The sequence below is a fragment of the Actinopolymorpha alba DSM 45243 genome (genome assembly GCF_000373925.1).
Lineage (GTDB): Bacteria > Actinomycetota > Actinomycetes > Propionibacteriales > Actinopolymorphaceae > Actinopolymorpha > Actinopolymorpha alba.
The window spans coordinates 1-57,325 of sequence record NZ_KB892769.1 but is presented as its reverse complement, the minus strand read 5'-3'; the positions used below and the strand labels follow the sequence as shown (position 1 = coordinate 57,325).

Below are 57,325 nucleotides of genomic sequence, written 5' to 3'. Positions count from 1 at the left end.
CTCGCCGTCGACGACCTCACGGGTACGGCGATGCGCCTCGCGATGCTCATGGCGGCGATCATCCTGACGGGGGCATTCCTTACCCTCGTGCCCACCCGGCGGACGTGGTTCACGGCGCTTGGGACGACGACGATGTACGTCTACCTGCTGCACGGCGTTCCGGTGAAGCTGAGTGGGTACTTCGGGTGGTACGACCACCCCGTGCTCCACACGACCCTTGGTGCGGTCGCCGTCGGGGTCGCGGGTGTGGGGCTCGCACTACTGCTGTCGACCCCGCCCGTCCGTCGCCTCGCCCGGTGGGCCGTCGAGCCCCGTATGGCCTGGGCCTTCCAGCCCCGCGACCGCGCCACGCGGTAGGAGTCGCCGCACGGCGGGCGCCGCACGGGATCACGCCGGCCGACCGGTGATCTGATGTGACCGACGTTACGACGCCGTGTCGTACTACGTTCAGTAGTATCAAGTCATGGATGTCGTCGACCTTGCGCGGTGGCAGTTCGGGATCACGACGATCTACCACTTCCTCTTCGTTCCGCTCTCGATCGGGCTGTCCGCGATCGTGGCCGGTCTCCAGACCGCCTGGTTGGTCACCAAGGCCGAGCGTTATCTCGCCCTGACGAAGTTCTTCGGGAAAGTGCTCATCATCAACTTCGCGGTGGGCATCGTGACCGGGCTCGTCCAGGAGTTCCAGTTCGGGATGAACTGGAGCGCCTATTCGCGGTTCGTGGGTGACGTGTTCGGGGTGCCGCTCGCGATCGAAGGCCTGCTGGCGTTCTTCCTGGAATCGACGTTCCTCGGTCTGTGGATCTTCGGCTGGGATCGCCTGCCGAAATGGCTGCATCTGGTCTGCATCTGGCTGGTCGCGATCGGTACGCAGATCTCGGCGTACGTGATTCTCACGGTGAACGCCTGGATGCAGCATCCGGTCGGCTACCGGATCAATCCGGGCAACGGCAGGGTCGAACTCACCGACTTCGGCGCCATGCTGACGAATCCGACCGCGATCGAGGCGGGCCTGCACACCGCGGCGGCGTGCTTCCTGACCGGCGGTGCGCTGGTGGCCGGCGTGGCCTTCTGGCAGCTCGCGCGACCGGGAACGCCTGACGTGGCGAGGATCGCGTTCCGCACCGCGGCGAAGGTGGGTTCGGCCGTGGTGCTCGTGGCCGCGCTCGGCGTAGTGATCAGCGGCGACTCGATGATGAAGCTGATGACCCGCCTGCAGCCCATGAAGGTGGCCGCGGCTGAAGGTCTCTTCAACACCGAGCAGCCGGCGGGATTCTCTCTGCTCACGATTGGTACGGCGGACGGCCGGAGCGAGCTCTGGAGCATCAAACTGCCCGAACTGCTGTCGTTCCTCGCCACCGGGAAGTTCACCGGAAAGGTCGAGGGGATCAACCAACTGCAACAGCAGTACGTCGCGACCTTCGGCCCTGGTGATTACATCCCCAACGTCCCGGTGGCCTACTGGAGCTTCCGGCTCATGATCGGGGCGGGCATGCTCGCGGCTTTCCTTGCCCTGGTGGGGCTCCTGCTCCTGCGCAGGCCCGCATTGCTGCGTCACCGGTGGGTGCCCTGGATCGCGCTCGCGGTCCCGTTCCTGCCGCTGCTGGCGAACAGCGCCGGTTGGCTCTTCACCGAGGGCGGGCGTCAACCCTGGATTGCGTACGGCTTGTTCAAGACGGTGGACGGGGTGTCGCCCGGCACGTCCGCACTCGACGTGGCGATCTCGCTCGGCGTGTTCACGTTGCTGTACGGCGGGCTCGCGGTGCTGGAGTTCGGCCTCCTGCGCCGGGCGGTCCGCGTCCTCCCATCGGTTGGCGGATCAGGCGCGGCAGGCGGTGGTGGCGACGGTGATGGGCGGGGCGAGGGCGGCCCTCCTGACGGCGGTGCCGCTGGCCGCGATCCGGTTGACGGTGATGATCTCGAACGCCCGTTGACGTTCACGTACTGACGGAGGAGTCGAAAGCGATGGAGTTGCCCACCCTGTGGTTCGGGCTCATAGCGTTCTTCTGGACGACGTACTTCGTCCTCGAGGGCTTCGACTTCGGCGTCGGCGTGCTGGCCCGGCTGCTCGGCCGCGACGAGAAGGAACGCGGGACGCTGCTGTCGACGATCGGGCCGTTCTGGGACGGAAACGAAGTCTGGTTGGTGGTGGCGGGCGGCGCGATGTTCGCGGCGTTCCCCGGGTGGTACGCCAGCCTCACCAGCACCTACTACCTCCCGCTGGTGCTGATCCTGGTCGCGCTGATCGTGCGCGGAGTCGCGCTGGAGTTCCGGGGCAAGCGGGACGACGCGAGGTGGCGGCGCCGGTGCGACCTCGCGGTCGCGGTGGGCTCGGCGATCCCGCCGCTGGCGTGGGGCATCGCCCTCAGCGGGGCGGCGCGAGGGCTTCCGCTGGACGACCGTGGTGAGTACGCCGGCGGCTTTGGCGAGCTCCTCCATCCGTACGCGCTCCTCGGCGGAATCGCCTTGCTGGCTTTGTGTCTGCTGCACGGAGCGGTGTTCCTCCGGTTGCGGACGACTGGAGAGCTCCGCGCCCGGGCCGGGCGGATGGTCCGGTTGCTGGGTGCGCCAACAGCGGTGTTGGGTGCCGGATTCCTTGTGTGGACAGGAGTTCAGGACCGGTCGGCGGGCCTGATCGGGCTGGTCGCGGCCGCCGGTCTCGCGGTCGGGCTGCTGGTCCGCCGTGACGGTTGGGCGTTCGTCGGGTCGACGCTGGCCGTCGGGCTGACGGTGGTGGCGATCTTCGTGTCGGCGTTCCCGGCCCTGATCCCGTCGACGCTGGACCGGGCGTACGACCTCACCGTGACAGGCGCGGCATCACCGGCATACGGCCTGCGAATCCTGACCTGGGCGGCGGCCTGCTTCGTCCCGCTGGTTCTCGCCTACCAGGGTTGGAGTTACTGGGTCTTCCGTAAGCGGGTCGTGGGATGAGGCCGCTCGATCCACGGCTCCTGCGGTACGCCCGGGCCACCGCGGTGTACGTCGTGGCGTGCGTGGTGATCGGTGCGGCGACGGCGGCACTGGTCATCGCGCAGGCGGAACTACTCGCGGGCGCGATCGGTGCGGCGTTCTCAGGCGATCTGACGGGCGCGGTGCTCCGCACGACCCTCGTGGCGCTCGGCGTTGTGGTGCTGGGCCGCGCGGTCCTGGCGTGGGTGCAGGAGGTGGCGGCCCACCGGGCCTCGGCCGCCGTCAAGCAGACCTTGCGGCGGCGACTACTCGACCACGTGGTCGCCCTGGGCCCGTCCTGGCTGGTGGGTGAGCGCAAGGCAGCCTTGACGACGCTGACCACGGCAGGTCTTGACTCCCTCGACGGCTACTTCGCCCGCTACCTGCCGCAACTCGTCCTTGCGCTGATCGTTCCCGGTGCCGTGGTCGCCTGGATGTTCACCGCCGACCTCATCTCCGCGGTCACCGTCGCGCTCACGCTGCCGCTGATCCCGATCTTCATGGTGCTCGTCGGACTCGCGACCCGAGCGCAGACCCGGCGGCGGTGGCGCGCCCTCGCCGTCCTGGCACACCACTTCGCGGACGTGCTCGCCGGCCTGCCGACACTGAAGATCTTCGGGCGGGCGAAGGCGCAGGCCGAGGCGGTCCGCCGGGTCTCCGACCGGCATCGCGGGGAATCCCTGGCCACGTTGCGGATCGCGTTCCTGTCGTCGCTGGTCCTTGAGTTGTTGGCGACGCTCTCGGTGGCTCTGGTGGCGGTCGGTGTCGGACTCCGGCTGGTCGATGGGCGCCTCGATCTCAAGACCGCGTTGCTCGCCCTCATCCTCGCGCCGGAGGCGTACCTCCCGCTCCGCCTGGTCGGCATGCACTTCCATGCCAGCGCGGACGGACTCGCGGCTGCCGACGAGGCGTTCCGGGTCCTCGAGACGCCGGCCCCGAGGAGCGATGCCCGGGCACCCGTTCCAGATCTCCGCAGGGCTGTGTTGACGGTGGCTGATCTCGCGGTGAGGTATCCCGACCGGGACCGTCCCGCTCTTTCGGGACTGTCGTTCGAGCTGAGACCGGGCGAGATCGTCGCGGTCGCGGGGGAGAGCGGCGCCGGCAAGTCGACCTTGCTCGGGGTGCTGCTGGGCTTCGTCCCGCCGGCGTCGGGTGAGGTCCGCGTGGGTGGAATCGATGCCAGCGACCTCGACGTGAACGCCTGGCGCGCCGCGCTGGCGTGGGTGCCGCAGCGTCCCGCTCTGCTGGCCGGCACCATCGCCGACAACGTACGCCTCGGTGCGCCTCAAGCAACCGACTCCGAGGTGGTCGCGGCTCTGGCCGCGGCCGGCGCCGCCGACCTCGACCCCGGCACCGTGGTCGGCGAGCGCGGCGCGGGACTCTCGGCCGGGCAGGTCCGCCGGGTGGCGCTGGCGCGGGCGTTCCTCCGTGCCGCGATCCGAGCCGACGCCGGCGCCGCGAGCCTTCTCCTCCTGGACGAGCCCACCGCCGGTCTGGACGCCGGCACCGAGGCAGTGGTCGCGCGGAATCTCCGGGAGTCGGGCCACACCACGCTGCTGGTCACCCATCGACCCGCCCTGCTCACCCTGGCTGACCGGGTCGTGGAGGTCCCTCTGCCCCCGTCCCGGTGCTGTATGGACCCGGCCCCGACGGGTTGCGCCCGTCCCCACCCCGCCCCGGTCTGGTAGGAGCGGCGTCGTGATGGCCTGGCTGAGAAGCACCCCGCTCCGCCTCGCACTCGCCGTGCTGGCCGGACTCGCAGCGGCGGCCAGCGCGGTGGCGCTGATGGCGACGTCGGCGTGGTTGATCGCGCGGGCCGCCGAGCATCCGCCGGTGCTCGTGCTCATGGTGGCGATCGTCGCGGTCAGGGCGTTCGGGCTCGCGCGCGGTGTGCTGCGGTACGTCGAACGCCTGGTCTCCCACGATGCGGCGTACCGCCTCCTCGGCGGCACGCGAGCGCGCGCCTACACCAGGCTGGAACGTCTGGCGCCCAACGGCCTTTCGGCGTTCAGGTCAGGTGACCTGATGACCAGGCTGGTGACCGACGTCGACGGCATCCTCGACGTCGTACTCCGCGCGGCGCTCCCGGTGGTGGTGGCGGCGCTCACGGGTGCGGCCACCGCGGCGCTGCTCGGCGTCCTCCTCCCGGCGGCCGGCGTCGTCGCGACGGTCGCGGTGGGGCTGGCGCTGCTCGGCGTCCCGTGGCTCGTGGCGCGGACGAGCCGGCAGGCCGATCGCGCGCTCGCCCCGGAACGCGGGCGGCTCGCGGCCAGGACCGCGGAGTTGCTCCACGCGGCACCCGACCTGATTGCCTACGACGCTGCCGGTCCGGCGCTCGAGGCGGCGGCGACCAGCGATCGGCGGTTGCGCGCGGCCGAGGGGCGGGTCAGTTGGAGCAGTGGCCTGGGTGCCGCGCTGCTCGTGCTGCTCGTCGGTGGGACCGCGTGGGCGGGCCTTGCTCTTGGCGTGCCCGCGGTGCGGTCCGGACGGCTGGACGGCGTACTCCTCGCGGTCGTCGTTCTGACGCCGCTCGCCCTGGCTGACGTCCTCGGTGGCCTGCCGCTCGCGGCCGCGGCGGCGGGTCGGGCCCGGCCGGCGCTCGGCCGGATTCGCGGCATCCTCGACGCACCCGAGCCGGTCTCCGAACCAGTCCAGCCGATACCCCTGCCGCCAGCGCCGTACCACCTGCGGGTCGAAGATCTACGTGTCCGCTGGACCGGGGACGGGCCGTGGGTGCCCGATGGTGTCAACCTCGACCTCCCGCCTGGGCGCAGGGTCGCGCTGGTGGGACCCAGTGGTTCGGGAAAGTCCACGCTGGCGCAGGCGCTGGTGCGGTTCGTCGAACCTGGCGGCGGACGGATCACTCTCAACGGCCAGGACCTGCGGGCGTTTTCCAGCGACGACGTACGCCAGATCGTGAGCCTCTGCGCGCAGGACGCGCACGTCTTCGACACCACGCTGGCCGAGAACGTCCGGCTCGCGCGGCCTGGCGCCACCGACGACGACGTCCGATCCGCACTCCGGCGGGCGCGGCTGCTCGACTGGGTGGACACGTTGCCAGCGGGCCTCGACACCCGAGTGGGCGAACACGGCGAACGCCTCTCCGGAGGCGAGCGCCAGCGTCTCTCACTCGCCCGGTGCCTGCTCGCGGACGCTCCGATCGTGATCTTCGACGAGCCGACGGAACACGTCGACGACGCGATGGCTGCGGCGTTGATCGGCGACCTGATGGCGGCGACGTCGGACCGCACCGTCCTACTGATCACCCACCGGGAGGTGCCCCCGGAGTTGGTCGACGAGGTGGTTTCGCTGGCTGCTCGCGTCTGGTCGCGCTAGCGCGCCTTCTGGGGTTGTTGGCGCGATGTTGATCAACGGTCCCGAATTCGGACACCCATCGCAGGGAGTGCCCGATTTGCGGACCGTTGATCAACATCGCCCTTTGCGAACGCCCAGGAGTCGCGCGATGCGTGGGCGTTCCCGACGAGACGCGTGAGGTCGTCGACGCGGTCTCACGTACTGGGCCCTGACTTGGCGGAGGTGTGTCGGTCTAGAAGCCGAGACACCTCCGCCAAGTCGGCTCCCGCTCTCTTCAGGATGCCGCGATCTCGCGGCGTGTTGATCAACTTCGCCCCGCCGGCCCGGGCCGGGCCGGGGGAGTGCCGAGGCAGGTCGTCCGATATCGGCCGGCTTCCCTGAGGGAAATCCCCGCGTAACGCATACGTTTGCCGGCTGTCGGTAGGGTCCGATGGCGAGGCATCCGGTAAGCGGATGCGGGAAGGGACGATGGTGCGCATGACTGCGCGTTTTGGTGTGTTCGTACCTCAGGGTTGGCGGATGGACCTGGTCGAGATCGCGGACCCGGTCGAGCAGTACGAGGCGATGACCGCCGTCGCCAAGGCCGCGGACGCGGGCCCGTGGGACTCGATCTGGGTTTACGACCACTTCCACACGGTGCCTGAGCCCACCCCCAACACGACGTTCGAGTGCTGGACGATCACGTCCACACTGGTCCGCGACACGCAGCGAGTCAACGTTGGCCAGATGGTCGGCTGCAACGGCTACCGGCACCCCGCGCTGTACGCGAAGATCGCGTCGACTGTTGATGTGGCAAGTCACGGCCGCCTGTACGCCGGTATCGGCGCGGGTTGGTATGAGCACGAGTGGAAGGCGTACGGCTACGAGTGGCCGGAGCTTCGCGACCGGATGGGCGCGTTCCGTGAGGCCACCGAGATCATCTACAAGATGTGGACCGAGGACGAGCCGGTCTTCGACGGCAAGTACTACTCGATCGACAAGCCGATCAACGAGCCGAAGGGTGCCCGCAAGCCGCACCCGTCGTTCTGGATCGGCGGTGGCGGCGAACAGGTCACCCTGAAGCTGGTGGCGAAGTACGGCGACGCCGCCAACATCGGTGGTGGTGACCCCGACACGTTCCGGCACAAGGCGAACGTGCTGCGTGGGCACTGCGAGAAGCTCGGCCGCGACTACGACTCGATCATCAAGTCGACGAGCCTCAACGTCTTCCCGATCGAGAAGGGTGCCGACCCCGAGAAGGCGTCGGCCAAGGCGCGTGGCCGGATGTCGTACGAGCAGCTCGCGAAGAGCACCATCGTGGGTACGTCCGACGAGATCGCGGCGAAGGTCGAGGCGCTGGTCGAGGCCGGCTCCGACTACCTCATCACCTACGTCCCGGGTGTGGCGTACGACCACGAGCCGATGCTGCGGTTCGCAGAAGAGGTCATCCCGCGGTTCAGCTGAGACCGTCACGGCTGATGTCCGTTCGGCCGTGCGGGTGTGGCGGTGACGGATCCGGAGACGGATCCGGAGACGGATCTGGAGACGGATCTGGTCGAGGTGGAGGTACGTGCGGATCCATCGGGTCCGCGGGGCGAGGGGTCTCCCGTACGAGTGCTCGTGCGGGAGGCCCCTCGCCGTATGTTCGGCCCGGGCGTACGCCGAGCCCTGGTCAGGAGTGCGTGCGCAACAGGGCGTTGACGTCGGTGTAGGCCTGCGCGTCGACGCGGGCGTTGACGAACAGCGGTAGTCACGCCGACGATGACGTCGGATTCCCGCCAATCAACGCGCTGACCACAGACTATGTTGACGGGGTGCACACCGACTTCGACCGCTGCGTGCGGGCCGTGCAGTCCAAGGACGCCCGCTTCGACGGCTGGTTCTTCACCGCGGTGCTCACGACCGGCATCTACTGCCGGCCAAGCTGCCCGGTGGTGCCGCCCAAGGTCTCCAACATGCGCTTCTACCCGACGGCGGCGGCCGCGCAGCAGAACGGCTTCCGCGCCTGCAAGCGTTGCCGCCCCGACGCGAGCCCGGGCTCGCCGGAATGGAACACCCGCGCCGACCTCGTGGCGCGGGCGATGCGCCTGATCGCCGACGGCGTTGTCGACCGGGACGGCGTACCCGGCCTCGCGACCCGGCTCGGGTACAGCACCCGGCAGGTCGAACGACAGCTTCTCGCCGAACTCGGCACCGGTCCGCTGGCCCTCGCCCGGGCGCAGCGGGCGCAGACGGCGCGGCTGCTGATCGAGACGAGCACCCTGCCGATGAGCCAGGTCGCGTTCGCGGCCGGCTTCGCGAGCGTTCGGACGTTCAACGACACGGTTCGCGAGGTGTTCGGGCTCACGCCGACCGAGCTTCGACGGCGCTCCACGAACGGACGGTCGGGCGCGACGCCCGGCCTGCTCTCGTTGCGGCTGCCGTTCCGGACGCCGCTGTGTCCGGACAACCTCTTCGGCCACCTGGCGGCTACCGGGGTCCCGGGCGTGGAGGAGTGGCGGGACGGAGCGTTCCGGCGGACGCTGCGCCTCCCGCACGGTCACGGCGTCGTGTCGCTGCGGCCGGAGCCCGATCACATCGGGTGCCAACTCCGGTTGACCGACCTGCGCGACCTGTCCCTCGCGATCACGCGGTGCCGGTGGATGCTCGACCTGGACGCCGATCCGGAGGCGATCGACGAACTGTTGCGTGCCGATCCGGTGCTCGCGCCGTACGTCGACAAGGTTCCAGGCCGACGAGTGCCTCGTATGGTCGACGGTGCGGAGATGGCCGTCCGAGCCGTACTCGGCCAGCAGGTCTCGACCGCGGCGGCCAGGACTCACGCGGGCCGGCTGGTGATGGCGTACGGCGAACCGATCGAGGATCCGGGCGGCGGGCTCACGCACCTCTTCCCGGACGTCGAGGCGCTCGCGTTGCTGGATCCCGCTTCCCTCGCGCTTCCGGCCAGCCGGCGTACGACGCTCACGACCCTGGTCGCTGCCCTTGCCCGTGGGGAGATCGACCTGTCCGTCGGCGGCGACTGGCATCAGGCCCGGACGCAGCTGGCCGCGCTGCCCGGGTTCGGTCCCTGGACGATCGAGACGCTCGCGATGCGTGCGCTCGGGGATCCGGACGCCTTCCTGCCCGGTGACCTGGGGATCCGGATTGCTGCCCGTGATCTCGGCCTGCCCGCCACGCCCGCGGCGCTCACTTTGCACGCGTCCGCCTGGCAGCCCTGGCGTTCCTATGCCGTGCAGTACCTCTGGGCCACCGGCGACCACCCGATCAACCGGCTGCCGACGGCCACCGTGGCGTGACCACGAGACCGCCGTCTCGTCACGATCCCCAACCCTGGTAGGAGAAGGCCGCTTCATGAGTACCACCCGCACGACCGCCCGACGCGCCACGACCGCCGGACGTGCCCTGGCTGGGCGAGCCATGACCGGAGATCGCACCTACACCGTGGTCGACAGCCCGGTCGGGCCACTCACCCTCGTCGCGAACGACGGGGTACTCGCGGGCCTCTACATGCAGGACCAGCGGCACCGGCCGCCGCAGGAGACCTTCGGCCAACCCGACACGGAGCCGTTCGGCGAGGTGGCCGCGCAGCTGGAAGCCTATTTCGCGGACGGCCTCGAGGCGTTCGACGTGCCACTCGCACCGGTCGGTACGCCGTTCCAGCAACGCGTGTGGTCCGAACTGCGGAACATTCCGTACGGCGAGACCCGCAGCTACGGCCAACTCGCGGACCGACTCGGTGCGCCGGGCGCCTCCCGCGCGGTCGGGCTCGCGAACGGCCGCAACCCGATCGGGATCATCATCCCGTGCCATCGGGTGGTCGGGGCCGGCGGTGGGCTCACCGGATATGGCGGTGGACTGCCGAGGAAGCGGTTTCTGCTCGACCTGGAGCAAGGGGTTCGGCGTCTCGCCTAGTCACCCTCGCGTTCTGAATTCCGCCACCCTACTCAGGCGAGAAGGAGTCGGCGGCGAGGTTCGACTCCGATGCCCACCCCATACTCTGTTGGCTTCGTTGTCGGATCCGTCCAACTTCGGAGCGTCCCACCCCAATCGAGAGTCAGTAATATGTCGGCGCCACACAAGAACCGACCCTTCGCGGCTTTTGCCGCGGTCGTCCTCCTGGCGACTGTCGGGTGCAGCAGTCTGGAGCCGCGCGACGAACCAGCCGCGCCTGGCGCGTCCCCGACCGTCACGACCTCGACCACGCCGTCGTCGACTCCCTCGTCGACGGTGAGTGCGACCGCGCCGAGCCCGAGTCTCCCCGCTTCGATCCAGCCGTTGAGCGGTCTTCCGGGTTCGGCCCGCAAGCCGGTTCTCGCCGTGAAGATCGACAACGTGGCGGCCGCCCGTCCGCAGACGGGTCTCTCGAAGGCCGACCTCATCTACGTCGAGCCGGTTGAAGCCGGCCTCGCCCGGATCATGGCGGTCTTCTCCTCCCGGCTGCCGTCCACGGTCGGGCCGGTGCGCAGCGCACGTGAGTCCGACCTCGAACTCCTGCGCCAGTACGGAACGCCGGCGTTCGCCTACTCGGGTGCCAACGGCAAGGTGTTGCCGCTGATCGCGAAGGCTCCGGTCGAGGACGTCTCGCCGGCGCACGCGGGCTCGCCGTACTTCCGCGGCACCGCCAAGCCGGCTCCGCACAACCTGTACGTCAGGCCGGCCGACCTGCTCGCACGGGCGCCGAAGGCGAGCAAGGCCCACGACATCGGCTTCCGCTTCGGCCCCGCGCCCGCCGGTGGTCGTGCCGACATGAGTGAGACGGTGCGTTACTCCGCGTTCAAGGTGGGCATCACCTGGTCGGCGAGCAAGGGGCGCTGGACGGTCTCCATGGACGGCAAGCCGTTCGGAGCCGCCGACGGTACGCCGGCCCGCCCGTCGACCGTCGTCGTGCAGTACGTCGACATCAGCCCGTCCCGGTTCGGTGACAAGTGGGGGAACAACTCGCCCTACACCAAGTCGGTCGGCTCTGGCCGGGCGCGGGTGCTGCGGGACGGCCGGTCCTACGACGCCCACTGGTCACGTCCCAGCGCCACCAGCGGGACGTCCTTCACCACCGCCTCGGGCCAGCCGATGACCTTCGCGCCGGGCCAGGTCTGGGTGGTGTTCGCCCCGCGGAGTTGACGTCTCGGCGGACTCTCCGCGAGAGCCAGGGTCAGGAGTAGTTGCGGACGCTACTACTCCTGACCTAGGCTTCCTCCATGTGATCGACGAACTCGTGCGGGTGGGCTTCTCCTCCCAGGAGGCCCGCGTCTACGTCGCCTTGTTGCGGCAGCCCTCGGCGACCGGTTACGAGCTCGCCAAGATCGCGGGCCTGCAGCGCGCGAACGTCTACCAGGTGCTTGCGACTCTCGCCGAGCGCGACGTCGTCGAGCAGGTCAGTGACTCACCCGCACGGTTCCTCGCGAAGCCGCCGGCCATGGTGTTGGGCCGGATCAAGCAGGAGACGGTGCAGCGCTGCGACTCGCTGATCGTCGATCTCGCCACGCTCGCGCGACCCGCCGAGCCCACGGCGTTCTGGAGCCTGAGGGGGCGGGAGTCCGTGCTCGAACGCGCCGGCGCCCTGGTCTCCGACGCGCGCGAGCGCATCGCCGTTTGTCTGTGGGCCGACGACCTGGACTGGATTGGCACGCCGCTGCGGGCCGCCGCGCAGTCGGGGTGCCAGGTGGTCGTCAACGTGTTCGGGGACGTGCCCGTCGACTTCGGCGACGTCTACCGCCACGAACCCCCCGCCAAGACCGTCGGCGGGCACCTGTTCACGCTCGCGGTCGACTCGGGGACGGCGCTGATCGCCTCCCTGGACGAGCCGGCGGGCGCGGTCTACACCGAGCATCCGGCGCTGCTGCGGGTGGTCGAGAAGCTCATCCGAGACGAGGCCTACCTCGCGGCCATCTACGAACGCCTCCGCCCCGAGTTGGAGGAGACGTTCGGCCGGCACCTGGTCGAGCTTCGGGCCAGGCTGCTTCCGCCGGACCAGGCCGACGCGCTCATGTCGGTGGTGGGCTTCGGTGCTGACCAGGAGATTGTCAACGATCTGTTGACGGAGAGCTGAATCCCTTGAGGAGGGTGACAACGTGGGTGCGGTGATCATTGTCGACGCGTTGTGGGGCGACTCGGGAAAGGGCAAGGTGTGTGCCTACCTTGCGGTTCGCGACGACGTACCCCTCGCGGTTCGCGCGGGGGTGGGTACGAACGCCGGGGCCAGCGTCACCCTCGAAGACGGCACGCTGGTGAAGGCCAGGCAGCTACCGACCGGGTGGATCAATCCGCGTACGAAGGTGGCCGTCGGCTCCGGAGTCCTGGTGGATCCTGAGGTCTTCGCCGCGGAGGTGGCGGAGTTCGACCTCGCGGAGCGGGCTCTCGTCGACAGCCGCTGCGCCCTCATCACTCCCGAACACATCGCCGCCGAGCGCCGGGACGCCCATCTCGCCGCCACAGTTGGCTCCACGTGTACGGGCAACGGTGCCGCCCGGGCCGACTTCATCCTGCGGCGGGCCCAGCAGGCACGTGAGCATCCGGCGCTGGCGGCGTACCTCACCGACGTCGCGCGGCAGGTCAACACCGTCGCGCGCGAGGAGGTGGTCCTCGTCGAAGGATCCCAGGGAACCCTGCTGTCGCTGGCGTTCAGCGACGAGTACCCCTACACCACCTCAGACAACTGCACCGCGGCCGCGGCGATGGACGACGTGGGCCTCAACTGGCGCCTGGTGCAGGACGTGGTGATGGTCGTCAAGGCGCTCCCCACCCGGGTGGGCGAAGGCCCGCTGCCGTACGAACTCTGCGAGCGGGAGGTGCTGCGGCGCGGTATCGCGGAGTACGGCGTCGTGACCGGTCGACCGCGGCGTAAGGCGGGCCAGCTCGACTGGGATCTGCTCGAGTACGCCACGATGCTGAACGGTCCGACCCAGATCGCTCTGACGTTCTGCGACCACGTGGATCCGGCCATGCGAGGGGCACGTCACCGGGACGCGATCACCCCGGCGGTACGGGCCCTGATCGACCAGGTGGAGCGGGTGACGGGTGCGCCGGTTGTCCTCCTCGACACCGGTCCGCGCCTTGGTGACCTGATCGACCTCGCCGCCTGAGGTTCGCGATCACCGGCAGGTCAACTGGTGATGTCGCGGCTGGAGAAGCGGGCCCAGGCGGCGGCGAGGAAGATCAGCGTGTAGGCGGCCGCCGACCCGAGGCCAGGCCAGATGGAGGTGGTGGCGATGGGGGAACGCAGCAGGTCACCGAACGCCATCCAGTAATGGCTGATGAGGTACGGGTGGAGCCAGTCCAGCTGGGGGATCGCGTCCAGGATGTGGCTGGTGATGGCGAAGATCAGCGTCGCGATGGTCGCGCCGATGGGCTGCTCCGTCAGCGTCGACACGAACAACCCCACCGCGCCGAGCGCCGCCAGGCAAGCGGCGATGTAGCCGCAGACGAGTACCAGCCGGACGAGGCCGGTGCCGAACGGCACCTGGACGCCCGACAGCAACGTCAGGGGTCCGCCTCCGAACAACACCAACCCCGCCAGCGCACCGACAGCGGCGATGAGCGCGGTGGCGGCGACCGCGAACACCACGATGGCGGCGTACTTCACGGCGAGGAGGCGGGTGCGGTGCACTGGCACCGCCAGGAGGTTGCGCAACGTTCCCAGGTTCGCCTCACCGGCCACCGCGTCACCGGCGATCGCGGACACCGCGAGCGGAAGGAAGAGCGGCAGCTCGACGGCCAGCGCGGCGAGCGCGACGAAGAGCCCGTTGGACGTGATGCTGCTGAGGAAGTCGGGTCCGCCTCCGCCCGGCCGCGGAGCCGTGACCTTCACCGCGATCGCGATGATCAAGGGTACGGCGGCCAGGACCGCCATGCCCGCCCAGTTGCGGCGCCGCCCGAAGATCAGGAGGAGTTCGGAACGGAAGAACCGCGTGCTGATCCGCCGCAGGGCGGGGAGATTCGCGGCCGTCGGGTGCGTCGCCGCCTCAACCGCTGACATCAAAACCCTCCCCGGTCAGGGACACGAACACATCCTCGAGGTCGGGCGTCACCACACCGAACCCACGCACGGGTACGCCGTCCTCGACGAGCGCACTGATCAGCTTCTCGGGCCCACCGTCCCTGTCGGCCACCACGTCGCCGAGCACGGCGGTCACGATTTCCCCCTCGACCAGGATCTCTGTCAACCCGAACCTGCGCAGCGTCTCGACCGCAAGGCTAGGTTGACGGCTTTCCACGCGTACCCGCGCGGTCGCGTCAGCCCGCAGCTGCGTGAGCGGTGCCTGCGCGACCAGCCGACCCACGTGCATCACACCAACGTGGGTGCAGATCTGCTCGACTTCGGACAGCAGGTGGGTGGACAGCATGACGGTCGCGCCGTCGCGCGCCAGCTCGGTGATGAGGGTGCGGACCTCGCGGGTCCCCTGCGGGTCGAGGCCGTTGGTCGGTTCGTCGAGGATGAGCAGATCGCGGGGCTGCAGGAGGACGCCGGCAAGGGCCAGTCGCTGCCGCATGCCCAGGGAGTAGGCGCGGTACCGCTTCTGGGCGGCGGCCAGCAGTCCGACGCGTTCCAGGGCCTCGTCGATGCGGGCGGCCGACGTACGCGGATCCGCGTGGCGGTCAGCGGCGTCGAGCCGGCGGAGGTTCGCCCGCCCGGAGAGGTACGGATGGAACGCCGGACCCTCCACGAGCGCGCCGATGCGCGCGAGGGCGGTGCCGGCGCCGGCCGGCATCGGGTGGCCGAGCAACTCGTGCTGGCCGCTGGTCGGGCCGACCAGGCCGAGCAACATGCGGATCGTCGTGGTCTTTCCCGAACCATTCGGCCCGAGAAAGCCGTAGACCGACCCGGCGGGCACGTCCAGATCGATGCCGTCAACGGCGACCTGCCCCGACCGGAATCTCTTGGTGAGCCCGAAGGTGCGGACCGCCGGATCGTGCCCGTGGCGCCCGCCAGGGGGATGCGGCTGGCTGGCGGGCGCCACGGGTGTGCTGGAGACTGTCACTTCGTGGATTCTGCTACGGAGTAGAGCCGTTCGGGGCTCACCGCTCCGGCGAGCACGCGACCGTCATCGGTGACCAGCACCGAGAAGAGCGAACTCTTGAGCAGTCGGCCGCTGCCCCACGCCCCGCTCACCTTCGGGAGCGCCGCCAGCACCGCACTGACCTGGTTGTCGGACCCGGACGACCCCGCGGCCGGGACGTCGCGGGCGAGGACCACCGTGGTCCAGCCCTTGCCGACCACCTGCGGACGGTCTGCGCCGGCCGCGGTCCCGGGCTTCGCGTTCGGGTGCGGCGCGCCCTTCCTCGCGTGGTCGAGGCCGGCGTGCTCACCCGGCGTGACCTGCTTGACCTTGGTGCCCGGCGGAGGCGAGAACGTGAACTGGTCGGCGCTCGGCGTACCAAAGGTGATCTGCGTGAAGCCGACCTGGAACGCCGGCTCGCTCGCGCCGCGGGCGAAGACCTGCACCTGCAGCGGGATGTGCTTCGCGCCGTCGATCGCGAGCCGCACCTGGCCCACCAGCGAGGTGGTGTCGCGGGGGGTCAGGATCAGCTGGTAGGCGGCCCGCCCGGCAACGGTGGTGGTGGCGTCCGTTGTCACCTTCGTGGTCGGATCGATGGCCGCGAGCGCCTGCTTGGCGGCGTCTTCGGGAGTCTGCGGCAGCTGCGACCGGGCCTCCGGCGGCAGCGGATCTCTGCCCTTGACCTTGGCCGGCAGCACGACGTGGGTCGCGGACTTGGAACTGCTGGACCAGGTCCAGACGTCGCGGCCGTTCCTGATGATGTCGGACTCGCCGAGCGTTCCGAGCAGGGCGAGCCGGGACCGCTGCGGGCCGTCGTACCACACCTTCAGTGTGTGGTTACCGGAAACGAGGGACGACAGCTCCGAGCTTCCGTCGCCGCCGCGGAGCGACGGGAGTTGTGGGAGACCGAGGTCCGCCTGGTGTACGACCGTGCCCGAGAACCCTCCGGGCTTGGCGGTCTGCAGGTCGACGAGGAGTTGCTCGGCGGTGCGCGATGGCAGCGCACCGGCCGCCTGCGCACGAAGAAGCGTCCCCGCGCTACCGACTGCGAGCGCCACCGCCAGGACGGCGATGGGAGCGATCCAGCGCAGGGCGGGACGAGATATGAGCAACTCCGCCACCTCCTCAAGGAACGAGCACGCCCGGCTCGGGCGCGTCCCGTCCATCCTGCGCCAGGCGTCCTGTGAACAGGCTGAGAACGCCCGAGAGTCCAGGGATCAGGCTCTGAGACTGTGCGACGTCAGAGGATGTGCCTGGTTCACCCGTGACAGGCTGGACGTCGTGCGACTGCTGCTGGTGGAGGACGAGGTCCGGCTCGGCCGGGCGCTGGTGCGCGGGCTGGCCGCCGAGGGATTCGTCGTCGACCTCGCGACGGATGGCGAGGACGGACTGGAGCGTGCCCGGCACGGCGACTACGACGCGGTGGTGCTCGACGTGATGTTGCCGCGCGTGTCCGGCTACGACGTCGTACGCACCATGCGGGCCGAACAGAACTGGACACCCGTCCTGATGCTGTCGGCCAAGGACGGGGAGTACGACCAAGCCGACGGGTTGGACTCCGGCGCCGACGACTACCTCACGAAACCGTTCTCCTACGTCGTCCTGCTCGCCCGGCTGCGCGCCCTCCTCCGGCGCGGTGCTCCGGAACGCCCCGTGATCCTGACCGCCGGGGAACTCACCCTCGACCCGGCCAGCCGCCGGGTGACCCGAGCCGAGGCGGAGATCGCGCTGACCACCCGCGAGTACGCCCTGCTGGAATATCTCATCCGCCGGGTCGGTGATGTCGTACCCAAACTGGAGCTACTCGACCACGTCTGGGACGCGTCGGAGGACACCGACCTCAACGTCGTCGAGGTGTACGTCGGTTATCTCCGCCGCAAGATCGGGCGCGAGGCGCTCGAAACCGTCCGCGGCGTGGGATACCGGCTGGTCGACGGCGAGGCTTAGCGATGCGGCGGTGGTGGCTCGGCGCGAGCCTGCGGGCGCGCCTGATCCTGATCGGTGCGACCGGAGTCGCGGCGGGGCTCGCGCTCGGTGGCCTGGTCCTGCTGCAGACCCTGACGTACACCCTGCAACGCAACCTTGACAGCAACGCCAGCCAGACCGCGGCGACGGTGGTGTCCCTGATCAAGGCGGGCCAGCTGTCCGACCCGATCCCGGTCGGCGCGGGGACGACCGCGATCCAGGTGGTAGACACCCAGGGGCGGGTGCGCGCCGCCTCGGCGGGATCCGACCGCCTGGTGCCGGTCCTGCGTCCCACCGAACTCGCGTTGGCCGAGAGCGGTAGCCGGTTCACGATCAGCGGTGAACGCCTTGCTGTCACCGGGCCCGTGCGGGTGGTGGTGGGGAAGGCCGGGGCTGGTACCGATTCCATGACCGTGCTGGTGGCGGTGTCGGCCCGCGGGCTGCACGACTCCGTGGCGGTTGTCAAGGGGACCTTGCTGGTGGCGTTTCCCTTGCTGGTGGCGGCTCTGGCCGTCCTTGCCTGGCGGGTGGTCGGCTGGACCCTCCGCCCGGTGGAGTCGTTGCGCCGCGGCGCGGCCGAGATCACCGGCGCCAGGACTGGCGGCCGGCTGCCCGTGCCCTCCGGCAAGGATGAGGTGCACCGACTCGCGGTGACGCTCAACGACATGCTCGCGCGTCTGGATGCGGCCCGGCAGCGGCAGCGTGCCTTCGTGGCCGACGCGGCGCATGAGTTCCGCAGCCCGCTGGCGAGCATGCGGACCCAGCTCGAGGTGTCGTCCCGCCTCGGTCCGGACGCCGTCGACTGGTCTGACGTGGCGCGCGACCTGCAGGTGGAGGTGGACCGCCTGGCCCGGCTGACCGACGACCTTCTCCTCCTCGCCCGGGCCGACGAAGGAGCCCTGGCCCCGCCCGCGGTGGACGTCGACCTGGCCGGCGTGGTCCGCGAGGTGGTCGGAAGGTACGCCGACGCTCGGGTCCCGGTGACGTCGTCCAGCGAGGGGGAGTGGCAGGTGGAGGGTACGCCGGACGCCCTCCGCCGGGTGGTCGCGAACCTCGTCGACAACGCCGTACGCCATGCCCGGTCCTGCGTCGTGGTCGCGGTGTCGGGCACCTGCACTGACGGCGGCCGGCGCGAGGTGCTGCTCACGGTGACTGACGACGGTCCCGGTATCCCGCCGGAAGATCGGATGCGGGTCTTCGACCGCTTCACCCGCCTCGACGACGCCCGCGCCCGCGACGACGGTGGCAGCGGGCTCGGCCTCGCCATCGTGCGGGAGCTGGTCCGGTTGCACCGGGGGTCCGTCGTACTCGCTGACGCCGCGCCGGGTGTGCGCGCGGAGGTTCGCCTGCCGGTCGCGTCAAGGAGCGGTTGACGGGTCGTCGTCGTACGGCGGGTCTGGCAAACGGCGGGTCCGTGCCGGCTGGACGCCCAGACACGGCACGGACCCGCCATCCCCCTGCGGGCGGTCCACGATGTCCCGGCGTCGGGTCGCCGATCGGGGCCACCCCCCAGTCGCCCGATCAGGTCCCGGTTCGCGAGTATCCGGCCCACCCAGGATGCAAGTCGCCCCCGATGGTGGTTCGGTTACACCAACCGTGGGGCAGACCCCGAAATTGACGCCTCCTTGCAGCGACCTGTCCATCGGCGCGTAACCGGACGGGTTATTGCGCGACAATGCTCATATCGAGATGGACACTGATGCCGCCTGCCGCTTGATCCAGAAGCTTCGCGACTTCGCGCGGACGCAGCTGGACGCGGATGAGCGTGCCCTGCTCGCGATCCTCCTCGCACCGGGCATCGCGCAGGCCTACCCCGACGACGGCACCCCGGAGCTGGCCGCGACCCGCTGGAGTGCGCAGGCGCTGCCGGACGCGCTCGCCGGAGTCCTGCGGAGTTCGGGGGTACACGTCGTCGGACTTCAAGAGCGTGCCGGCGGTGACCCTGACGAGCACCCTGAGCCCTCGGAGCCGCCCGAGCCACCCGCCGACGTCGCGCCACCGTCAGCCGTATAGCGCGCGCCGGACCGACTCCTCACAGACGGAGCAGCTCTCGGCGTGCCGTGCGGCGGCCGTCGTTCCCTCGCGTTCGACGATGGTCGCGAGCTCGCGGCAGCGGGTGTCGGCGCCGCCGCTGAGAAGCTGGAGCACGAGCGCGGCGCGCAGACGCCGGCGGGCCCGGTGCAGCACCACCTTCGCCGCACCATGCTTGATTCCTAGGGCGGCAGCCACGTCGGCGACCTCGAAACCGAGAGTGACGAGGTTGAGCGCCACCGCGTCCCGCTGGGAGAGCCCCACCACCAGCCCGTTGACCACCGCGGCGACGTCACGGAGCGCGGCCAGCTCGGCCGGATCGTTGTTGTCGGGCGTGGCGACGTCCACCTCGTCGAGCTCGTCCTCGGTGATCCGGGAGAGGTTCCTCCGGAAGTCCACGGCGGTGTGCCGGGCGATCGACAGCAGCCAGGGCCGGAACCGCTCTGGGTCGCGCAGCTTGTCCAACGACGCGAGCGCCCGTGCGAACGTCTCCTGGACAGCGTCGGCCACCCGGTCGGGATCCCTCAGATGGTCACGAACGGCGAGTTGTACCGCACCCACGTGGATGCGGTACAACGGCTCGAACGCCTCGCGGTTGCCCGCACGCACGGCGTGGACGAGTGACGCAACACTTGCCTCAGTCACGGCAGCACCAGATGGGCTCCGGACGTCCTGAGGGTCGTCAGACAGAACGTGCCCAGGACTCTCACCCACCGCTCGACCATGACTGTTTCCTTCCCCGTCGGGCCGACGCCTCTCATCGAACCTCAGACCAGCGGTGACCTGCGCACACATGGCAGAAGTTTCGGTGGGGTCGGGCCCGATGGGGAGTTGTTCCGGGCACACGGTGTGTCGGCGTGTCGGCCTCGCGACCCGGACGGTGCGCCGAGACTCCGGTCAGGATTGGGCGAGGCCGTCCGCCTGCGCCGCGACGTACTCGATGCCGAGCGCCCGCGCCCAGCGGCCGATCTCGGTGGCGAGGGCGCTCGCGGCGGCGGTGTCGCCGGTCTCCCGGGCGAGAACGGCGAGCAGGATCTGCTGCGCGAGCGCGCCGGGCACGAATCCGGTGGACTGCCGGAGCACGGTGGATCGTTCCCAGAGGTCCTTCGTACGCTCCAGATCGCCGGCATCCTGCGTGTGCCCGCCGAGATGGCGCAGTGCGTACGACGCGAGAACGTCGTCGCCCCAGCGCTCGGCAAGGGCCAGCGCCTCCTCGTAGTGGGCGGGCGCGGAGGCATGGTCGCCGGCCAGGACGTCCACGATGAGCCCGTGGTAGAACGCCGTCCAGCCGGCCCGTGCCGGTGCGGGCGCGGCCTCGTGCAACTCGGTGGCGCGGTTGGTGAGATCGGCGATCACGCTTGCTGCCGGGCCGGTCGGGTCGGTCGGGCCTTCGTCGGTGGGCGCGTCGCCGGAGGCGAAGAGGGCCTCCGCGTAGTCGCGCCGTAGTCGTAGGAGGTCCAACTCCCACGCGAAGGCCCGGTCCGGCGCGGTCTCCAGCGCGCTGGCGGCACGTTTGAGCGCCTCCTCCGCGCCGCTGGTGCGGAGCCAGAAGTCCCGGTCCGTCTCCACGGCGGCCACGGTCAGAGCCAGCCGGACCCGGTCGAGCGGATCATCGACGACGGTGGAGTCGAGCAGAAGGGCCGCGGCGTCCCATCGGCCGCCGAGGACGAGTTCGCTCGCGGCGGAGAGTACGGCGTCGAGGCTGGTGCGCGCGCCGGCCGTCGGGGACTCGGCGTGGCTCGGATCGGTTGTGGTCATGGCCCCGGAGATTAGTTCACCGGCGAACTTTTCACCAGTGTAATGTTTGCGCACTCGGGCAGAGTCTCGGCGAAGAGGCGGTGGCGGAAGAGGCGGTGGCGGGGGTTGGCGCGTGAAGTCGAGCGAGGTGTGCCAAGTCGTCACCATGCAAGCCGAATTCAGCGTGCTTCGTTGGGAGATGCCGCGTGAGGTGGTGGCTGTCTCGAATGACGTACACCCGGTCGTACCGGATAGCGAGTGGCTTATTCAAAACCTCGGGCGCCGGACAGGTTGCTGGGTCTGAGCGAGCCGGACCCGGGCCATGATGGCGCTCAAGATCATTTCGGGGAAGTGGCCCACGCTTCGCGCGGAACGTGGGCCACTTCCCCGAAAAGGATCTTGCTCGGGTTCGAGAGTTGCTCACTATGCGAGATCGCCCACCGAGGTTGCGATGACTTGGCGGAGGAGTTTCGGCGAAGAAGCCGAGAGACACCTCCGCCAAGCCGGCTCCCGCTCCCCGCTCGTTGCCGCGAACAGTCAGTGCGACGGGTTGTGAGTAAGAGGTCGCGCGACCTTCGGCCACCCACCGAAGAGTTGAACAAGTCCCCTGCCGTGGGAGGTGGGTGGCGGGCACGGCGCGGCGCGGTACGGTCGCCGGATGGAGGACTGGATCGACCGGCACGTGGAGCTCTGGAGTCGTGAGCTGCCCGACCTCGATCCGCTGGCCGAGCAGATCATCGTCCGGATGCAGGTGTTCGTGCGGGCGATGTCGCGTACGAAGCAGGCCGCGCTGACCCGGCACGGTCTCGACGTTTGGCAGTACCAAACGCTGCTCGACCTCCGCCGTCGTGGTGCGCCGTACCACGCCACACCGAGCGAGCTCGCGAGTTCCCTCCAGCTGTCACCGGCCGCCATGACCAAGCGGCTCGACGCTCTCGAACGCGCCGGGTTCGTCCGGCGTACGCCAGACCCCGGCGACCGGCGACGGATCGTGGTGACCCTCACCGACCAGGGGCTAGCCGCGTGGGAGCAGACGGTCGGCGAGCAGTCGACCGTGGAGATCGACGCCCTGGGGCACCTCAGCCTGGCCCAGCGCAAACAGCTCGCGGCGCTGCTCCGCCGGCTCGTGCTCGCCGCCGACGAGCTGGACACACCCGGATCGGGTGGGAGTGGCCGCGACTCTGACGCCTGAGTTTCGGGCGGCCGTGGCAGGACCCGGGCAGCCGGGAACGGCGTACCGGTGCCGTGGTCCTGCGGCCGTCCGCGGCGTCTGGGAGTATGAGCGATCGTGGAGTACGTCGTCATTGCCCTCGTCATCGTCATCCTCGCGGTTGTCATCCTCGGCCTGCTCGCGGTAGGCCGGCGTAGCCGCGGTGTCGATCTGCCTCCCACGCCCCGGACTCCGCCCGAAGGCGGCGCCGGCGGAGGCGGCCCTGGTGGCGAACGCGACGATTCGGGCACGATCACCACGGTTCCGCGGCCCGGGCCACCCACCGGCACCGTCGGCGGCGACGAGCTGGAGGTCGCCGAGACGGTGGCGCCACCGGTCGAGCGGCCGGCGCCAGCCCAGGGGCGGCTCATCCGGCTCCGCGCCCGGCTGGCTCGTTCGCAGTCCACGCTCGGTAAGGGTCTGCTGTCCCTGTTGTCCCGCGACCGGATCGACGAGGACACCTGGGAGGAGATCGAGAGCGCGCTGATCACCGCCGACGTCGGTGTCGGCCCGACCCAGGAGCTGGTCGAACGCCTGCGCACCCGGGTCCGAGTCGAGGGCGCCGCCACGGCTGACCACGCGCGGGAGATCCTTCGGGAGGAGCTGCTCACGCTCGTCGGCCCCGACCTCGACCGCACCCTCGACACCGCCCGGCGCGAGACCAACCCGGCGGTCTTCCTCGTCGTGGGCGTCAACGGCACCGGCAAGACCACCACGGTCGGCAAGCTGGCGCGGGTGCTGGTCGCGGAGGACAAGGACGTCGTCCTCGGCGCCGCTGACACCTTCCGTGCCGCCGCGGCCGACCAGCTCGCCACCTGGGGTGACCGGGTGGGTGTTCCGACCGTGCGCGGCCCCGAAGCCGGCGACCCGGCGAGCGTTGCGTTCGACACGGTCAAGGCCGGAGTCGAGCAGGAAGCCGACGTGGTCATCATCGACACGGCCGGCCGGCTCCACACCAAGACCGGCCTGATGGACGAGCTCGGCAAGGTCAAGCGGGTCATCGAGAAGCAGGCGCCGGTCTCTGAGGTGCTGCTCGTCATCGACGCGACGACCGGACAGAACGGCCTCACCCAGGCCAGGGTGTTCTCCGAGGTGGTCGACGTCACCGGCATCGTGCTCACCAAGCTCGACAGCACCGCCAAGGGCGGCATCATCGTGGCCGTCCAGCGCGCGCTCGGCGTCCCCGTCAAGCTGGTCGGCCTGGGGGAGGGCCCTGACGATCTCGCGCCGTTCGAGCCCGCCGCGTTCGTCGACGCGCTGTTGGGTGAGTGAGGCCAGACCCATGACGGGAGGAGCGGTGACCGGTCAGACGGCCAGCCCGGGCGCTCCGCCCGGGCTCGACCTTGATCCGGTCGCCGTCTGGACCGCCCAAGCCGACGCCGCCGAGGCGGAGGGTCGCGCCCGCGAGCCGTACGGCGGTGGTGTGGCCGAGTTCCCCGGCGTTCGCCTGATGGCATCCGGCCTCCCGAACCCCCAGTGGAACGCCGGTGACGTCACCGACCCAGCGCTGGTCGACCTCGATGCCGTCCGCGCGTGGTTCGCCGCGCGCGGTGTCCCCTGGAACCTCCGGATCCCGGCCGGCGTGCGGTGGGCGCACGGCCGGCGGGCGACCCGCAGGCGCTGCATGGGCCTGCATCCTGAGGCATTCCGCGCGGTCCGCTCAGCCCTGTCCCCGGCGGGTCTCTCCGTCCGCGCCGCCCGAGCGGACGAGGTGGAGCTGGTGGCCCGGGTCGACGCCGAGGCGTTCGGAGATCCGGTCGAACCCAATCTCGGATGGGTCCGACCGCAGCTGGGTGCGGACGGGTTCCTGATCCTGCTCGCGCTGCTCGACGGCGCTCCCGTCGGCGTCGCGACCGGCGTCCGGACCTCGGGGCCCGGCGGGGAGTGTGTCGGTATCTACGGCGTCGGCGTGCTCGAGCCGGCCCGGCGTCGGGGCATCGGTGCCGCCCTGACCTGTCACCTCCTGCGCTGGGGGTTCGACACTGGTGCCACGCTCGCGCACCTCAACCCCGAGACGGAGGACGCGGCGCGCCTCTACACCCGCCTGGGCTTCACCGAAGTTCCCGGCCTTGACGTCTATCTCGACATGTCGTGACTGGGTACGCAGCGGACGGAGGACACCAGATGACCGAGAACGACCTGCTCGCTCGGCACCGCGCGGTGATGCCAGCCTGGATGGCGCTCTACTACGAGCAGCCACTGGAGATCGTGAGCGGGGAGGGACGCCGACTCACCGGCGGCGACGGCCGGGTCTACCTCGACTTCTTCGCCGGCATCCTGAGCAACTCCCTCGGCTACGGCGTACCCGAGATCACCGCGGCGGTCGAACGCCAGCTCGCTGCCGGCGTCGTCCACACCTCGACGGCCTACCTCGGCCGCCGCCAGGTGGAGTACGCCGAACGCCTTGCCGAACTCTCCGGCATCCCTGACGCCAAGGTCTTCTTCGTCAACTCCGGCACCGAGGCCAACGAAGCGGCGCTCCTGCTCGCCACCCACCACCGCCGGAGCAACCAGATCCTGGCCCTGCGCAACTCCTACCACGGCCGGGCGTTCGCGACAGTCGCGGTCACCGGCAACCGTAGTTGGGGCGCCACCTCCCTCTCGCCCGTCCACGTGAGCTACGTCCACGGCGGCTACCGCTACCGCGGGCCCTTCCGGGACCTCTCCGACGCCGACTACATCCAGGCCTGCGTCGACGACCTGCGTGACGTCATCCTCACCACGACCGCGGGGGACGTCGCCGCGATGATCGCCGAACCCATCCAGGGAGTGGGCGGATTCGCGACGCCTCCCGACGGGTTGTACGCGGCGATGAAGCAGGTGCTCGACGACTACGGCATCCTGTTCATCACCGACGAGGTCCAGACGGGCTGGGGTCGCACCGGCGAGCACTTCTGGGGCTACCAGGCGCACGGCATCGTGCCCGACATCCTGACCTTCGCCAAGGGCGCGGCCGGCGGTCTGCCGATCGGCGGTGTCATCGCCCGGGCCGAGCTCATGGATTCGCTCGCGGCCAACTCCCTCTCGACCTTCGGTGGTAACCCGCTCACGATGGCGGCCGCCAGCGCGACCCTTGACTATCTCCTCGAACACGATCTCCAGGCCAACGCCGCCAAGCTCGGGGAGAAGCTGATCACCGGGCTGCGCGCGGCCGCCGAGGGCCTGCCGATCGTGGGTGAGGTGCGCGGCAAGGGCCTGATGATCGGTATCGAGCTCGTCGAGCCAGGCGGGACCCAGCCGAGTCCGCGCGCCGCGGGGCTGGTGATGGAGGAGTGCCGCCGCCGTGGCCTGCTGGTGGGCAAGGGTGGTCTGCACGGCAACGTCATCCGGCTTGGTCCGCCGCTCACCCTCACCGAAGACGAGGCGGACGAAGGGCTCGCCATCCTGTCCGAGGCGCTCGCGACCGTCGACGCTGCGGTATGACATCACCCGGACCAAGATCATTTCGGGGAAGTGGCCCACGTCCCGCGCGGGACGTGGGCCACTTCCCCGAAATGATCTTGAGCGCAGCGGGTTGATCATGGTCTAAGACGTCGCGACGCGAGCCTTGAGTAGATGCCCAGTTCCGCGTGAAAACTGGGCATCTACTCGAGGTTCAACGAGCATGGGCGGCGGTTTTCCGCGTCGTCCACGTCCGCCGCTGTCAAGGCCGTGTTACGTACCTCCCGGCACCGAAAAACTTCTTGCCGGCAACGCCGTGTCCGGGCGTCCGATACGGGACGCAAGGGCGCCAGATGCTTTTGGTCTGTACCTGTACGGCGAAAGAATTCCGGCATGACCTCAACACCTTCGCCGTCGGTGCCGGTTCTGACCCGACGGCATGTTCTGGAGATTCTCGGTGTGGGAGCGGCCGGCTTGACGCTCGCTGCCTGCAGCCGAGGTGATGGCGGACAGAAGGCTGGCAGAGTCGCCGAATTCCACGGGGGTACGGCGTACCAGGTCCCGCCCAAGGGGCACTTCAACCTGATGGATGGCGTCACTGACAGCATCCTCGGCGACCATTTCTACATCGACCTTCTCATGACTCCTGGCGCGATGTACCGCTGGAAGGAGCAGACGTGGGTGCCGATGCTCGCGGAGAAATGGCACACCGACGCGAGCGCCCGGACCTTCACCTTCACGCTGCGAAAGGGTCTCACCTGGAGCGACGGGAAGCCGATCACCAGCAAGGATGCCCTGACGACGTACTGGTGCCTGCGCGTCATGCGCAATTCCTTGTGGGAGTACGTCGAGAAGGTCGAGGCCCCAGATGAGCTGACCATCGTCCTGACGATGAAGAAGCCGTCGACGGTGGTCGAACGCTACATCCTGCGGCAGCGCATTCACGCGGACGCGACCTACGGCGACTGGGCGCGGCGGGCGGAGGAGCTCTTTGGCTCGGGCAAGGACCTTGAATCCCCAGAGGGTAAGAAGCTCAACGAGGAGTTCCAGGCGTTCCGGCCGAAGCGGGCGATCGTGTCCGGGCCGTTCGACTACGACTACAACTCCATCACGAACTCCCAGCTGAGCTTCGTCAAGAATCCCAAGGGGTACGCGGCGAACAAGGTGGCCTTCGACAAGGTCGTCATCTACAACGGCGAGACCACGACCATCACCCCGGTCGTCCTCGCGAAGAAGCTCGACTACGCGACCTTCGGATTCCCGGTCGCGACCGAGAAACAGCTGGTCCGCGAGGGCTTCCGGATCATCCGGCCGCCGGTGTATTCCGGGCCCGCGCTGCTGTTCAATCTCGACAAGCTCCAGGAGTTCAAGGACGTTCGCGTCCGGCGGGCCCTCGCGCACGCGATCGACCGCGACCAGAACGGCACGGTCTCCCTCGACAAGTCCGGCAAGGGCGTGAAGTATCTCGCCGGCTTCTCCGACAATCTCGTGCCCGCGTGGCTGTCCGCGCAGGACCAGGACAAACTCGACAGGTACGCGTTCGACCAGGCCAAGGCGGCGGATCTGCTCACCGAGGCCGGGTGGAAGCGCTCGGGTACGCAGTGGCTCAAGCCAAACGGCCAGCCGGCCCGTTACGAGCTGATCTTCCCCGCGGAGTACGCCGACTGGTCCGCCTCGGGACAGGACGTCGCCCGCCAGTTGTCGGCGTTCGGTATCGCGGTCACCGGCCGCGGCGTCACCGAGTCGCAGCAGCCCATCGACGTCGACAAGGGCAACTTCGACCTCGCGATCCAGTCGTGGGGCACGTCCGCGGCGCCGCATCCGCACTTCGCGTTCGTGCAGGATCTGTTCACCCACAACATTCCGGTCGCGGCCAACCAGGGCGGCCGGGGGATGGGATTCGAACTCAAGCAGACCACCCAGGCGCAAGGTGAGGTTGACCTGGGCCGGTTGGTGATCCAGGCGGGTGAGGGTCTGGACGCCGAGGCGCAGAAGGCGAGCGTCACCTCGGTCGCGCTGGCGTTCAACGAACTCCTGCCGATGATCCCGCTCTTCGAGAGGTACGGAAACAATCCCGTTCTCGAAGGCGACCGGGTCGGGAAGTGGCCGCCGGACAGCGATCCCCTGCTACAGAACTCGCCGTACGCCGACAACTTCACGATCATGCTGCTGTACGCCGGCACCCTGAAACCATCGGCAGGCTGACGGCTCACGGCCGACCCCAGGTAACAAAGGTTCGGGAGGACTTGTTTTCGATGATCGGCTTTCCGGATAACGAGGCGCGGGCGTTTCCCTGGTCGCGGCGCCGGGTCGCCCCGGTGTTCGCCCAGCGCGGCATGGTGGCTGCTCAACACCCGCTGGTCACCAGCACCGGCGTTCGCGTGCTCGCCGATGGCGGCAACGCGGTCGACGCGGCCGTGGCCTCCGCGCTGGTGGCGGCGGTGGTGATGCCGGAGATGTGCGGGCTCGGCGGCGACCTCTTCGCGCTCGTCCACGACCCGGCCGGGAACGCCGGTGCCGGTGAGATCCGGTCGTTCCAGGGAAGCGGAATCGCACCCCGCGGCGCGACGATCGAGCAGATGCGCGCGGCCAGGGACGGTCGCCACATGCCGAACCAGGGGCCGCTCGCGGTCACCGTGCCCGGCATGGTCGACGGGTACTTCACGCTGCTCGACAGGTACGGCAGCCGAGCATTCGCGGACCTGGCCGGGCCCGCGATCGAGTACGCCCACGGCCACGCGATCTCGCCGGTGCTCGTGTCGTTCATCGCGAAGTTCGTCGACCTGCTGAGCGCCTACCCGAAGTCGGCGGCGGTCTTCCTGCCGGAGGGCCGACCACCCGCGCCCGGCAGCGTCTTTCGGCAGGCCGACCTCGCGGCCACCCTCGAGGCGATCGCCGCCGGTGGGCGCGAGGTTTTCTACCAGGGCGAGGTCGCCGAACGCATCTCGGCGTTCATGACGGAGATCGGCGGCGCGCTCCGGATCGACGACCTCAAGGACCACCAGACCGCTGTGTCGGCGCCCCTCTCGACGACGTACCGCGGTCACACCGTCTACCAGACGCGGCCGCCGAGTCAAGGCATGATCATGCTGGAGGCCCTGAACATCGCCGAGGAGTTCGACCTGCCGACGATCGGGCCGACCTCGCCCGAACGCACCCACCTCCTTGTCGAGGCGGTCAGGCTCGCGTTCGCCGATCGGTACGCCTACCTCGGCGATCCCGCGTTCGGTGACCCGCCGGTCGACCAGGTGCTGTCGAAGGAGTGGGCGCGGAGACGGCGCCGGGAGATCGGTCCGCACGCGCGGACCGACCTGGCGGCCGGCGCCCTCGACCCCGGCCACACGACGTACCTCTGCGTCGTCGACGGGAACGGCATGATGGTCTCGCTGATCCAGTCGGTGGCCAGCAACTTCGGCAGCGGCGTGGTGGCCGGCGACACCGGGGTCGTCCTCAACAACCGCGCGCAGGCGTTCTCGCTGGACGATCGAAGCCCCAACGTCTTCGCCCCCGGCAAGAAGCCGGTGCACACGCTCAACTGCTACCTCATCGCCGACAGCGCGGGCCGCCCGGTGATCGTGGGTGGTACGCCGGGCGGTGACCGGCAACCTCAGTGGAATCTCCAGACGGTCACCGGCTTGATCGACGCCGGCTGGGACGTGCAGCAGACGATCGAGCAGCCGTTCTGGATCACGTCCACGTCGGCTGAGGGTGACGGGTTCACGCTGTCGCTTGAGGGCCGCGTCGACGCGGAGGTCGCGTCCGATCTTCGCGAACGCGGGCACGCGGTCGAGGTCGCTGGCGACTGGAGTTGTGAGAGCGGCGCCCAGATCATCGCCCGCGATCCGGAGACCGGGGTGCTCGCCGGCGGCACCGATCCGCGCGCGGAAGGCCAGGTCCTGGGGCTCTGATCTCACGGGTCATGCCGAGGACTCCTCGCGGGACCTGTCGCCGCCCGAGGTACGGAGTCTTCGATGTCGGCATCCCTAAGGGTGTAGGTACTACACCTTCGTACTACACTCAGGGCATGAGTGAGGTTCCAGTGCGCGCGCTCAATCAGGACACTGCCGGGGTGTTGGCGAGGGTGAAGCGGGGCGAGGAGATCGACATTACCGAGCGCGGTGTCGTCGTTGCCCGGATCATGCCGGCGGTAGCCGAACCCATTGCCAGGCTCGCGGCCAGCGGAAAGCTCCGGCTTCCGAGTGTGAGGGGGCCGATGCCACGACCACGAGGCCCGGTCCGGACTGATCATGAGAGCGGTGAACTGGTCAGCAGGCTACGGGACGAAGAGCGGTATTGATGATCTACCTCGACACTGCGGCGTTGATCAAACTGATCCGTCGCGAGCCAGCCAGTGATGACCTGGCCGACTGGCTCGACGATCGCCCGGGCGACCTCCTCGTGTCGTCCGCATTGGTCGAGGTGGAGGTGCCGAGGGCATTGCGTCGGAGCGAGCCGGAACTCCTCGCAGCCGCGCCCGCCGTACTCCAGCGCCTTGCGCTCTACGAGATCGATGACCTCGTGCGCGCGACGGCGGCAGCGTACCCTGACCCGAATCTCCGATCCCTCGACGCGATCCATCTGGCGACCGCCAGTGCGGTTTTCGGCAATGATTTGTCGGTCTTCGTGACGTACGACAAACGTCTACTCGCGGTAGCGGAAGGGATGGGCCTCCCGATCGCGCATCCTGGTGCCTGACCGCGTCGCTTCCCTCGCTTCGGGGTGTCCGGCAGAAGGCTGGCGTTGACGCTGACGACAAGGTCTACGGTCGAGGGCGAGGAGGCCAGATGCGCATCGGAGAACTCGCCGACCGGACCGGTACCACCACGCGCGCTCACCACCACGCGCGCTCTGAGGTACTACGAGGCGCAGGGGATGTTGCCCGCCCGCCGTACCGCTAACGGTTACCGCGCCTACGACGGCGCCGACGTACGCATCGTCGAGGAGATTCGTTCGCTGCTGCCGATCGGGTTCTCCCTCGAGGAGACCCGGCCGTTCGTGGAGTGTCTGCAGGCTGACGCAGGCGATGTGTGCCCGAACTCCGTCGCCTTGGCATGCAGGTCAACCCCGTGCTCCGCTCGCCGCGGCACTGGGCTGAGGGGGACGACCCACTTGTCGCCCAGATCAAGGCCTCACTACACGTGCAGGTCCTCCCGCTCGAGTCAGGTGAGGCCGCATGAGCCGCTGGGCACGCGGGCAGGCGGAGGTGGAAGCCGCGCTGAACGCCCGCCACCTGCAGAAGGTCACTGGGGCCGCGGCCAACGGAGAACCTCTGCTGAAGAAGGCCCAGCGGACGCTCGACAGCGCTGCGGCACTCCTCGAGAACGACCCCGACACCTCCTATGTCCTGGCATACGACGCCGCCCGGTACAGCGGCACCGCACTCCTGGCTCAGCAGGGCCTGCGCCCGACTACGACCGGCGGACATTACGCGGTAGAGACGCTTCTGAGGGCGCAGTTCGGCGACGGGTTCAGGAAGTTCGGCGCGATGCGGCGGCGGCGCAACGAGCTCGAGTACCCCACGGTCCCTGGCGATAACACCAGCACCGAGGAAGCCGAGGCCGCCATCGCCTATGCCTGCGAGCTGCCCGAGGCGGCCCGACAGCTGCTTTCAGCCCTCGGCTTGTACTGATCCGCGCAAGCGTGTCTCACCCTGCCTCTGCCTCCTGCAACACTCCACCAGCGAACTCATCGAACTTCACGCCGTTGATGCGGACCGTGCTGCAGGACGTGAGCGAGCTCGAGGACATCCTGACCCCGGCGGGGTGACAGACGGCGGGTCCCTAGCCTGGTGCCGTGACCAGCTGGACCCTCCATGCCCGCGAGCTCGACCACCCCGTGGACACCGAGCGGGCGTTCGCCAACCTCTTCGGCGCGAGCCGTTGGGCGTTCTGGCTGGACAGCAGCCTGGTGGCGGCGCCTGCGAGATACTCCCTGCTCGGCGACACCAGTGGACCGTACGGCGAGGTGCTGACGGCCCGCGTCCGCGAAGATCACGCCGAGACGATCTTCGACCAGCTCGAACGCCGGCTCGCCGAGCGCCAGGTCGACCTACCGCCAGGTCTGCCGCCCGAACTCGCCTGCGGCTACGTGGGGTACCTCGGCTACGAGCTCAAGGCGTACGACGGCGCGGCCACCCGGCACCACGCGGACCTCCCCGACGCGGTCTGGCTGGCCGCCACCAGGTACGTCGTGGTCGACCACGTGGGCGGGCGCACCTGGGTCCTGGAGCTCACGGCCCGGGGAGAGCGTCCAACCTGGATCGAAGCCGCCACGGACCGGCTGCGCGACCTCACCCACGGACCCGGGCTGGCCGCCCCACCCGCGCCGCCCACTCCACCATCTGACCCACCCGGCGACCTCGACCCCGAGCGCTGGCTGGTGAGGTCCCGCGACCGCTACCTGCGCGACGTCGAGTCATGCCTGGCCCGGCTTCGAGCCGGCGAGAGTTACGAGATCTGTCTCACCAACACAGTCGACCTGCCCTACACCGGGGATCCGTTCCCGCTCTACCGCCGGTTGCGGGGGATCAACCCGGCGCCGTACGCCGCCTACCTGCGACTCGGCGACGCGCACGTGCTGTCCGCGTCTCCCGAACGCTTCCTGAGCGTCGACGCCGAGGGGTACGCCGAGTCCCGGCCGATCAAGGGCACGGCGGCACGTGACGACGACCCGGGCCGAGACGGCGTACTCCGCAAGGAACTCCTGACCAGCACCAAGGCCCAGGCCGAGAACCTCATGATCGTCGACCTCCTCCGCAACGACCTCGGCCGGGTGTGCGAGCCGGGGACGATCAGCGTCCCGGCGTTCCTCGCCGTCGAGTCGTACGCCACCGTGCACACGCTGGTGTCGACCGTCCGTGGCCGGTTGCGCGACGGGGTGAGCGCGGTGCGGGCGGCCCGGGCCTGCTTCCCACCAGGCTCGATGACCGGGGCGCCGAAGCTGCGCACCATGGAGATCCTCGACGGGTTGGAGACGCGGGCGAGGGGGATCTACTCCGGAGCGCTCGGCTTCTTCGGGCTGCGGGGTACGGCCGACCTGAGCGTGGTGATCCGCACCGCGGTCCTTCATCGGGGCCGGCTCACCATCGGTGCCGGTGGCGCGATCGTCCTCGACTCCGACCCGGTGGAGGAGTACGACGAGATGGTTCTCAAGGCTGCGGTCCCACTTCGCGCCGTTGCCGCCGAGCGGCGCGGCACCTGACGGCGCGCAACCCCGCGGGTGTGTGGCAGTGGCTCAGCGGGGACGAAGGCCGTCGAGCAGGAGTTCCACCTGCGCGCGGAGCTCGACCGCGTCCGGCAGTGGCGCCCCGGTGAGGGCCCTCAACACGAGGACGCCGAGCAGCGACTCCACGACCGCGCGCGGGTCGACGTCCGTTCTGATCTCTCCTCGCGCCGCGGCCCGCTGGAAGGGCCCCCGAGCCCGGTCGATCCAGCGGTCGAGCGCCTCGCGGTACAACCGGGTCAGCCGGGGATCCCGGGCCGCCTCACGCGCGGCTAGAGCGAGGAACCCTGCGCCTCGTGGCGTGGCCGCGAATCCGGCGAGATCCTCCACCGCCGGCGCCAGGTCCCCGACCAGCGAGCCGGTGTCCTGCGTCGCGAGCTCGACCCCGATCAGGCCGGCGAGGGCGTCGTACGCCAACGCCTCCTTGCTGGGCCACCGGCGGTAGACGGTGGCCTTGCCGACGCCGGCGCGTTCGGCCACGTCCTGCACGGTCACCCGCTCGAAGCCCCGCTCGAGCAGCAGGTCGGCGGCGGCTCCCCGGATCCGTGTGTCAGCGGCCGCGTCGCGGGGTCGGCCGCGGCGGGACGCCTGGCTCACGGATGCGGATGTGTGGAGGTGACCAGATCGTCCTGGGGGTCGTCGACGGTCGCCGCATGGCGGGCCGTCGTGATGTCGACCGCATTGGCGGCCGAGGCGAGTTCGTCGGCAAGTGGCGGCGCTTCGCCCGCGTGCCGGCCGCCCGGCGGGATCGCGAGTTCCTTCGACGTGGACCAGGCGATCCGCGCCTGGCGGGGCAGCAGGAGCGAGGCGATGACGGCTCCGACGGGAAGCGACTGGCGCCGCGCCCACCACCTGAGTGTCGCGACGGCGAGGACAGCGCCGACCAGTCCGACGAGGAGGGTGGGGTTGTCCAGGCCCTGCCTGGGCGCCCGAACGACTCCCGACACGAGGGCCGCGAGCAGGCCGAGAAGTAGCAGGGCCGCGCATCCGGCGATCAGGATCCTCCGGTTGCCCGATCGGGTGAGCGCAGCGTGATCGGCGCGGCCGGCTGACGCGGGTTTCGTCACGGAATGTTATCCCTTCACTACAATTACGAGACGCCGGCGTCTCGAATTCCGTATGCACGACCCGACACCTTCCGCCGGGGTTGCGCGGACTGCCCCAGATGTGAGCGGCCTCACGCTGGCCAATCACTGGAAATGCCCCTCAGTTCACACGGAATTCACGCTCGGCGGGCTATCCGTCATCGGCCCGCAACATGAGTGGCCGGCCCGCGAAACACTGCCCGACCACTCTTGCCGGATCCGTATTCGGCTCACCTGGCGCCGTTGACGTCGCTGGGAGCCGCCGAGCATTTACGACCTTCCCAGCAGCACGAACCAAGCTTCGGACTCATCTCCAGGAGGAGACGCAATGCCCGAGCTCAGTGCCGGCGACACCGCGTGGGTGTTGGCCAGTGCCGCCCTTGTCTTACTGATGACGCCTGGACTGGCGCTGTTCTACGGCGGCATGGTCCGGGCCAAGGGCGTGCTCAACATGCTCATGATGAACTTCGCCGCGATCGGGATCGTGAGCATCCTCTGGGTGCTGTACGGCTACTCGCTGGCGTTCTCGACCGACATCGGTGGCGGACTCCTGGGCGGACTCGGTGACTTCGGTCTCCGTGGGCTGCTTGGGGAGGAGTCGCTGAGCAGCACCATCCCGTCGACGGTGTTCGTGGGCTTCCAGGGGATGTTCGCGATCATCACGGTGGCGCTGATCTCCGGCGCGATCGCTGACCGGGCGAAGTTCAGCGCCTGGGTCCTCTTCGCCGCCGTCTGGGCGACCCTCGTCTACTTCCCGGTCGCGCACTGGGTGTTCTTCTTCGACGATGGCAACGGCGGTTGGATCGGCGACCGGCTCGGTGCCATCGACTTCGCGGGTGGTACCGCCGTCCACATCAACGCCGGAGCCGCTGGTCTGGCGCTGGCCCTCGTCCTCGGCCGGCGGGTCGGCTGGCGCAAGGAGCCGATGCGGCCGCACAACCTCCCGCTGGTCCTGCTCGGTGCCGGTCTGCTGTGGTTCGGGTGGTTCGGGTTCAACGCGGGTTCGGCGGTCGCGGCCAATGGCCTCGCTGGTGTCGCGTTCGTCAACACCCAGGTCGCGACGGCGGCCGCACTGCTCGCCTGGATCCTCGTCGAGCGGATCCGGGACGGGAAGCCCACGACGCTGGGCGCCGCGTCCGGTGCGGTGGCCGGTCTGGTGGCGATCACGCCGGCGTGTTCCTCGGTCACCCCGATCGGCGCGATCATCGTCGGTGTCGTGGCTGGTGTGCTCTGCGCGCTCGCCGTCGGACTCAAGACGAAGTTCGGGTACGACGACTCGCTCGACGTGGTGGGCGTCCACCTCGTCGGTGGTCTCGCCGGCTCGCTGATCATCGGCTTCATCGCCTCCGCGGCGGCGCCCGCCGGTGTGGACGGTCTCTTCTACGGCGGTGGATTCAGCCAGCTCGGCAAGCAGCTGGTCGCGTCCCTGGCTGTCCTGGTCTACTCGTTCGTCGTCACCTTCCTCATCGGCAAGATCATCGACAAGGTGATCGGCTTCCGGATCAGCGAGGACGACGAGGCGAGCGGTATCGACCTCGCCGAGCACGCCGAGACGGCGTACGACTTCAGCACGATCGGCGGCGGCTCGCGGCCGCACACGATCACGCGGGCACCGTCCGCGGACAGTGAGAAGCTTGATGCGAGCGCCAACTCGTCCTCGGCTCCGGCCGATGAGAAGGAAGGGAGCGTGGCCCGATGAAGCTGGTGACCGCCGTCATCAAGCCACACCGGTTGGATGAGGTGCGAGCCGCCCTGGAAGCGTTCGGTGTTTCGGGCATGACAATCACCGAGGCGAGCGGGTACGGCCGCCAGAAGGGTCACACCGAGGTCTACCGCGGCGCGGAGTACGAAGTCGATCTCGTGCCGAAGGTCCGGCTGGAGATCGTCGTCGACGACAGCGACGTCGACGACATCGTCGATGTCGTTGCCAAGAGCGCGCACACCGGCAAGATCGGTGACGGCAAGGTCTGGGTCGTTCCGGTCGAGACCGTCGTACGCGTGCGCACCGGCGAAACCGGACAGGAAGCGCTGTAGCGATTGACCTCGGCTTCGGCATCTGAGGCACCCCCGGTCCGCGAGCGGTTGACGGAGGTCAGCCGCTCGCGGGCTGCACGTACGCAGGCGGCCGACACCCGCCTGCGTACCCTCCTCACCGACGCCCTCACCGAGGTGGACGGCCCGGCCGGCGGCGTGTCCGTCGTCGCCCTCGGCGGCTACGGCAGGGGTGAGTTGTCAGCGGCCAGCGACCTCGACGTGCTTTTGCTGTACGACGACCGGTGCCCTGACGTCGGGGCAATCGCCGAACGCCTGTGGTATCCCCTGTGGGACGAACGCGTGGCCCTCGATCACAGCGTGCGCACCATCGAGGAGGCGCTGGCGGCGGCCGATGCCGATCTGCGGTCCGCGTTGTCCCTGCTGGACGCCCGCCATGTCGCGGGAGACGCCGCCCTCACGATTCGACTTCGTACGACACTGCTCGCGGCCTGGCGGCGCAGCGCCCGGCGCCGGCTCCCGGAGCTGGAGGAGAGCTGTCGCGAGCGGGCCGCCCGGGTCGGCGAGATCGCCTCCCTGCTCGAACCCGACCTGAAGGAAGCCCGCGGCGGCCTCCGGGACGGCGTGGTGCTGCGGGCGCTGGCGGCGACCTGGCTCGTGGAGGTCCCCCACGCCAACCTCGCGCGGGTACGCGAGGAACTCCTCGACGTCCGCGACGTCCTCCACGAAGCGGCGGGCCGGCGCCCGACCGACCGGCTGCTCGCGGAATTGCAACCCGACGTGGCACGCGGCTGCGGGCTCCCTGACCGGGACGCGCTCCTGCGCTACGTCTACCAACTCGGGCGCACGCTGAGCCACACCGGTGACATCGCCTGGCGACGCGCCGGACGAGCGCTCGCCGCCCGTTCCGGTCGACGCATCACCCGGGCCCGGCCACGACCGGGTCCGCTCCTCACCCCACTGGCGCCGGGCGTCGCCGCGGTCGACGGCGAGGTGGTGCTCGCGCCGGACGCGCGGTTGGGACGCGACCCGCTGCTGCCGTTGCGGGCGGCGTACGCGGCGGCCGACCGGGGGCTCCTGCTCGCGCCCCACACGGCGGATCGGCTCGCCCACGCCTTCGTGCCGCTCCCGAACCCATGGCCGGAAGAGGCGCGCCGGCTCTTCAGCGCGCTCCTGGGCACGGGCGGCGACCTGCGCCCGGTCTGGGAGACGTTGGACCAGGCCGGAGTCATCGACAAGCTGCTGCCCGAATGGCGGCGGGTGCGGTGTGCGCCGCAGTATTCCCCCGTCCACCGCCACACGGTCGACCGTCACCTGCTCGAGACGTGTGTGCGTGCGTCGACGCTCGTCCGCCGCGTCCACCGGCCAGACCTCCTGCTGGTCGCGGCGCTGTTGCACGACATCGGCAAGGGCGGCGACCGCGAGGGTGGCCCGGGCGGAGCCGGCGTCGCCGGTGGTGAGGCCGGCATTGGCGGTGAGGTTCGCGTTGGCGGTGAGGCTGGGAACGACCACAGCGCGGTGGGTGCCGCGATCGCTGAGCGGCTCGCCCCGAGTTGGGGGTTCAGCCCGGCGGACGTGGCCACCCTGACCGCGTTGGTCCGACATCACCTGCTGCTGGTCGAGACCGCCACCCGGCGCGACCTCGACGACCCCGAGACGATCAAGCAGGTCGCGTCGGTGGTCGAGAACGCCGACACCCTCGACCTGCTCGCCGCGCTGTCCGAGGCCGACGCACGAGCGACCGGTCCGGTGGCATGGACGCCCTGGCGGGCCGCGCTGCTGGCCCGTCTCGTGTCCCGGGTCCGCGGGCAGCTCGAACGCGGCCAAGTGCCCTTGCCGCGCCCGCTGCTGCCGTGGCAACGCCTGCTGGCGCAGCGCGGTGTGCCGGACGTCGTGGTGGAGGCCGATTCCGAGGACGCGTGGGGCGCGATCCGGATCACGGTGGTGGCGCCCGACCGGGTGGGCCTGCTCGCCACCGTCGCTGCGGTCCTGGCACTCGCCCGGCTCTCCGTCCAGTCGGCCTCGGTGGAGACGCTCGACGGCAGGGGCGTGTCGGTGTGGTCGGTCGTCGGTGACCCGCCGGACGCGACTGTCCTGCGGGAACGCCTGACGGCGGCGCTGGCCGGAGGTTCCGACGAACTCACGGAGCGGCTGGGCCGGATGGACGCGGCGTACGACCAACCCACCGGTCGGCGGACTCCCCGGCGCGGTGCGGGTCACCCAGCCGGCCCCGGCGCTGTCTCCGCTGCTGCCTCCGGGTCGGGATCGGCGCGGGTCCCGGCGGACCTGCGCGTGGTCAAGGACGCCTCGGCGGCGGCCACTGTCCTCGAGGTCCGGGCGCATGACCGGCCCGGCTTGTTTCACCGCATCTGTACGGCGGTGGCGGCTGCCGGGTGCTCGGTCCGGTCGGCGCATGTGAGCACCTGGGCGAGTGAGGCCGTCGACGTGTTCTACCTGACCGGCGCTGATGGCCGGCCGCTCACCGAGGACGCGGCCGCGCGGGTCCGTCGTTCGCTCCAGGCCGCGCTCGCCTGAGGATTCCGCTGATCTCGGTTTAGGCAGTCAACGCTTTACACCACCGTTGGAGCGAGTACGAAGTCTCGACACTCACTGTCGTCAATAGAGGCCCATACAAAACCGTCGTGTCGACGGATCGCCGCCCCTTGAACGGCGCGGTTCGTTCTCATGTGTGGGCGGTGCGTCTGCGAGTTGTTCGAAGAGGAAGTAGCAGATCTCGGCGGCCAGGTCTCCAACGCCTGGACCTGGACCGCCGCTGCACTGGCTGACCTGATAGGGAGTGGAGACTTTTCCGTGTGGGAGCACGGAAATGTCTCCACTCCTTGGCGTGAGCGTGCTTCGCGAGGAGATGCCGCGTGCGGTCGCGCCCGTCTCGAATGGCGTACACCCGATCGTTCCGAATACTGAGAAACCAGCGGGCAACCCCGAGTTGTCAGAGGAATCTCGGCTAAGAGACCGAGAAACCTATGACAACTCGACCAGGCCAAAGGGCATGTCTCATATCGTGGGCAGCTCTGAGGGGGCCTTGCGTCGAACCTCGAGTAGATGCCCGGTTCTCACGCGAAAGTGGGCAGCTGCTCAAGGTTCAACGAGCATGGGCGCCCCGGCCACCACATCGTCGCCAAGTCCCACGTCTGCCTCCGCTCGGGCCAGGGCACGGCAAGCTAATTGCTCTATGCTCCTCGCACCTAGGCGGCGTTCCGTCGGATATGGCCCTGCGGGGGGTTCTCGTCGAGGCGCAGGAAGTCAAGGGAGAGTGTCCATGGATGGACGGCTCAAGAAGCGTCTTGCGTGGCTGGGTGGTGGTATCGGCGGCCCGGTGCTCTTGGTGGCGGGCGGACTCGCGCAACTGGGTGCCGCGGACCTTAGGCAGGTGCGAGTCGATACCGGTGTCAGTCTGGAACGCGCGGTCGACGCCGTGGAAGCGGCCGGCGGCGAGATCACCGAGGTTGTTGTCACGGTGGACGGCCGTGAGGAGTCGGAGGAGTTGCATCACCTCGTACAGCCCGAAGAGGCAGGTCGCGTCACCGAAGCCGTCCGCGCGTCGTTCAACGCCGCGATCGACGATCAACTGACCGGGGAGATGACCAAGGAGCCGCCTCAGGTCGAACGCAAGGATCGGATCGACGCCGCGATCGCTGAGAACGGGGTGGGATCCGATCTGGCCGCAGACCTCCAAGAGGCCCAGCGTCGCGATGCGGATGGCGGCGCTGAGGGGCCCCGGCTGGACCCGGAGTTGGTCACGGCCGTGCGCGAAGACAGGTACACCGAGATCATCCTGAAGGTGCGTGGCGGCGACCTGGATGCACTCGATGCTGTCGGCACTGAGGACTGAACCTGTGCGGGTGCGAGGGTTGCTCGCGTCCATGGTGGCCATCGCATGCCCCGCCTGGCTCCGCACCATGCGAAGCGGGTAACGACCACGTAACTATGCGAAGGGGCGCAGGGCCACGCTAACGTGATCATTGCCCACGAGACGCGCGCAATACGGCATGCATCGTGGAGAATTGGCACGCTGCGTTCCGTAAACCGTCTGGCGGCGCGTCCGCGCCCAGGTGTCAGGCGGATACCCTGACCAGGACCCATCACGTCGAACGAGGACCAGACTGCCACCGTGTTCGCCACACTTCAGGACCGCCTCGAAGCAACGTTCAAGCGACTCCGCGGCAAGGGTCGGCTCACTGACGCCGACATCGACACCACCGCCCGCGAGATCCGGATCGCGCTGCTGGAGGCCGACGTTGCCCTGCCGGTGGTGCGTGACTTCATCGGGCAGGTCAAGGAGCGGGCTCGCGGCGCCGATGTGCACCAGGCGCTCAACCCGGCCGAGCAGGTCATCAAGATCGTCAACGAGGAGCTCATCAAGATCCTCGGCGGCGACACCCGGCGCCTGCGGTTCGCCAAGACGCCGCCGACCGTGATCCTGCTCGCCGGTCTGCAGGGTGCGGGTAAGACCACGCTGGCCGGCAAGCTCGGGCGCTGGCTGAAGGAGCAGGGTCACCAGCCTCTGCTCGTCGCCGCCGACCTGCAGCGCCCCAACGCCGTCCAGCAGCTCCAGGTGGTCGGTGAGCAGGCCGGGGTGGCGGTGTTCGCGCCCGAGCCGGGGACTGGCGTCGGCGACCCGGTGGACGTCTCGCGGCGCAGCATCGAGCACGCGCGCAGCAAGCTCTACGACGTCGTCATCGTCGACACGGCCGGCCGGCTCGGTATTGACGCCGACATGATGCGGCAGGCCGCCGACATCCGCGACGCCGTGAAGCCTGACGAGATCCTCTTCGTGGTCGACGCAATGATCGGTCAGGACGCGGTGACCACGGCGGAGGCGTTCCGCGACGGCGTGGGCTTCGACGGTGTCGTCCTGTCCAAGCTCGACGGCGACGCCCGCGGTGGTGCGGCGCTGTCGGTCCGGCACGTCACCGGCCGACCGGTGATGTTCGCCTCCAACGGCGAGAAGCTCGAGGACTTCGACGTCTTCCACCCCGACCGGATGGCGTCCCGGATCCTCGGCATGGGCGACGTGCTCACGCTCATCGAGCAGGCCGAGAAGGCGTTCGACGAAGACCAGGCGGCCAGGGTCGCCGAGAAGCTCAAGACCGAGCGCGGCTTCACCCTGGAGGACTTCCTCGCGCAGATGCAGGCGGTCCGCAAGATGGGGTCGCTGTCGAAGATCCTCGGGATGCTCCCGGGGCTTGGTGACATCCGCAACCAGGTCGACCAACTCGACGACCGCGAACTCGACCGGGTCGAGGCGATCATCCGCTCGATGACGCCGTCCGAGCGGGACGACCCGAAGATCATCAACGGTTCGCGTCGGTCGCGGATCGCGAACGGCTCGGGCGCCACGGTCACCGACGTCAACCTGCTCGTCGAGCGTTTCCTCGAAGCCCGCAAGATGATGAGCCAGCTCAGCCAGGGCAAGGGGATCCCCGGAATGCCTGGAATCCCGGGCATGGGTGCCATTGGTGGCCGTAAGGGCAAGAAGGGCCGCGGGGGCAAGAAACAGAAGGCCGGCCGTTCGGGCAATCCCGCCAAGCGGGCCCGCCAGGACGCCGTGACCGCTCAGTCCGCAGACGGGAGCGAGTCCGCCGTCCCCGAGGCGTTCGGCGGTGGCGACCTGCCTGATCTGCTCAAGGGCCAGGCCGACGTGCCCGAGGGGTTCGAGCTGCCGAAGGAGTTCCGCGACCTCCTGCCGAAAGACGGGAAGTGAGCGCGGCAGGAGCGCCTGGGCCGGCGCCCCTGCACGTCCGCGGCGTGGTGTTGCCTGAGGGTGACCATCGGGACCTGTACGTCGTCGACGGGCGGGTCACCTACGAGCGCGTCGCCGGGGCGGAGACGGTCGCCGTGGGGTACGTCGTTCCCGGCCTTGTCGACGCGCACTGCCACGTCGGCCTCGACGCCGACGGCGCGGTCCCGCCCGCTGTGCAGGAGGAGCAGGCGCTCGCCGACCGGGACGCCGGCACCCTGCTCATCCGGGACGCCGGCAGCGCCGCCGACACCCGCTGGATCGACGACCGTGCGGATCTTCCCCACATCATCCGGGCCGGCCGGCACGTCGCTCGTTCCAAGCGCTATATCCGTAACTACGGCGTCGAGATCGAGCCGCACGAACTCGTCGACACCGTGGCCGACCAGACGCGCCGGGGTGACGGGTGGGTCAAGCTGGTCGGCGACTGGATCGACCGGGACGCCGGTGACCTCACGCCCTGCTGGCCAGGTGACGCGCTCGCCGCGGCGATCGCGAAGGCGCACGAACTCGGCGCCCGGGTGACGGCCCACGTCTTTGGCGAGGAGGCGCTGCCCGACCTGCTGGCGGCGGGCATCGACTGCCTCGAACACGGCACCGGACTCTCACCCGAGCTGGTCGCGATCATGGCGGAGCGCCAGGTCGCGCTGGTTCCGACCCGGCGGCAGGTGGACAACTTCCCGCGGTACGCCGACCAGGGCGAGCCGAAGTTCCCGGCGTACGCGGTCCACATGCGGGAGCTGTATGGCCGGGTCGACGAGACGCTGCGTGCGGCGTACGCCGCGGGGGTGCCGATCTACGCCGGCACCGACGCGGGTGGAGTGCTGCCACACGGCCTGATCGCGACCGAGATCCGGATGCTCCATGAGCGCGTGGGGTTGTCGGCGTACGACGCGCTCGGTGCGGGGTCGTGGCGGGCGCGCGAGTGGCTCGGGCTCAACGCGGGTCTGCACGAGGGCGCACCAGCCGACTTCGTGGTGTACGCCGACAACCCGCTCGACAACCTCGGCGTTCTCGCGGCGCCGGCACGGATCGTGCTCCGGGGCGCTGTCGTCCGCTGACCTCGCCGACGCCGTGATCTCAATATCCGGGCGGCCTGGGTGTACGCGATGAGGGTTCGAAATTTGCCGTGTGAGGTGGGCATCTGCCACGTGAGGTCCGGCAGCAGGCGAGCGCGGCGGTGGCGAAGATCAAGATGGCCAGAGTGTGATCAGGGCAGGCCGCGGGTGGGTGGGTGGGTGGCGCGGCGCCAGGTTCGGAGCATGCCGACAGCGCCAAACCCGCACGGATCCGGCAGCGACGACAACAGCCCCCACAACGCCGGCCCCCACAACGGCAGCCCGAACGCCGGCTCCCAGAACGGCGGCGGCCGGAACGCCAACTCAACGCCGCCAGCGCCGGCTGACCACCTCGTCACCACCCGGCATACGTTGGCCACGCCCGTTGGCGAGTTCGCCTACACGGCTACGACCGGGCGGGTGGTCCTCCGCGAGGAGGTGCACACAGACGGCGCCTTCGACGGGCACCAGGCCAGAGCCGAGTTGTTCGTCACGGCCGCCTTCCAGCGACGCGCCCCGTGACGTTCGCGTTCAACGGCGGGCCGGGTTCTTCCAGCGTGTGGCTGCACCTCGGCCTGATGGGGCCGCGTCGGGTGCTGATGGGGGACGCGGGCGCGCTGCTTCCGCCGCCGTACGCGCTCGGCCCCAACCCCGAGAGCCTGCTCGAACACTCCGACCTGGTGTTCATCGACCCGGTTTCGACCGGTTACTCCCGGGTGGTCCAGAACGGCAAACCCGCCGACTACCACGGTTTCCGGGGTGACCTCGAGTCCGTCGGCGAGCTCATCCGCCTGTGGACCTCACGCAACGGCCGCTGGATGTCGCCGAAGTTCCTGGCGGGGGAGTCGTACGGCACGCTCCGCGCGGCGGCGCTGGCAGGTCATCTCCAGCAGCGGTACGGCCTGTACCTCAACGGCATCATGCTCATCTCGTCGGTGCTCGACATGGGGACGGTCCGGTTCGCCGACACGCACGATCTGCCGCATCCGTTGTTCTTGCCGACCTATGCCGCGATCGCCCATTATCACGGCCGGCACGGCGACCGCCCGCTCGACGACGTACTCCGGGAAGCGGAGGAATTCGCCAACCGGGACTACCCCTACGCCCTGGCACGGGGAGACCGGATGCCGGCCGAGGAGCGTGCCGAAACAGTGCGCCGGCTCGCCCGCGTGACCGGACTGTCAGAGGAGTACGTCGACCGGGTCGACCTGCGGCTCGAGCATCAGAGGTTCTTCCGGGAGTTGCTCCGCGACCGGCGACTCACCGTCGGGCGGCTCGACGGGCGGTTCACCGGTTTGGAGGCGGACGACGGCGGGGAGCACGGCACCTACGACCCGAGTTACGCCGCGATCCACGGGCGGTACACCGCGGCTCTCAACCACTACGTCCGGGTTGATCTGGGGTACGAGAACGACCTGCCGTACGAAATCCTCACCGACCGGGTCCGACCCTGGAGTTTCGAGGAGTTCGAGGGTCGGGAGGTGAGCGTCGCGCCGACCCTCGCCGAGGCGATGCGGCACAACCCGCACCTACAGATCCAGGTCGGATGCGGCTACTACGACGGCGCGACGCCGTACTTCGCCGCCGAGCACGCCCTGGCACACCTCTCCTTGCCGGCGGAACTCCGCGCCAACATCGAGATGTGCAATTACCACGCAGGTCACATGATGTACGTCCACGAGCCGAGCCGGCTCCAGCAGAGCGCTGACCTGGCCGGCTTCGTCCGCCGCGCCGCCTCCGGGTCAGCCTCCGCGTCAGCCACCGGGTGAGCCTCCGGCGGCTGACCGGGTGACGGGTCCACACCGTGTGCGAAACATCGGCGTGACGTCTGGCAGAATGGTCGACCGAGTCCGCCGGTCGCGAGCCCTCTCACCCGTGGCCGGTCGGGTCCCTGCGAGATGTCGGCGCCGCTCCCCACGTGGCGTGCGTCAGCTCACCCCTCATGCCACAGAGCATTCACCAAGGGAGACACCACACCCGTGGCCGTCAAGATCAGGCTGAAGCGCATGGGCAAGATCCGTGCGCCCCACTACCGGATCGTCGTCGCTGACTCTCGGACCAAGCGCGACGGTAAGACGATCGAGCAGATCGGTAAGTACCACCCCAAGAGTGACCCGAGCTTCATCGAGGTCAACTCCGAGCGCGTGCAGCACTGGCTGTCCGTGGGGGCGCAGCCCACCGAGCCCGTCGTCGCCATCCTGAAGCGCACCGGCGACTGGCAGAAGTTCAAGGGCGAGCCGGCTCCCGCCGAGCCGCTGCGGGTGCTCGCCCCGAAGGCCGAGAAGCGCGCCCTCTATGACGAGGCGCTGCGTGACGCGCACTCCGGGCCCCAGAGCGAGGCTGTCAGCCAGAAGAAGTCCCGCAAGCCCAAGGCCGAGGAGAAGCCGGCCGCGGATGAGAAGGGCGCGGAGCAGGCGGAGTCCAAGGACGCCGCCGAGACCGCGGACGCGGCGCAGGGCGAGGGCTGAGTGATGTTCGCCGAGGCTTTGGAGCATGTGGTTCGCGGCATCGTCGCGCACCCGGATGATGTCCGGGTGACGACCCGGGAGCTTCGGCGCGGTCGGACGTACGAAGTACGCGTGCACCCCGACGACTTCGGTCGAGTGATCGGACGTCGGGGTCGCACCGCCCACGCGATCCGTACTGTCATTGGCGCCCTCGACAACGGCCGCAGCCCCCGCATCGACTTCGTCGAGGCCCGCGGCCGATCCGGTCGCTGATCCATCGGCGACGTCGTCCGGTCGAGGGCGTCCTGGATCGACGTGATGCGTGCAGGGCCGGAACTACACTGCGGAGGCTGGCCTCGATGGAGTTGATCGTTGGCAAAGTCGGCCGCGCGCACGGCCTTCGTGGCGAGGTCACGGTCGACGTACGCACCGACGCGCCCGATGAGCGGCTCGCCCCCGGGGCGGAGTTCGCCACTGACGCGGGGACGTTGACGATCGAGTCCACCCACTGGCACGGCGCCCGCCTCCTCGTGAGGTTCGAGGGGATCGCGGACCGTGCCGCTGCCGAAGGCATCCGCGGTGTCTTTCTGGTGGTCGACGTTCCAGACGACGAGCGGCCCGAAGATCCGGACGAGTTCTACGACCACCAGTTGGTCGGGCTCGCGGTCGAAACCGTCTCGGGCGCACCGGTCGGTGCCGTCGCCGAGGTGCTGCACCTCCCGATGCAGGAGGTGCTGGCGGTCCGCGCCGAGAGCGGTGAGGAGATCCTCGTCCCGTTCGTCGCGGCGGTGGTTCCGGAGGTTGATCTCGACGGGCGGCGGCTCGTCATCAACCCACCGCCCGGCCTCCTCGAGTCCGAGGGTGGCGCCACGTGAGGCTGGACGTCATCTCGATCTTTCCCGACTATCTCGCGCCGCTCCGGCTCTCCCTGGTCGGGAAGGCGGTCGAGGCAAGCACGCTCGACCTGCGGGTCCACGACCTGCGCACCTGGACGCACGACCGGCACCGCACCGTCGACGACACGCCGTACGGCGGCGGCGCCGGGATGGTGATGCGGCCCGAGCCCTGGGGTGAGGCTTTGGACGCGCTGGCGCCCGAGGAGGGCCCGCAACCCCGCCTTGTCGTTCCCACGCCCGCGGGCACACCCTTCACGCAGGGCCTCGCGGAGGAACTTGCCGCCGAACCCTGGCTGGTGTTCGCCTGCGGCCGGTACGAAGGGATCGACCACCGGGTCGTCGAGTACGCCGCCCGCCGGATGCGGGTCGACGAGGTGTCCATCGGTGACTACGTACTCGCCGGCGGCGAGGTGGCGGTCCTGGTGATCGTCGAGGCGGTGGCCCGGCTGCTTCCTGGCGTACTCGGCAATCCCGAGTCGCTGGTCGAGGAGTCCCACAGTGCCGGCCTCCTGGAGTACCCCGTCTACACGAAACCGTCGAACTGGCGGGATCTCGACGTACCCCCGGTCCTTCTGTCAGGCCACCACGGCCAGATCGCGCGCTGGCGCCGGGACGAGGCGCTCCGGCGGACGATTCGTCGGCGGCCCGACCTGCTGCGACGACTTCTCGCGGAGGCGTTGGACGCCCATGACCGCGAGGTGCTGGGCGCTGAGGGCTGGTCTGATCAGGGGTGAGGTCCCGCGGGTCGACCGTGGCGGCCGATGTCCGGGTTCCCGTGTTCGTATGTCACACTTGGGCGCTGATGCTGTGCGGATCACCGCCAGCCGCATTCCTGCCATAGGGGGAATGCCCGGGTTCGATGGTCTGCCCGGCAAGCGTGACGAGTTGCCCACTGCTACCAGTGGTGACCTGTGGCACCACGAGGAGAGATCATGACTTCGCTCGATGCCGTCGATGCCGCTTCCCTGCGTTCCGACGTTCCGGGGTTCCAGGCAGGCGACACCCTCAAGGTGCATGTGAAGGTCGTCGAGGGCAACCGCACCCGGGTCCAGGTGTTCCAGGGTGTCTGCATCCGGCGTTCCGGCTCCGGGATCAAGGAAACGTTCACCGTCCGCAAGGTCAGCTTCGGCGTCGGCGTCGAGCGGACCTTCCCCCTGCACACCCCGGTGATCGAGAAGATCGAGGTCGCCACCCGCGGTGACGTCCGGCGCGCCAAGCTCTACTACGTCCGCGGTCTGCGCGGTAAGGCCGCCAAGATCAAGGAGAAGCGCGAGTCCACGCCCGCGCGCTGACCCTGCCCGCTAGGCTCGATCAGGTGGACGAGCGGGAGATCGCGACTAATCGCGAGACAGTCTCGGAGAGGACGCCGACGTTGGGGTCGAACGATGAGTCCGGCAAGGACGACTCTGCCCGGCGATCTGGCAAGGAACGCTCGTTCTGGCGGGAGTTGCCGGTTCTCGTCATCCTCGCGCTGGGGTTGGCGCTCCTCATCAAGACGTTCCTGATCCAGGCGTTCTACATCCCGTCGGAGTCGATGGAGAACACCCTCGTCCCGGGGGATCGCGTCCTGGTCAACAAGCTCTCCTACCGGCTCGGTGAGATCGAGCGCGGAGACGTGATCGTGTTCAACGGCGCGGACTCCTGGGAGAGCGAAGTCACCATCCCCGAGCCGGAGGGCGCCCCCCAGCGCTTCCTCCAGCAGGTCGGCGAGCTGTTCGGGTTCACCACGGTCGGCGAGAAGGACTTCATCAAGCGGGTCATCGGCCTGCCTGGCGATCGTGTGGTGTGCTGCGACAAGCAGGACCGCATCACGGTCAACGGCAAGCCGCTGGAGGAGTCGACCTACCTCTACGCCGGTGACGCGCCGTCGCTGACGCCGTTCGACATCAAGGTCGCACCCGATCGAGTCTGGGTGATGGGTGACCACCGCTCGGCGTCCGCAGACTCCCGCTCCCATCTCGGTGACCCAGGTGGCGGCACCATCCCGACCGACCACGTGTTGGGTCGTGCTTTCGTGGTGGTGTGGCCGCTCGACCGGATGGCGCTTCTCAACCGCCCGGCCGCATACGCCGAGGCGGGCCTGGCCAGTCAGATCATCGGTCCTGTGTCCGGTGCGGCCACGGGAGCCGTGCCGGTGCTCGCGGCGGCCGGGGTGGTCTTCCCGATCGCGGGCCTGCGTCGCCACGTCCTACGCCGCCGGCGCGACCGACCTCGCGGGTAGCAAGGGCCGGATCGGCGCGGCGGGTGGTCGCCCGGGTGAGGGTCCGGAGTCAGCGGTCGGCGCCACGGATCGAAGGCCCAGAATGAGGGGGTGGCCGCGCGCCGGGTAGGTGGCCAGGGAGGTCTGATCGATGCGTGCATCGCGTCGGGTGGTGGTCCGGCGGGACTCGGGCCTGTACGCCTACGAGCGGGCGCTCCGGAGAGGCGGGCTCACTCCCGTCGCGGGTGTTGACGAGGCCGGCCGTGGGGCGTGCGCGGGCCCGCTGGTGTCCGCCGCGGTGATCCTGCCCGAGGGGCGCCGGGGTGAGATACCCGGCCTGGCTGACTCCAAGCTGCTCACCGCCAAAGCGCGGGAACGCTGCTACGCCGAGGTGGTCCGTCGGGCGCTGGCCTGGTCGGTCGTCGTTGTACCCCCGGCCGAATGCGACCGACTCGGGATGCATCGGGTCAATATCGAGGCCTTGCGCCGGGCACTCTTCCAACTCGACACCCTCCCGTCCTACGTCCTGACCGACGGATTTCCGGTGGACGGCCTCGGCACGCCGGGCCTGGCGGTGTGGAAGGGCGACCGGGTGGTCGCCTGCATCGCGGCGGCGTCCGTGATCGCCAAGGTGACCCGCGACCGGATCATGGCGGAGCTGCACGAGCGGTATCCAGCGTACGATTTCGCCACCCACAAGGGGTACTGCACGGCCGATCACCAAGCGGCCCTTGATCGCCACGGACCGTGTCCAGAACACCGTCTACGCTGGGTCAACGTCCTGCGAGCGGCCGGAGCCGAGGGACCACGACCGTCCCAGGTTCCTGTCGGTCCCATGGGCGAGAATGGACCGGAGGCGACGGCCGTCGCCGACGAAGCCGATCGACCCACAGACAACGAGGACCTGGTGAGTGTGACCACGGGGAGCCTGCCTCGAGGAGGGGAGCGCAGCGGATGAGCGCCGAAGACCTCGAGAAGTACGAAACCGAGATGGAGCTGCAGCTCTACCGGGAGTACCGCGACGTCGTAGGCATCTTCAAGTACGTCGTCGAGACCGACCGGCGTTTCTATCTCGCCAACCACGTCGACCTCAAGGTGCGCAGTGAGGGCGGCGAGACCTACTTCGAGGTGACCATGTCAGACGCCTGGGTGTGGGATATGTACCGTCCCGCCAGGTTCGTCAAGAACGTCAAGGTTGTGACGTTCAAGGACGTCAACGTCGAGGAGCTTGCCAAGAGCGACTTCGAGCTGCCCAAGGACGACGACACCTTCGGGAGCCGCTGATGGACTTCGCCGCGCTGCAGAGTCAGCAGCATCTCGAGGTCCGCCAGCGAATCACTTTCATGGTCAACCGCTACGAGATCTGGGCCGGTGGGCAGCGAGTGGCGCTGGCTCAGCAGAAGCGGATGGCCTTCAAGGAGCAGGTGACGCTGTACGCCGACGAGCAACGCACCCTCCCGCTTTTCGGCTTCAAGGCGCGTTCGGTCGTCGACCTCGGCGCGACCTACGACGTGACGACCGCGGACGGCAACCCGATCGGGTGGTTCCGCAAGGACTTCGGGCAGTCGCTGCTGCGGACCACCTGGCACATCGGCCAGCCCGGCCTTGGCGAGTGCAGCGGCCAGGAGCGGAGCATGCCCGTCGCGATCCTGCGCCGGGTGCTCGACTCCTTCCCGTGGCCCTACCACTTCGACTTCAGCACCGCCGACGGGCGACCGGTGATGTCGGTGGAGCGCCGGCTCGGGCTGCGCGACCACTACGACGTGACCGTCCATGACCCGGCGATCGATCGGCGACTCGTCTGCGCGATGGCGGTCGGTCTGGACGCGCTACAGGCGCGCTAGGCCCGCACCGCGACACTGGCCCCGCGGGCTTGCCGGTTCGCGGGGCGCGGTGGTTCGCGGGGCGCGGTGGTTCGCGAGGTTCGGTGCCCGGCGGTTCAGCGGCTCTCTGGTTCGGTGACCTCGTCGTGGCGTGCCAGGACGTCGAAGTCGCATCCCTCGTCGGCCTGCGTGATGTGCGAGAGGTACAACGCGCCGTAGCCGCGACTGTACGCCGGTGCCGGCGGTGTCCAGCTCTGCCTCCGGGTTTCGAGCTCGGCGGGTGACAGCTCGACGTCGAGCCGACGCGCGGCCACGTCGAGCGTCACCAGGTCACCGTCGCGGAGCAGGGCGAGCGGACCTCCCACGTGGGATTCGGGCGCCACGTGAAGCACGCAGGCGCCGTAGCTCGTCCCGCTCATCCGCGCGTCCGAGATCCGCAGCATGTCGCGTACGCCCTGTTTCAGCAGCCGGTCAGGAATCGGCAGCATGCCGTACTCCGGCATCCCTGGGCCGCCCTTGGGGCCGGCGCCCCGCAGGACCAGCACGGTGTCGGGCGTGATCGGGAGCCGCTCGTCGTTGATCCGCCGCTGTAGGTCCTGGTAGCCGTCGAAGACGACCACCGGGCCCGTGTGCCGGTGGAAGCGGCGTTCGGCGGCCGCGTGCTTGATGACCGCGCCGCCGGGGGCGAGGTTGCCGCGCAACACCGCGAGCCCGCCCTCGGGCCAGACCGGTTTGTCGAGCGGGCGGATCACGTCGTCGTCGAAGACCTCGGCACCCGCGAGCACATCCCTGAGCTGCCTGCCGGTCACGGTGGGCCGGTCCAGATGGAGGACGTCGCGGAGGCGGGCAAGGAGGGCACGCAGACCGCCCGCGTAGTAGAAGTCCTCCATCAGATGGGCGCCGGTCGGGCGCAGGTTGGCGAGGACGGGTACCTGCCGGGAGAGCGCGTCGAAGTCGTCCAGTGTCAACCGCACCTTGCTACGGGCAGCCATCGCGATCAGGTGGATGACGGCGTTGGTGGATCCGCCGAGGGCAAGGACCGTCGCGACGGCGTCGTGGTAGGCGCGTTCGTCGAGGATGTGGGACGGGCGGCGGTCGTTCCACACCATCTCGACGATCTGGCGTCCACTGGCCGCCGCCATCCGGGCGTGCGTGGAGTCCGCGGCTGGGATCGATGCCGCACCGGGCAGTGTCATGCCGAGCGCCTCGGCAGCTGAGGTCATCGTCGACGCCGTACCCATCGTCATGCAGTGGCCGGGCGATCGCGCGATGCCCTCCTCGATCTCGGCCCATTCCTCCTCGCCGATCACGCCGGCGCGCTTCTCGTCCCAGTACTTCCAGACGTCGCTCCCGCTCCCCAGCACCTGACCGCGCCAGTTGCCGCGCAGCATGGGGCCGGCCGGTACGAAGATCGCGGGTACGTCCATGCTGATCGCGCCCATCAGCAACGCGGGCGTGGTTTTGTCGCAGCCGCCCAGCAGGACGGCGCCGTCGATGGGGTAGGAGCGGAGCAACTCTTCGGTCTCCATCGCCAGCAGGTTGCGATAGAGCATGGTGCTCGGCTTCTGGAACGGTTCCGACAGCGACATCGCCGGCAACTCGACCGGATAGCCGCCGGCCTGCCAGACGCCCCGCTTCACCTCCTCGGCGCGCTGCCGCAGGTGGGTGTGGCACGGGTTGATCTCGCTCCAGGTGTTGATCACACCGATCACGGGCTTACCGAGGTGCTCCTCAGCGGCGATGCCCATCTGGCGGGTACGCGAGCGGTGGCCGAAGGCGCGGAGCCCTGGGTCGCCGTACCACCGGTGGCTGCGGAGTTCGTCAGGGCGCTTGCGGGCCAAGGGATTCCCCTTCCGGTGTGGGACGCGGCATGGTCACAGCAGTTGGGAGAGTCGGCGTTCGGGGGCGATGACGTCCGGGTCGGTGCGCACGTCGACGACGCAGGGACGCGTGCTCCGCAAGGCCGTTCGGAGCGCGTCCTCGATGTCGGCCGGGTCGTCGAGGACGATGCCCTTAGCGCCAAGGCCCTCCGCCCATCGCGCGAGGTCGAGCCGGCCGATGTCGACGGCGGCAAGGCGGCCTTGCCTTAGTGCCTGGTGCATCGCGATCGTGCCGTACATGCCGTTCTGGAAGGCCACCACCACGATGGGCGCGTCGTACCGCACCGCGGTCTCGATCTCCTGTCCGGTCATGAGGATCCCGCCGTCTCCGACCAGAGCGACCACGCTCTGGTGCGGCCGGGCGAGCTTGGCGGCCACCGCTGCCGGCACCGCGTAGCCCATCGCGCCGTTGCACGGGCCGAGCAGGCGGTGCGACGTACGAAACCGCCAGTAGCGATGCAGGAAGGCCGCGAAGTTGCCGGCGTCGTTGGTGAGGATCACGTCGTCGGGAGCCAGCCGGCGCAACGCGGTGACGACATCGGCCGGATGGATGCCGTTCGCGCCGTGGTTGGTCGGGGGAACGGCGTACGCCACCGCGGCCTGGTGGTAGCGATCCCAGGACCGCGTCGTGGGAGCGTTCCCAGCAACCACGTCCTTGCCTGCCAGCCTGTCAAGGACGCGTTGCGGGTCGACGTCGAGGACGGTGGTCGGGCCGTCGTGCCTGGGAGACGGAAGTCCCCGGCCGACGATGACCAGGTGCTGTCCGGGTAGCGGATAACGGAAGTCCTGCGAGGTGATCGCGTCGAGGCGGGTACCCAGAAGCACCACCAGGTCGGCGTCGTCGAGGCCGCGCCGGATGCGATCGGGAACGCCGAGCCCGAGATGGCCGAGGAAGTGCGGGTGATCTTCGTCGACGCTGTCCTGGCGCCGGAAGGCCACGTAGACGCCGAAGCCGCACCGCTCGGAGGCCTGGCATAACGCCGTCCGGCCGATCCGGTCGCCCGGCCCGGCGATGGCGACGGGGTGGCGAGCCCGCGCGATCAGCCGGGCGAGTTCGCGGGCGGCCTGGTCCACCGTGCCCGCGGGTGAGGGCGGGTGCGTGCTGAACGGCGGGATCGAGGCGATCGGCGGCGGCTCACCGTCGTACGGCTGGGACCAGAAGTCGGTCGGGACGCTCAGGATGGCGGGGCCGGGCCGGGATCCGACAGCGCGGGCGTACGCCTCGACGGTGAGGGCGGGTACGTCGGCGGCGTCGACGGCCTCGCGAGACCATCGGCTGATCGGTGCACAGAAGTCCGCGAGGTCCACCTCCTGGAACGCCTCGCGGCCGCGTACGTTCGACTCCACCTGTCCGAGGATCGCGATCAGCCCGGTCTGGTCCTGGTCGGCGGTGTGGAGCCCGATCGCCAGGTTGGCGGCGCCCGGGCCCCGGCTCGCCAACGCGAGGGCCGGCCGGCCCGTGAGCTTGCCCTCGGCCTCCGCCATGAACGCCGCACCGCTCTCGTGCCGGGTCGATACGAGGCGGATGCGTGGCTCGGCCTGGAGTTCGTCGAGCAGCGGAAGGAAGGACTCGCCGGGGACGGTGTAGGCGGTGCGTACCCCCGCGTCGGCGAGAAGGCGTACGACAGTCCTCGCGACGGTTTCCGTCATGCGCCTCTCTTCCGCTTGGCATACCGACGAAAGCGACGTCCGGGGACGGGCCGGAACGCGGGCTGGCACATCCGGTCCGCGGCGCCGAACGCACTGCTCATACCCGTATATCAGGCAGCCTCGGGTGGGACGGCCAATGCCAGGTTTTTGTCCACAGTCGGCAGATCGGCTGACTTCGTCCACAGGCTGACCCGGCACGCCGTCACCGCATGCCCGCCTGGCCCAAGGTGGGTGGCGGAGGTGATCACCTGTGCGGGCGAAAGACCTGATCGGTCGCCACGGCGAGGAGTTGGCGGTCCGTCATCTGCAGGCGTGTGGATTTGTCGTGCTGGCACGCAACTGGCGATGCGAACTCGGCGAGATCGACATCGTCGCCCGAGACGGCGACGTCCTGGTCGTGTGCGAGGTGAAGACCCGCACCGGCCTGGGCTTCGGCTCGCCGCTGGAGGCGGTGACCTGGGAGAAGGCCGCCCGGCTCCGCCGGCTCGCCGCGCGGTGGCTGGCCGAGCACGAGCTCCGGCCAGGTGGCGTACGGATCGACGTCATCGGCGTGTTGCACAAGGGTTCGGCGCCGGCTGTCGTCGACCACGTGCGAGGGGTGGAGTGACATGGCGTTGGCGCGAGCACGCTCGGTGGCGCTGGTCGGTGTCGAGGGCCACCTTGTCGAGGTCGAAGCACACATCGGCAACGGCCTCCCGGGGTTCAGCCTGGTTGGCCTGCCCGACGCCGCACTGGCCGAAGCCCGGTCACGCGTTCGTGCGGCGGTCGCCAACTCCGCCCACGACTGGCCTCAACGCAAACTGACCGTCGCTCTGTCACCGGCGACCCTGCCCAAGGCCGGTGCCCACTTCGACCTCGCGATCGCCGTCGCCGTGCTCGGTGCCGCGGGGGTGGTGTCGCAGGGTGCCGTCGATGGAGTGGTGTTCCTGGGTGAGCTGGGGCTCGACGGGCGCGTGAAGGCGGTGCGGGGTGCGCTGCCGTCGGTGCTTGCGGCCTCGATGGCGGGGTGCCGGAGGTTCATCGTTCCGGAAACCAACATGGGCGAGGCCAGGTTGGTGGAGGACGTCGAGGTCTTCGGAGTCCGGACCCTGCGTCAGGTGGTGTCGATCCTGCGCGGGGAGGAGGTGCCTGACGAGCCGCCGTACGCCCGAGCCGAGGTGACGGCCGACGACGATGCTGGGGTCCTGCCGCGCTCAGACCGACTCGGCGCCCTTGACCTGGCGGAGGTGCTGGGCCAGACCGCGGCGCGTCGAGCGGTCGAGGTGGCGGCGGCGGGTGGACACCATCTGTTTCTCTCGGGCCCACCCGGCGCCGGCAAGACCATGCTGGCCGAGCGGATGCCCGGCCTGCTGCCAGACCTACCTCCGGTGGAGGCGCTGGAGGTCACGGCCATCCATTCGGTCGCCGGCCTGCTGCCGGCCGACGCGCCGCTTGTCGTGCGTCCGCCGTACTGCGATCCTCATCATTCGGCATCCCTGCCGGCCCTGGTGGGCGGGGGTTCCCGGATCGCCCGGCCCGGTGCTGTGTCGCTGGCACACCGGGGCATTCTCTTCCTTGACGAGGCACCAGAGTTCCGGCCCGCCGTTCTCGACGCTCTCCGCCAACCGCTCGAGCACGGCGAGGTCGTCATCGCCCGGTCGGCCGGCACGGCGCGCTTCCCGGCCAGGTTCCAGCTGGTGCTGGCCGCCAATCCGTGCCCATGCGGCCGGGCGTACGGCAAGGGCATCTACTGCACGTGCTCCTCGCAGGCCAGGGCGCGTTACCAGCAACGGCTCTCCGGACCGATCCGCGACCGGATCGACATCCTGCAGTTGGTGGAGCCGGTCGCCAGGGCGGAGATGATGGCCGACCAGCGGCTGATAGAGTCGACCGCCGTCGTCGCGGATCGGGTGCGGAAGGCTCGGGAGCGCCAGGCGGACCGGTTCCGGGGCACGCCGTGGACGCTCAATGCTCACGTGCCCGGCTACATCCTGCGCCGGCGCTGGCCGCCAGACCCGGGCGCGATGCCTGTCGTCGAGGGGCACCTGTCGTCCGGTTGGATCACCGCGCGCGGTGCGGATCGGGTGTTGCGCATCGCCTGGACGCTCGCGGACCTGGCTGGTCGGGATCGGCCAGGTCGGCACGACCTCTTCACCGCGTTGACGATGCGCCTTGGCCATGAGCCCGCCGGCGCCCGCGCGCCCGCTGGCGGGCGAGGCGGAAGGTCGAGCCGAGTGGTGGGTGATGACCCGGCCGGCAGCGCGTCCGCAAGGAAGGCGGGGCGGCTCGATGGGGCGCGCCGAAGCGGTGGGCGTGGACCGACCGCGTCGCGGGTCACCTCGCTTGATGAACGCCGTGAAAGGACGGACTGAGCATGGTGTCCGACGCCGAACGACTGGCCCGGGCCGCGCTCGCCCGACTCGGCGAGCCGGGCGATCTCGTCCTTGCCCGCTTCGTCAATGAGCACGGAGCCGAGGCGACCCTCGAGGCGATCGTCTCGGGACACTTCCCCGGGCGCGCCCTTGACGACTACCAAACGCGGCTCGCGGCGAATGACCCCGAGCGGGACCTCGCGGTCGCTGACCGGGCCGGTGCACGGCTGGTGTGTCCGGGCGATCCGGAGTGGCCGGAAAGCCTGGACCTGCTGGCAACGGCGGGGGCGGTCGATCAGCGCGGCGGGCCCCCGCTCGCGCTGTGGGTTCGTGGGACCGCCGACCTACGCCAGGTCACCCTGCGCTCGTGCGCGGTGGTCGGGGCTCGTGCGGCAAGCCAGTATGGCCTCTACGTTGCCGCCGAGCTGTCCTCCGGACTGGCTGATCGGGACGTTGTGGTGGTTTCCGGCGGGGCCTTCGGGATCGACGCGTCCGCACACAGGGGCGCGTTGGCTGCTGGTGGCCAGACGGTGGCCGTCCTCGCGTCAGGAGTCGACGTTCCTTATCCCCGTGCCCACGAGCAGCTGTTCCGGTGGATCGCGGAGGACGGGCTCGTGGTCAGTGAGGCGCCGCCCGGCTCCACACCCAGACGGCCGCGGTTCCTCATTCGCAACCGGCTTATCGCCGCGCTCACGCTGGGCACGGTGGTGGTGGAGGCGGCACTGCGCAGTGGCGCCCTCAACACTGCCGCCTGGGCGGAGCGCTGCCATCGGGAGGTCATGGGTGTCCCCGGTCCGGTGACCTCGACCACCTCCGCGGGCGTCCACCGTATGGTCCGCGAAGGCGCGGCCGTCCTGGTGACCGACGCGGACGAGATCGTCGAGCACATCGGCCGGATCGGTGAAGACCTCGCGCCCCGCAAGGCTGGGGAGGAGCGCTCCCGGGATGCGTTGGACCCGCGCTCCCGGCAGGTCCTGGAAGCGGTGCCGGTGCTCCGGGCCGGAGGCGTGGCGCGCATCGCCGAGGTCGCGGGCGTCGCAGCCGACGACGTACTCGGCATCCTCGGTCACCTCCTCCTGCTCGGCTACGTCGAGCGGCAGGGAAACGGTTGGCGGCTCTCGCCGGAGGAGCGAGCCCGTCGGCGTCACGCCTCGACCGCGGCCCGGGGCGGATAGCGCAAGCCCGCCGGCGTCACGCCTGCTATCCACCGCCGTGGCGGATTGCGGGCGCCTTCGGTAAGCCGACTGGGATCCCCGGCGGCGTGGGTGGCTTGCCATCCCCTGACCGATGAGCCACGGTCGAGGGAATGAGCGAGCGGAGCGAGCGAATCAATCAACGCAGCGTCTGGAGTGCCTCATGCGCGCCCGGAGCGAAGCGAGGACGCGCATGAGCGAGCGGAGC

At 69.6% G+C, this 57,325-nt stretch carries 53 protein-coding genes and 2 pseudogenes (1 of these 55 cut by a window edge); 46 read left to right on the top strand and 9 right to left on the bottom strand.

What is annotated here, in order from left to right; translation table 11 throughout:
- The 11 genes from B141_RS0123920 to B141_RS0123875 form a co-directional block, all read left to right on the top strand.
- Positions 1 to 357, top strand: the 3' end of a protein-coding gene (locus B141_RS0123920) for an acyltransferase family protein (RefSeq protein WP_202805887.1). 723 nt of this gene lie to the left of the window's left edge; 357 of the gene's 1,080 nt are visible here — the last part of the coding sequence; the start codon falls outside the window, past its left edge; the stop codon is at positions 355 to 357.
- A 106-nt stretch (positions 358 to 463) separates the two neighbouring features.
- Positions 464 to 1,948, top strand: a complete 1,485-nt coding sequence (locus tag B141_RS0123915) for a cytochrome ubiquinol oxidase subunit I (protein ID WP_020577718.1) — start codon at positions 464 to 466, stop codon at positions 1,946 to 1,948.
- Between the two features lie 17 nt (positions 1,949 to 1,965).
- Complete coding sequence (gene cydB / locus B141_RS0123910; protein ID WP_020577717.1) at positions 1,966 to 2,931, top strand: cytochrome d ubiquinol oxidase subunit II; 966 nt, start codon at positions 1,966 to 1,968, stop codon at positions 2,929 to 2,931.
- Entirely contained in the window at positions 2,928 to 4,637 is a 1,710-nt protein-coding gene (gene cydD, locus B141_RS42375) for a thiol reductant ABC exporter subunit CydD (protein ID WP_040422108.1), read from the top strand. The genes cydB and cydD overlap by 4 nt, the downstream gene beginning before the upstream one ends.
- 13 nt (positions 4,638 to 4,650) lie before the next feature.
- The gene (gene cydC, locus B141_RS42370) at positions 4,651 to 6,285 is read left to right on the top strand and encodes a thiol reductant ABC exporter subunit CydC (protein ID WP_040422107.1); all 1,635 of its coding nucleotides are present in this window, start codon (positions 4,651 to 4,653) and stop codon (positions 6,283 to 6,285) included.
- A gap of 456 nt (positions 6,286 to 6,741) precedes the next feature.
- The gene (locus B141_RS0123900) at positions 6,742 to 7,707 is read left to right on the top strand and encodes an LLM class F420-dependent oxidoreductase (protein ID WP_026257528.1); all 966 of its coding nucleotides are present in this window, start codon (positions 6,742 to 6,744) and stop codon (positions 7,705 to 7,707) included.
- Positions 7,708 to 8,057: 350 nt separating this feature from the next.
- The gene (locus B141_RS0123895; RefSeq protein WP_026257527.1) at positions 8,058 to 9,539 is read left to right on the top strand and encodes a DNA-3-methyladenine glycosylase 2 family protein; all 1,482 of its coding nucleotides are present in this window, start codon (positions 8,058 to 8,060) and stop codon (positions 9,537 to 9,539) included.
- Between the two features lie 55 nt (positions 9,540 to 9,594).
- The gene (locus B141_RS0123890; protein ID WP_020577714.1) at positions 9,595 to 10,155 is read left to right on the top strand and encodes a methylated-DNA--[protein]-cysteine S-methyltransferase; all 561 of its coding nucleotides are present in this window, start codon (positions 9,595 to 9,597) and stop codon (positions 10,153 to 10,155) included.
- Between the two features lie 150 nt (positions 10,156 to 10,305).
- Entirely contained in the window at positions 10,306 to 11,361 is a 1,056-nt protein-coding gene (locus B141_RS0123885) for a DUF3048 domain-containing protein (protein WP_020577713.1), read from the top strand.
- Between the two features lie 79 nt (positions 11,362 to 11,440).
- Positions 11,441 to 12,289: a TrmB family transcriptional regulator gene (locus B141_RS0123880; protein ID WP_020577712.1), complete on the top strand. Its 849-nt coding sequence runs from the start codon at positions 11,441 to 11,443 to the stop codon at positions 12,287 to 12,289.
- Between the two features lie 22 nt (positions 12,290 to 12,311).
- Positions 12,312 to 13,322 (top strand): adenylosuccinate synthetase, encoded by a 1,011-nt coding sequence (locus tag B141_RS0123875; protein ID WP_020577711.1) that lies wholly within the window; start codon positions 12,312 to 12,314, stop codon positions 13,320 to 13,322.
- A gap of 20 nt (positions 13,323 to 13,342) precedes the next feature.
- Here the strand turns inward: B141_RS0123875 and B141_RS0123870 are convergent, their stop codons facing one another.
- From B141_RS0123870 to B141_RS0123860, 3 genes are read right to left on the bottom strand one after another with little or no spacing between them, the layout of a single operon-like run.
- A complete protein-coding gene (locus tag B141_RS0123870) occupies positions 13,343 to 14,215 on the bottom strand; it encodes an ABC transporter permease (RefSeq protein WP_020577710.1) in 873 nt (290 codons plus the stop codon).
- Positions 14,202 to 15,218 (bottom strand): ABC transporter ATP-binding protein, encoded by a 1,017-nt coding sequence (locus tag B141_RS0123865; protein ID WP_237742791.1) that lies wholly within the window; start codon positions 15,216 to 15,218, stop codon positions 14,202 to 14,204. The genes B141_RS0123870 and B141_RS0123865 overlap by 14 nt, the downstream gene beginning before the upstream one ends.
- Entirely contained in the window at positions 15,215 to 16,402 is a 1,188-nt protein-coding gene (locus B141_RS0123860) for a LolA family protein (RefSeq protein WP_051114169.1), read from the bottom strand. The genes B141_RS0123865 and B141_RS0123860 overlap by 4 nt, the downstream gene beginning before the upstream one ends.
- Before the next feature lie 115 nt (positions 16,403 to 16,517).
- Here B141_RS0123860 and B141_RS0123855 point away from each other — a divergent pair, with 115 nt between their 5' ends.
- The 3 genes from B141_RS0123855 to B141_RS0123845 all read left to right on the top strand — a co-directional run bounded on the left by B141_RS0123855 (position 16,518) and on the right by B141_RS0123845 (position 19,214).
- Entirely contained in the window at positions 16,518 to 17,183 is a 666-nt protein-coding gene (locus tag B141_RS0123855; protein WP_026257525.1) for a response regulator transcription factor, read from the top strand.
- A 2-nt stretch (positions 17,184 to 17,185) separates the two neighbouring features.
- Positions 17,186 to 18,574, top strand: coding sequence for a sensor histidine kinase (locus tag B141_RS0123850; protein ID WP_020577706.1), 1,389 nt, complete (start codon positions 17,186 to 17,188; stop codon positions 18,572 to 18,574).
- Between the two features lie 316 nt (positions 18,575 to 18,890).
- Positions 18,891 to 19,214: a hypothetical protein gene (locus tag B141_RS0123845; RefSeq protein WP_020577705.1), complete on the top strand. Its 324-nt coding sequence runs from the start codon at positions 18,891 to 18,893 to the stop codon at positions 19,212 to 19,214.
- Here B141_RS0123845 and B141_RS0123840 read toward each other — a convergent pair.
- Positions 19,203 to 19,877, bottom strand: a complete 675-nt coding sequence (locus B141_RS0123840; RefSeq protein ID WP_020577704.1) for an RNA polymerase sigma factor — start codon at positions 19,875 to 19,877, stop codon at positions 19,203 to 19,205. The two genes, B141_RS0123845 and B141_RS0123840, sit on opposite strands and share 12 nt — an antisense overlap.
- 252 nt (positions 19,878 to 20,129) lie before the next feature.
- Entirely contained in the window at positions 20,130 to 20,990 is an 861-nt protein-coding gene (locus tag B141_RS42365; protein ID WP_020577703.1) for a hypothetical protein, read from the bottom strand.
- A gap of 637 nt (positions 20,991 to 21,627) precedes the next feature.
- Here B141_RS42365 and B141_RS42360 point away from each other — a divergent pair.
- The 12 genes and pseudogenes from B141_RS42360 (at position 21,628) to B141_RS42350 (ending at position 32,760) form a co-directional block, all read left to right on the top strand.
- The gene (locus B141_RS42360) at positions 21,628 to 22,161 is read left to right on the top strand and encodes a MarR family winged helix-turn-helix transcriptional regulator (protein WP_051114170.1); all 534 of its coding nucleotides are present in this window, start codon (positions 21,628 to 21,630) and stop codon (positions 22,159 to 22,161) included.
- 96 nt (positions 22,162 to 22,257) lie between these two features.
- Positions 22,258 to 23,451, top strand: coding sequence for a signal recognition particle-docking protein FtsY (gene ftsY / locus B141_RS0123820; protein ID WP_020577701.1), 1,194 nt, complete (start codon positions 22,258 to 22,260; stop codon positions 23,449 to 23,451).
- 25 nt (positions 23,452 to 23,476) lie between these two features.
- The gene (locus B141_RS46020) at positions 23,477 to 24,274 is read left to right on the top strand and encodes a GNAT family N-acetyltransferase (protein WP_020577700.1); all 798 of its coding nucleotides are present in this window, start codon (positions 23,477 to 23,479) and stop codon (positions 24,272 to 24,274) included.
- 29 nt (positions 24,275 to 24,303) lie between these two features.
- Positions 24,304 to 25,602 carry an aspartate aminotransferase family protein gene (locus B141_RS0123810; RefSeq protein WP_020577699.1) on the top strand — a complete coding sequence of 433 codons (1,299 nt, stop codon included), beginning with the start codon at positions 24,304 to 24,306 and terminating at the stop codon, positions 25,600 to 25,602.
- A 351-nt stretch (positions 25,603 to 25,953) separates the two neighbouring features.
- Complete coding sequence (locus B141_RS0123805; protein WP_040422104.1) at positions 25,954 to 27,765, top strand: ABC transporter substrate-binding protein; 1,812 nt, start codon at positions 25,954 to 25,956, stop codon at positions 27,763 to 27,765.
- A 50-nt stretch (positions 27,766 to 27,815) separates the two neighbouring features.
- Complete coding sequence (ggt, locus tag B141_RS0123800) at positions 27,816 to 29,468, top strand: gamma-glutamyltransferase (protein ID WP_020577697.1); 1,653 nt, start codon at positions 27,816 to 27,818, stop codon at positions 29,466 to 29,468.
- Positions 29,469 to 29,584: 116 nt separating this feature from the next.
- On the top strand, positions 29,585 to 29,857 hold the full coding sequence (locus B141_RS0123795) for a type II toxin-antitoxin system Phd/YefM family antitoxin (RefSeq protein WP_020577696.1): 273 nt from the start codon (positions 29,585 to 29,587) through the stop codon (positions 29,855 to 29,857).
- A complete protein-coding gene (locus B141_RS0123790) occupies positions 29,857 to 30,255 on the top strand; it encodes a type II toxin-antitoxin system VapC family toxin (RefSeq protein WP_020577695.1) in 399 nt (132 codons plus the stop codon). The genes B141_RS0123795 and B141_RS0123790 overlap by 1 nt, the downstream gene beginning before the upstream one ends.
- Positions 30,256 to 30,279: 24 nt before the next feature.
- Positions 30,280 to 30,531: pseudogene (locus B141_RS52915) on the top strand (MerR family DNA-binding transcriptional regulator); the annotation flags it as partial.
- Positions 30,532 to 30,587: 56 nt separating this feature from the next.
- Positions 30,588 to 30,737, top strand: a complete 150-nt coding sequence (locus tag B141_RS50820; protein ID WP_020577694.1) for a hypothetical protein — start codon at positions 30,588 to 30,590, stop codon at positions 30,735 to 30,737.
- Positions 30,734 to 31,189 carry a HEPN domain-containing protein gene (locus B141_RS49530; protein ID WP_020577693.1) on the top strand — a complete coding sequence of 152 codons (456 nt, stop codon included), beginning with the start codon at positions 30,734 to 30,736 and terminating at the stop codon, positions 31,187 to 31,189. Before B141_RS50820 ends, B141_RS49530 begins: the two co-directional genes overlap by 4 nt.
- 164 nt (positions 31,190 to 31,353) lie before the next feature.
- A complete protein-coding gene (locus B141_RS42350) occupies positions 31,354 to 32,760 on the top strand; it encodes an anthranilate synthase component I family protein (protein ID WP_020577691.1) in 1,407 nt (468 codons plus the stop codon).
- A gap of 33 nt (positions 32,761 to 32,793) precedes the next feature.
- Here B141_RS42350 and B141_RS51610 read toward each other — a convergent pair whose 3' ends face one another.
- Both B141_RS51610 and B141_RS51605 read right to left on the bottom strand, forming a co-directional pair.
- Positions 32,794 to 33,378, bottom strand: a complete 585-nt coding sequence (locus B141_RS51610) for a TetR/AcrR family transcriptional regulator (protein ID WP_020577690.1) — start codon at positions 33,376 to 33,378, stop codon at positions 32,794 to 32,796.
- Positions 33,375 to 33,848 (bottom strand): hypothetical protein, encoded by a 474-nt coding sequence (locus B141_RS51605; protein WP_020577689.1) that lies wholly within the window; start codon positions 33,846 to 33,848, stop codon positions 33,375 to 33,377. The genes B141_RS51610 and B141_RS51605 overlap by 4 nt, the downstream gene beginning before the upstream one ends.
- Positions 33,849 to 34,194: 346 nt before the next feature.
- Between B141_RS51605 and B141_RS0123755 the strand changes: the two genes are divergently transcribed.
- From B141_RS0123755 to B141_RS0123680, 17 genes and pseudogenes are all read left to right on the top strand, one after another.
- Entirely contained in the window at positions 34,195 to 35,565 is a 1,371-nt protein-coding gene (locus B141_RS0123755; RefSeq protein WP_020577688.1) for an ammonium transporter, read from the top strand.
- Positions 35,562 to 35,900, top strand: coding sequence for a P-II family nitrogen regulator (locus B141_RS0123750; RefSeq protein ID WP_020577687.1), 339 nt, complete (start codon positions 35,562 to 35,564; stop codon positions 35,898 to 35,900). The genes B141_RS0123755 and B141_RS0123750 overlap by 4 nt, the downstream gene beginning before the upstream one ends.
- Before the next feature lie 3 nt (positions 35,901 to 35,903).
- A complete protein-coding gene (locus B141_RS42340; RefSeq protein WP_020577686.1) occupies positions 35,904 to 38,393 on the top strand; it encodes a [protein-PII] uridylyltransferase in 2,490 nt (829 codons plus the stop codon).
- 745 nt (positions 38,394 to 39,138) lie between these two features.
- Positions 39,139 to 39,711, top strand: coding sequence for a hypothetical protein (locus B141_RS0123740; RefSeq protein WP_020577685.1), 573 nt, complete (start codon positions 39,139 to 39,141; stop codon positions 39,709 to 39,711).
- 279 nt (positions 39,712 to 39,990) lie between these two features.
- Positions 39,991 to 41,583, top strand: a complete 1,593-nt coding sequence (ffh, locus tag B141_RS0123735) for a signal recognition particle protein (protein WP_020577684.1) — start codon at positions 39,991 to 39,993, stop codon at positions 41,581 to 41,583.
- Positions 41,580 to 42,680: an amidohydrolase family protein gene (locus B141_RS0123730; RefSeq protein ID WP_237742790.1), complete on the top strand. Its 1,101-nt coding sequence runs from the start codon at positions 41,580 to 41,582 to the stop codon at positions 42,678 to 42,680. Before ffh ends, B141_RS0123730 begins: the two co-directional genes overlap by 4 nt.
- Positions 42,681 to 42,881: 201 nt before the next feature.
- Positions 42,882 to 43,199, top strand: coding sequence for a hypothetical protein (locus B141_RS51600; RefSeq protein WP_237742789.1), 318 nt, complete (start codon positions 42,882 to 42,884; stop codon positions 43,197 to 43,199).
- Positions 43,196 to 44,446, top strand: a complete 1,251-nt coding sequence (locus B141_RS42335) for a S10 family peptidase (RefSeq protein ID WP_237742788.1) — start codon at positions 43,196 to 43,198, stop codon at positions 44,444 to 44,446. Before B141_RS51600 ends, B141_RS42335 begins: the two co-directional genes overlap by 4 nt.
- A 129-nt stretch (positions 44,447 to 44,575) precedes the next feature.
- Entirely contained in the window at positions 44,576 to 45,145 is a 570-nt protein-coding gene (gene rpsP, locus B141_RS0123720) for a 30S ribosomal protein S16 (protein ID WP_474775227.1), read from the top strand.
- Between the two features lie 3 nt (positions 45,146 to 45,148).
- Entirely contained in the window at positions 45,149 to 45,397 is a 249-nt protein-coding gene (locus tag B141_RS0123715; RefSeq protein ID WP_026257521.1) for an RNA-binding protein, read from the top strand.
- Between the two features lie 86 nt (positions 45,398 to 45,483).
- Positions 45,484 to 45,999 (top strand): ribosome maturation factor RimM, encoded by a 516-nt coding sequence (rimM, locus tag B141_RS0123710; protein WP_020577680.1) that lies wholly within the window; start codon positions 45,484 to 45,486, stop codon positions 45,997 to 45,999.
- On the top strand, positions 45,996 to 46,754 hold the full coding sequence (trmD, locus tag B141_RS0123705) for a tRNA (guanosine(37)-N1)-methyltransferase TrmD (protein ID WP_020577679.1): 759 nt from the start codon (positions 45,996 to 45,998) through the stop codon (positions 46,752 to 46,754). The genes rimM and trmD overlap by 4 nt, the downstream gene beginning before the upstream one ends.
- A gap of 198 nt (positions 46,755 to 46,952) precedes the next feature.
- Entirely contained in the window at positions 46,953 to 47,312 is a 360-nt protein-coding gene (rplS, locus tag B141_RS0123700; RefSeq protein ID WP_020577678.1) for a 50S ribosomal protein L19, read from the top strand.
- Between the two features lie 23 nt (positions 47,313 to 47,335).
- A complete protein-coding gene (gene lepB / locus B141_RS0123695) occupies positions 47,336 to 48,241 on the top strand; it encodes a signal peptidase I (protein WP_202805886.1) in 906 nt (301 codons plus the stop codon).
- A 130-nt stretch (positions 48,242 to 48,371) separates the two neighbouring features.
- A pseudogene (locus B141_RS42330) lies at positions 48,372 to 49,013 on the top strand (ribonuclease HII); the annotation flags it as partial.
- A 161-nt stretch (positions 49,014 to 49,174) separates the two neighbouring features.
- Positions 49,175 to 49,504 (top strand): DUF2469 domain-containing protein, encoded by a 330-nt coding sequence (locus tag B141_RS0123685; protein ID WP_020577675.1) that lies wholly within the window; start codon positions 49,175 to 49,177, stop codon positions 49,502 to 49,504.
- Complete coding sequence (locus B141_RS0123680; protein WP_020577674.1) at positions 49,504 to 50,064, top strand: LURP-one-related family protein; 561 nt, start codon at positions 49,504 to 49,506, stop codon at positions 50,062 to 50,064. Before B141_RS0123685 ends, B141_RS0123680 begins: the two co-directional genes overlap by 1 nt.
- A gap of 95 nt (positions 50,065 to 50,159) precedes the next feature.
- On the opposite strand, the gene araD is transcribed toward B141_RS0123680, so the two are convergent.
- Together araD and B141_RS0123670 are read right to left on the bottom strand one after the other, a co-directional pair.
- The gene (gene araD, locus B141_RS0123675; protein WP_020577673.1) at positions 50,160 to 51,884 is read right to left on the bottom strand and encodes an L-arabinonate dehydratase; all 1,725 of its coding nucleotides are present in this window, start codon (positions 51,882 to 51,884) and stop codon (positions 50,160 to 50,162) included.
- A gap of 33 nt (positions 51,885 to 51,917) precedes the next feature.
- Positions 51,918 to 53,573 carry a thiamine pyrophosphate-binding protein gene (locus B141_RS0123670; protein WP_020577672.1) on the bottom strand — a complete coding sequence of 552 codons (1,656 nt, stop codon included), beginning with the start codon at positions 53,571 to 53,573 and terminating at the stop codon, positions 51,918 to 51,920.
- A 250-nt stretch (positions 53,574 to 53,823) separates the two neighbouring features.
- Here B141_RS0123670 and B141_RS0123665 point away from each other — a divergent pair, with 250 nt between their 5' ends.
- Genes B141_RS0123665 through dprA form a run of 3 tightly spaced genes read left to right on the top strand, consistent with a single transcriptional unit; the run spans position 53,824 to position 57,099 of the window.
- On the top strand, positions 53,824 to 54,180 hold the full coding sequence (locus B141_RS0123665) for a YraN family protein (protein ID WP_020577671.1): 357 nt from the start codon (positions 53,824 to 53,826) through the stop codon (positions 54,178 to 54,180).
- A 1-nt stretch (position 54,181) separates the two neighbouring features.
- Positions 54,182 to 55,924: a YifB family Mg chelatase-like AAA ATPase gene (locus B141_RS0123660; RefSeq protein ID WP_020577670.1), complete on the top strand. Its 1,743-nt coding sequence runs from the start codon at positions 54,182 to 54,184 to the stop codon at positions 55,922 to 55,924.
- Between the two features lie 2 nt (positions 55,925 to 55,926).
- Positions 55,927 to 57,099, top strand: a complete 1,173-nt coding sequence (dprA, locus tag B141_RS0123655) for a DNA-processing protein DprA (RefSeq protein WP_020577669.1) — start codon at positions 55,927 to 55,929, stop codon at positions 57,097 to 57,099.
- Positions 57,100 to 57,325 lie beyond the last annotated feature (226 nt).

Excerpts from the sequence above, each read along its gene's own strand:
- B141_RS0123915 (WP_020577718.1), top strand. The coding sequence starts at position 464 with ATGGATGTCGTCGACCTTGCGCGGTGGCAGTTCGGGATCACGACGATC.
- cydB (WP_020577717.1), top strand. The coding sequence starts at position 1,966 with ATGGAGTTGCCCACCCTGTGGTTCGGGCTCATAGCGTTCTTCTGGACG.
- cydD (WP_040422108.1), top strand. The coding sequence starts at position 2,928 with ATGAGGCCGCTCGATCCACGGCTCCTGCGGTACGCCCGGGCCACCGCG.
- cydC (WP_040422107.1), top strand. The coding sequence starts at position 4,651 with ATGGCCTGGCTGAGAAGCACCCCGCTCCGCCTCGCACTCGCCGTGCTG.
- B141_RS0123900 (WP_026257528.1), top strand. The coding sequence starts at position 6,742 with ATGACTGCGCGTTTTGGTGTGTTCGTACCTCAGGGTTGGCGGATGGAC.
- B141_RS0123890 (WP_020577714.1), top strand. The coding sequence starts at position 9,595 with ATGAGTACCACCCGCACGACCGCCCGACGCGCCACGACCGCCGGACGT.
- B141_RS0123885 (WP_020577713.1), top strand. The coding sequence starts at position 10,306 with ATGTCGGCGCCACACAAGAACCGACCCTTCGCGGCTTTTGCCGCGGTC.
- B141_RS0123870 (WP_020577710.1), bottom strand. The coding sequence starts at position 14,215 with ATGTCAGCGGTTGAGGCGGCGACGCACCCGACGGCCGCGAATCTCCCC.
- B141_RS0123860 (WP_051114169.1), bottom strand. The coding sequence starts at position 16,402 with ATGGACGGGACGCGCCCGAGCCGGGCGTGCTCGTTCCTTGAGGAGGTG.
- B141_RS0123850 (WP_020577706.1), top strand. The coding sequence starts at position 17,186 with ATGCGGCGGTGGTGGCTCGGCGCGAGCCTGCGGGCGCGCCTGATCCTG.
- B141_RS0123845 (WP_020577705.1), top strand. The coding sequence starts at position 18,891 with ATGGACACTGATGCCGCCTGCCGCTTGATCCAGAAGCTTCGCGACTTC.
- B141_RS42365 (WP_020577703.1), bottom strand. The coding sequence starts at position 20,990 with ATGACCACAACCGATCCGAGCCACGCCGAGTCCCCGACGGCCGGCGCG.
- B141_RS42360 (WP_051114170.1), top strand. The coding sequence starts at position 21,628 with ATGGAGGACTGGATCGACCGGCACGTGGAGCTCTGGAGTCGTGAGCTG.
- B141_RS0123810 (WP_020577699.1), top strand. The coding sequence starts at position 24,304 with ATGACCGAGAACGACCTGCTCGCTCGGCACCGCGCGGTGATGCCAGCC.
- B141_RS0123805 (WP_040422104.1), top strand. The coding sequence starts at position 25,954 with ATGACCTCAACACCTTCGCCGTCGGTGCCGGTTCTGACCCGACGGCAT.
- ggt (WP_020577697.1), top strand. The coding sequence starts at position 27,816 with ATGATCGGCTTTCCGGATAACGAGGCGCGGGCGTTTCCCTGGTCGCGG.
- B141_RS0123795 (WP_020577696.1), top strand. The coding sequence starts at position 29,585 with ATGAGTGAGGTTCCAGTGCGCGCGCTCAATCAGGACACTGCCGGGGTG.
- B141_RS0123790 (WP_020577695.1), top strand. The coding sequence starts at position 29,857 with ATGATCTACCTCGACACTGCGGCGTTGATCAAACTGATCCGTCGCGAG.
- B141_RS49530 (WP_020577693.1), top strand. The coding sequence starts at position 30,734 with ATGAGCCGCTGGGCACGCGGGCAGGCGGAGGTGGAAGCCGCGCTGAAC.
- B141_RS0123755 (WP_020577688.1), top strand. The coding sequence starts at position 34,195 with ATGCCCGAGCTCAGTGCCGGCGACACCGCGTGGGTGTTGGCCAGTGCC.
- B141_RS0123750 (WP_020577687.1), top strand. The coding sequence starts at position 35,562 with ATGAAGCTGGTGACCGCCGTCATCAAGCCACACCGGTTGGATGAGGTG.
- B141_RS0123740 (WP_020577685.1), top strand. The coding sequence starts at position 39,139 with ATGGATGGACGGCTCAAGAAGCGTCTTGCGTGGCTGGGTGGTGGTATC.
- B141_RS51600 (WP_237742789.1), top strand. The coding sequence starts at position 42,882 with ATGCCGACAGCGCCAAACCCGCACGGATCCGGCAGCGACGACAACAGC.
- rpsP (WP_474775227.1), top strand. The coding sequence starts at position 44,576 with ATGTCGGCGCCGCTCCCCACGTGGCGTGCGTCAGCTCACCCCTCATGC.
- B141_RS0123715 (WP_026257521.1), top strand. The coding sequence starts at position 45,149 with ATGTTCGCCGAGGCTTTGGAGCATGTGGTTCGCGGCATCGTCGCGCAC.
- rimM (WP_020577680.1), top strand. The coding sequence starts at position 45,484 with ATGGAGTTGATCGTTGGCAAAGTCGGCCGCGCGCACGGCCTTCGTGGC.
- rplS (WP_020577678.1), top strand. The coding sequence starts at position 46,953 with ATGACTTCGCTCGATGCCGTCGATGCCGCTTCCCTGCGTTCCGACGTT.
- B141_RS0123685 (WP_020577675.1), top strand. The coding sequence starts at position 49,175 with ATGAGCGCCGAAGACCTCGAGAAGTACGAAACCGAGATGGAGCTGCAG.
- B141_RS0123680 (WP_020577674.1), top strand. The coding sequence starts at position 49,504 with ATGGACTTCGCCGCGCTGCAGAGTCAGCAGCATCTCGAGGTCCGCCAG.
- B141_RS0123670 (WP_020577672.1), bottom strand. The coding sequence starts at position 53,573 with ATGACGGAAACCGTCGCGAGGACTGTCGTACGCCTTCTCGCCGACGCG.
- B141_RS0123660 (WP_020577670.1), top strand. The coding sequence starts at position 54,182 with ATGGCGTTGGCGCGAGCACGCTCGGTGGCGCTGGTCGGTGTCGAGGGC.
- dprA (WP_020577669.1), top strand. The coding sequence starts at position 55,927 with ATGGTGTCCGACGCCGAACGACTGGCCCGGGCCGCGCTCGCCCGACTC.